Annotated in this window: 58 protein-coding genes, 5 tRNA genes and 1 other annotated feature; of the genes, 5 read left to right on the forward strand and 58 right to left on the reverse strand. The window is 35.9% G+C overall.

Annotation, left to right across the window (positions count from 1 at the left end):
• Positions 1-141: 141 nt before the first annotated feature.
• From BMX40_RS15215 to BMX40_RS15245, 7 genes are all read right to left on the reverse strand, one after another.
• Positions 142-234: transfer RNA gene (locus BMX40_RS15215), tRNA-Ser, on the reverse strand.
• Between the two features lie 10 nt (positions 235-244).
• A tRNA-Ile gene (locus tag BMX40_RS15220) sits at positions 245-321 on the reverse strand.
• Positions 322-337: 16 nt separating this feature from the next.
• A tRNA-His gene (locus tag BMX40_RS15225) sits at positions 338-410 on the reverse strand.
• Between the two features lie 19 nt (positions 411-429).
• Positions 430-506 (reverse strand) — tRNA-Met (locus tag BMX40_RS15230).
• A 3-nt stretch (positions 507-509) separates the two neighbouring features.
• Positions 510-584: transfer RNA gene (locus tag BMX40_RS15235), tRNA-Asn, on the reverse strand.
• 572 nt (positions 585-1,156) lie between these two features.
• The gene (locus BMX40_RS15240; RefSeq protein ID WP_090871472.1) at positions 1,157-2,785 is read right to left on the reverse strand and encodes a Na/Pi cotransporter family protein; all 1,629 of its coding nucleotides are present in this window, start codon (positions 2,783-2,785) and stop codon (positions 1,157-1,159) included.
• A gap of 255 nt (positions 2,786-3,040) precedes the next feature.
• On the reverse strand, positions 3,041-3,676 hold the full coding sequence (locus BMX40_RS15245) for an NfeD family protein (protein WP_090871474.1): 636 nt from the start codon (positions 3,674-3,676) through the stop codon (positions 3,041-3,043).
• 74 nt (positions 3,677-3,750) lie between these two features.
• On the opposite strand from BMX40_RS15245, the gene BMX40_RS15250 reads away from it, so the two are divergent.
• Entirely contained in the window at positions 3,751-4,080 is a 330-nt protein-coding gene (locus tag BMX40_RS15250; protein ID WP_090871476.1) for a hypothetical protein, read from the forward strand.
• Positions 4,081-4,132: 52 nt separating this feature from the next.
• Here BMX40_RS15250 and BMX40_RS15255 read toward each other — a convergent pair whose 3' ends face one another.
• Complete coding sequence (locus BMX40_RS15255; protein ID WP_090871478.1) at positions 4,133-4,540, reverse strand: hypothetical protein; 408 nt, start codon at positions 4,538-4,540, stop codon at positions 4,133-4,135.
• 172 nt (positions 4,541-4,712) lie between these two features.
• Here BMX40_RS15255 and BMX40_RS15260 point away from each other — a divergent pair, with 172 nt between their 5' ends.
• Positions 4,713-4,997, forward strand: a complete 285-nt coding sequence (locus BMX40_RS15260; protein ID WP_090871480.1) for a DUF2624 domain-containing protein — start codon at positions 4,713-4,715, stop codon at positions 4,995-4,997.
• An 87-nt stretch (positions 4,998-5,084) separates the two neighbouring features.
• Here BMX40_RS15260 and BMX40_RS15265 read toward each other — a convergent pair whose 3' ends face one another.
• From BMX40_RS15265 to gpr, 38 genes are all read right to left on the reverse strand, one after another.
• Positions 5,085-5,978, reverse strand: coding sequence for a deoxyribonuclease IV (locus BMX40_RS15265; RefSeq protein ID WP_090871482.1), 894 nt, complete (start codon positions 5,976-5,978; stop codon positions 5,085-5,087).
• 27 nt (positions 5,979-6,005) lie between these two features.
• The gene (locus BMX40_RS15270; RefSeq protein ID WP_090871485.1) at positions 6,006-7,316 is read right to left on the reverse strand and encodes a DEAD/DEAH box helicase; all 1,311 of its coding nucleotides are present in this window, start codon (positions 7,314-7,316) and stop codon (positions 6,006-6,008) included.
• Between the two features lie 75 nt (positions 7,317-7,391).
• Entirely contained in the window at positions 7,392-8,507 is a 1,116-nt protein-coding gene (locus BMX40_RS15275; RefSeq protein ID WP_090871487.1) for a Nif3-like dinuclear metal center hexameric protein, read from the reverse strand.
• Positions 8,500-9,207 carry a tRNA (adenine(22)-N(1))-methyltransferase gene (locus BMX40_RS15280; protein ID WP_090871489.1) on the reverse strand — a complete coding sequence of 236 codons (708 nt, stop codon included), beginning with the start codon at positions 9,205-9,207 and terminating at the stop codon, positions 8,500-8,502. Before BMX40_RS15280 ends, BMX40_RS15275 begins: the two co-directional genes overlap by 8 nt.
• A gap of 348 nt (positions 9,208-9,555) precedes the next feature.
• On the reverse strand, positions 9,556-9,921 hold the full coding sequence (gene cccA / locus BMX40_RS15285; protein ID WP_090871492.1) for a cytochrome c550: 366 nt from the start codon (positions 9,919-9,921) through the stop codon (positions 9,556-9,558).
• Between the two features lie 390 nt (positions 9,922-10,311).
• A complete protein-coding gene (gene rpoD, locus BMX40_RS15290; RefSeq protein WP_090871494.1) occupies positions 10,312-11,433 on the reverse strand; it encodes an RNA polymerase sigma factor RpoD in 1,122 nt (373 codons plus the stop codon).
• Positions 11,434-11,471: 38 nt separating this feature from the next.
• The gene (gene dnaG / locus BMX40_RS15295) at positions 11,472-13,280 is read right to left on the reverse strand and encodes a DNA primase (RefSeq protein ID WP_090871496.1); all 1,809 of its coding nucleotides are present in this window, start codon (positions 13,278-13,280) and stop codon (positions 11,472-11,474) included.
• 611 nt (positions 13,281-13,891) lie between these two features.
• A complete protein-coding gene (locus BMX40_RS15300) occupies positions 13,892-14,695 on the reverse strand; it encodes a pyruvate, water dikinase regulatory protein (RefSeq protein WP_090871498.1) in 804 nt (267 codons plus the stop codon).
• A gap of 48 nt (positions 14,696-14,743) precedes the next feature.
• Positions 14,744-15,373, reverse strand: a complete 630-nt coding sequence (gene ccpN, locus BMX40_RS15305; protein WP_090871500.1) for a transcriptional regulator CcpN — start codon at positions 15,371-15,373, stop codon at positions 14,744-14,746.
• 128 nt (positions 15,374-15,501) lie between these two features.
• Positions 15,502-17,586 (reverse strand): glycine--tRNA ligase subunit beta, encoded by a 2,085-nt coding sequence (gene glyS, locus BMX40_RS15310; protein ID WP_090871502.1) that lies wholly within the window; start codon positions 17,584-17,586, stop codon positions 15,502-15,504.
• A complete protein-coding gene (gene glyQ / locus BMX40_RS15315) occupies positions 17,583-18,464 on the reverse strand; it encodes a glycine--tRNA ligase subunit alpha (protein ID WP_090871504.1) in 882 nt (293 codons plus the stop codon). The genes glyS and glyQ overlap by 4 nt, the downstream gene beginning before the upstream one ends.
• 60 nt (positions 18,465-18,524) lie before the next feature.
• Positions 18,525-18,697 (reverse strand) — a binding site (T-box leader).
• Between the two features lie 63 nt (positions 18,698-18,760).
• Positions 18,761-19,504, reverse strand: coding sequence for a DNA repair protein RecO (recO, locus tag BMX40_RS15320; RefSeq protein ID WP_090871506.1), 744 nt, complete (start codon positions 19,502-19,504; stop codon positions 18,761-18,763).
• A gap of 28 nt (positions 19,505-19,532) precedes the next feature.
• Complete coding sequence (locus tag BMX40_RS15325) at positions 19,533-19,676, reverse strand: YqzL family protein (RefSeq protein WP_090871509.1); 144 nt, start codon at positions 19,674-19,676, stop codon at positions 19,533-19,535.
• 167 nt (positions 19,677-19,843) lie between these two features.
• Positions 19,844-20,746, reverse strand: a complete 903-nt coding sequence (gene era / locus BMX40_RS15330) for a GTPase Era (protein ID WP_090871511.1) — start codon at positions 20,744-20,746, stop codon at positions 19,844-19,846.
• 163 nt (positions 20,747-20,909) lie between these two features.
• Entirely contained in the window at positions 20,910-21,272 is a 363-nt protein-coding gene (locus BMX40_RS15335; RefSeq protein WP_090871513.1) for a diacylglycerol kinase family protein, read from the reverse strand.
• Positions 21,262-21,726, reverse strand: a complete 465-nt coding sequence (gene ybeY / locus BMX40_RS15340; protein WP_090871514.1) for an rRNA maturation RNase YbeY — start codon at positions 21,724-21,726, stop codon at positions 21,262-21,264. The genes BMX40_RS15335 and ybeY overlap by 11 nt, the downstream gene beginning before the upstream one ends.
• Positions 21,726-23,870 carry an HD family phosphohydrolase gene (locus BMX40_RS15345; protein WP_090871516.1) on the reverse strand — a complete coding sequence of 715 codons (2,145 nt, stop codon included), beginning with the start codon at positions 23,868-23,870 and terminating at the stop codon, positions 21,726-21,728. The genes ybeY and BMX40_RS15345 overlap by 1 nt, the downstream gene beginning before the upstream one ends.
• Before the next feature lie 78 nt (positions 23,871-23,948).
• Complete coding sequence (locus BMX40_RS15350; protein WP_090871518.1) at positions 23,949-24,908, reverse strand: PhoH family protein; 960 nt, start codon at positions 24,906-24,908, stop codon at positions 23,949-23,951.
• A gap of 2 nt (positions 24,909-24,910) precedes the next feature.
• Positions 24,911-26,146, reverse strand: a complete 1,236-nt coding sequence (gene yqfD / locus BMX40_RS15355; RefSeq protein ID WP_090871521.1) for a sporulation protein YqfD — start codon at positions 26,144-26,146, stop codon at positions 24,911-24,913.
• A 26-nt stretch (positions 26,147-26,172) separates the two neighbouring features.
• On the reverse strand, positions 26,173-26,454 hold the full coding sequence (gene yqfC, locus BMX40_RS15360) for a sporulation protein YqfC (protein ID WP_170840820.1): 282 nt from the start codon (positions 26,452-26,454) through the stop codon (positions 26,173-26,175).
• A gap of 212 nt (positions 26,455-26,666) precedes the next feature.
• On the reverse strand, positions 26,667-27,197 hold the full coding sequence (locus BMX40_RS15365; RefSeq protein ID WP_090871523.1) for a hypothetical protein: 531 nt from the start codon (positions 27,195-27,197) through the stop codon (positions 26,667-26,669).
• Between the two features lie 32 nt (positions 27,198-27,229).
• Positions 27,230-28,222 (reverse strand): flotillin-like protein FloA, encoded by a 993-nt coding sequence (gene floA / locus BMX40_RS15370; RefSeq protein ID WP_090871526.1) that lies wholly within the window; start codon positions 28,220-28,222, stop codon positions 27,230-27,232.
• Positions 28,223-28,279: 57 nt separating this feature from the next.
• Complete coding sequence (locus BMX40_RS15375) at positions 28,280-29,608, reverse strand: NfeD family protein (protein WP_090871528.1); 1,329 nt, start codon at positions 29,606-29,608, stop codon at positions 28,280-28,282.
• A gap of 254 nt (positions 29,609-29,862) precedes the next feature.
• Positions 29,863-30,309, reverse strand: a complete 447-nt coding sequence (locus tag BMX40_RS15380) for a GatB/YqeY domain-containing protein (protein ID WP_090871530.1) — start codon at positions 30,307-30,309, stop codon at positions 29,863-29,865.
• A 15-nt stretch (positions 30,310-30,324) separates the two neighbouring features.
• Positions 30,325-30,501 (reverse strand): 30S ribosomal protein S21, encoded by a 177-nt coding sequence (gene rpsU / locus BMX40_RS15385; protein WP_072887896.1) that lies wholly within the window; start codon positions 30,499-30,501, stop codon positions 30,325-30,327.
• A gap of 133 nt (positions 30,502-30,634) precedes the next feature.
• Positions 30,635-31,306 carry a deoxyribose-phosphate aldolase gene (deoC, locus tag BMX40_RS15390; protein WP_090871533.1) on the reverse strand — a complete coding sequence of 224 codons (672 nt, stop codon included), beginning with the start codon at positions 31,304-31,306 and terminating at the stop codon, positions 30,635-30,637.
• A gap of 331 nt (positions 31,307-31,637) precedes the next feature.
• Positions 31,638-32,993, reverse strand: a complete 1,356-nt coding sequence (mtaB, locus tag BMX40_RS15395; protein WP_090871535.1) for a tRNA (N(6)-L-threonylcarbamoyladenosine(37)-C(2))-methylthiotransferase MtaB — start codon at positions 32,991-32,993, stop codon at positions 31,638-31,640.
• Entirely contained in the window at positions 32,993-33,751 is a 759-nt protein-coding gene (locus tag BMX40_RS15400) for a 16S rRNA (uracil(1498)-N(3))-methyltransferase (RefSeq protein ID WP_090871537.1), read from the reverse strand. The genes mtaB and BMX40_RS15400 overlap by 1 nt, the downstream gene beginning before the upstream one ends.
• 9 nt (positions 33,752-33,760) lie before the next feature.
• Positions 33,761-34,699, reverse strand: a complete 939-nt coding sequence (gene prmA / locus BMX40_RS15405) for a 50S ribosomal protein L11 methyltransferase (protein WP_090871622.1) — start codon at positions 34,697-34,699, stop codon at positions 33,761-33,763.
• A 141-nt stretch (positions 34,700-34,840) separates the two neighbouring features.
• A complete protein-coding gene (dnaJ, locus tag BMX40_RS15410) occupies positions 34,841-35,968 on the reverse strand; it encodes a molecular chaperone DnaJ (RefSeq protein ID WP_090871539.1) in 1,128 nt (375 codons plus the stop codon).
• A 198-nt stretch (positions 35,969-36,166) separates the two neighbouring features.
• Positions 36,167-37,999 (reverse strand): molecular chaperone DnaK, encoded by a 1,833-nt coding sequence (gene dnaK, locus BMX40_RS15415; protein ID WP_090871541.1) that lies wholly within the window; start codon positions 37,997-37,999, stop codon positions 36,167-36,169.
• A gap of 28 nt (positions 38,000-38,027) precedes the next feature.
• Positions 38,028-38,594: a nucleotide exchange factor GrpE gene (gene grpE, locus BMX40_RS15420; protein ID WP_090871543.1), complete on the reverse strand. Its 567-nt coding sequence runs from the start codon at positions 38,592-38,594 to the stop codon at positions 38,028-38,030.
• 51 nt (positions 38,595-38,645) lie between these two features.
• Positions 38,646-39,677, reverse strand: a complete 1,032-nt coding sequence (hrcA, locus tag BMX40_RS15425; RefSeq protein ID WP_090871545.1) for a heat-inducible transcriptional repressor HrcA — start codon at positions 39,675-39,677, stop codon at positions 38,646-38,648.
• Between the two features lie 76 nt (positions 39,678-39,753).
• A complete protein-coding gene (hemW, locus tag BMX40_RS15430; protein WP_090871547.1) occupies positions 39,754-40,911 on the reverse strand; it encodes a radical SAM family heme chaperone HemW in 1,158 nt (385 codons plus the stop codon).
• A 138-nt stretch (positions 40,912-41,049) separates the two neighbouring features.
• Positions 41,050-42,858, reverse strand: coding sequence for a translation elongation factor 4 (lepA, locus tag BMX40_RS15435; RefSeq protein WP_090871549.1), 1,809 nt, complete (start codon positions 42,856-42,858; stop codon positions 41,050-41,052).
• A gap of 340 nt (positions 42,859-43,198) precedes the next feature.
• The gene (locus BMX40_RS15440) at positions 43,199-43,540 is read right to left on the reverse strand and encodes a hypothetical protein (RefSeq protein ID WP_090871552.1); all 342 of its coding nucleotides are present in this window, start codon (positions 43,538-43,540) and stop codon (positions 43,199-43,201) included.
• Between the two features lie 14 nt (positions 43,541-43,554).
• Positions 43,555-44,715, reverse strand: a complete 1,161-nt coding sequence (gene spoIIP / locus BMX40_RS15445) for a stage II sporulation protein P (RefSeq protein WP_090871554.1) — start codon at positions 44,713-44,715, stop codon at positions 43,555-43,557.
• Positions 44,716-45,027: 312 nt separating this feature from the next.
• Positions 45,028-46,125, reverse strand: coding sequence for a GPR endopeptidase (gene gpr, locus BMX40_RS15450; RefSeq protein WP_090871556.1), 1,098 nt, complete (start codon positions 46,123-46,125; stop codon positions 45,028-45,030).
• A gap of 174 nt (positions 46,126-46,299) precedes the next feature.
• Between gpr and rpsT the strand changes: the two genes are divergently transcribed.
• Positions 46,300-46,566, forward strand: a complete 267-nt coding sequence (gene rpsT, locus BMX40_RS15455; protein WP_090871558.1) for a 30S ribosomal protein S20 — start codon at positions 46,300-46,302, stop codon at positions 46,564-46,566.
• A 77-nt stretch (positions 46,567-46,643) separates the two neighbouring features.
• Here rpsT and holA read toward each other — a convergent pair whose 3' ends face one another.
• Entirely contained in the window at positions 46,644-47,654 is a 1,011-nt protein-coding gene (gene holA, locus BMX40_RS15460) for a DNA polymerase III subunit delta (protein WP_090871560.1), read from the reverse strand.
• A 306-nt stretch (positions 47,655-47,960) separates the two neighbouring features.
• On the opposite strand from holA, the gene BMX40_RS15465 reads away from it, so the two are divergent.
• Positions 47,961-48,095, forward strand: a complete 135-nt coding sequence (locus BMX40_RS15465; protein ID WP_090871562.1) for a YqzM family protein — start codon at positions 47,961-47,963, stop codon at positions 48,093-48,095.
• 110 nt (positions 48,096-48,205) lie between these two features.
• Here the strand turns inward: BMX40_RS15465 and BMX40_RS15470 are convergent, their stop codons facing one another.
• From BMX40_RS15470 to BMX40_RS15520, 11 genes are all read right to left on the reverse strand, one after another.
• On the reverse strand, positions 48,206-50,503 hold the full coding sequence (locus BMX40_RS15470; RefSeq protein ID WP_139177956.1) for a DNA internalization-related competence protein ComEC/Rec2: 2,298 nt from the start codon (positions 50,501-50,503) through the stop codon (positions 48,206-48,208).
• Positions 50,504-50,549: 46 nt separating this feature from the next.
• Complete coding sequence (locus tag BMX40_RS15475; protein WP_090871564.1) at positions 50,550-51,113, reverse strand: ComE operon protein 2; 564 nt, start codon at positions 51,111-51,113, stop codon at positions 50,550-50,552.
• 68 nt (positions 51,114-51,181) lie between these two features.
• Positions 51,182-51,778, reverse strand: a complete 597-nt coding sequence (locus BMX40_RS15480) for a helix-hairpin-helix domain-containing protein (protein ID WP_090871566.1) — start codon at positions 51,776-51,778, stop codon at positions 51,182-51,184.
• Between the two features lie 121 nt (positions 51,779-51,899).
• Positions 51,900-52,655, reverse strand: coding sequence for a class I SAM-dependent DNA methyltransferase (locus BMX40_RS15485; RefSeq protein WP_090871568.1), 756 nt, complete (start codon positions 52,653-52,655; stop codon positions 51,900-51,902).
• A gap of 1 nt (position 52,656) precedes the next feature.
• A complete protein-coding gene (gene rsfS, locus BMX40_RS15490) occupies positions 52,657-53,010 on the reverse strand; it encodes a ribosome silencing factor (protein WP_090871570.1) in 354 nt (117 codons plus the stop codon).
• A gap of 3 nt (positions 53,011-53,013) precedes the next feature.
• Complete coding sequence (yqeK, locus tag BMX40_RS15495; protein WP_090871572.1) at positions 53,014-53,586, reverse strand: bis(5'-nucleosyl)-tetraphosphatase (symmetrical) YqeK; 573 nt, start codon at positions 53,584-53,586, stop codon at positions 53,014-53,016.
• A complete protein-coding gene (locus BMX40_RS15500; protein ID WP_090871574.1) occupies positions 53,579-54,142 on the reverse strand; it encodes a nicotinate-nucleotide adenylyltransferase in 564 nt (187 codons plus the stop codon). Before BMX40_RS15500 ends, yqeK begins: the two co-directional genes overlap by 8 nt.
• 20 nt (positions 54,143-54,162) lie before the next feature.
• Positions 54,163-54,453, reverse strand: coding sequence for a ribosome assembly RNA-binding protein YhbY (gene yhbY, locus BMX40_RS15505; protein WP_090871576.1), 291 nt, complete (start codon positions 54,451-54,453; stop codon positions 54,163-54,165).
• A 2-nt stretch (positions 54,454-54,455) separates the two neighbouring features.
• Entirely contained in the window at positions 54,456-55,301 is an 846-nt protein-coding gene (gene aroE / locus BMX40_RS15510; RefSeq protein ID WP_090871578.1) for a shikimate dehydrogenase, read from the reverse strand.
• 11 nt (positions 55,302-55,312) lie between these two features.
• Complete coding sequence (gene yqeH / locus BMX40_RS15515; RefSeq protein ID WP_244513597.1) at positions 55,313-56,413, reverse strand: ribosome biogenesis GTPase YqeH; 1,101 nt, start codon at positions 56,411-56,413, stop codon at positions 55,313-55,315.
• A 2-nt stretch (positions 56,414-56,415) separates the two neighbouring features.
• Positions 56,416-56,931, reverse strand: a complete 516-nt coding sequence (locus BMX40_RS15520; protein WP_090871626.1) for a YqeG family HAD IIIA-type phosphatase — start codon at positions 56,929-56,931, stop codon at positions 56,416-56,418.
• A 389-nt stretch (positions 56,932-57,320) separates the two neighbouring features.
• Here BMX40_RS15520 and sda point away from each other — a divergent pair, with 389 nt between their 5' ends.
• A complete protein-coding gene (gene sda, locus BMX40_RS15525) occupies positions 57,321-57,461 on the forward strand; it encodes a sporulation histidine kinase inhibitor Sda (protein ID WP_090871582.1) in 141 nt (46 codons plus the stop codon).
• The last annotated feature ends 210 nt before the right edge of the window (positions 57,462-57,671 follow it).

The raw sequence follows: 57,671 nt of genomic DNA on the forward strand, positions 1-57,671 counted from the left end.
GTGCTTCGGGGTTACTCGCAGCTTATTCGGTGGAAGTTTTGCTTGTTGCTCTACCGACTGAGCTACCGAGCCTTATTGTTCTCATTATGTCTAACCATGTTTAAAAAGTGGCGTATAGTTTATTACAATTTATAATATGTATGGAGGAGGTAGAGGGATTCGAACCCCCGCGGGCTTTGACACCCCTGTCGGTTTTCAAGACCGATCCCTTCAGCCAGACTTGGGTATACCTCCGAGTTATATATGGTGGACCCTGCAGGACTCGAACCTGCGACCGATCGGTTATGAGCCGATAGCTCTGACCAACTGAGCTAAGGGTCCTTCTTTTAAGTTAAAGGGCGACCGGTGGGGATCGAACCCACGAATGCCGGAGCCACAATCCGGTGCGTTAACCACTTCGCCACGACCGCCATAGGAATTATTAAATTATGGTAGCGGCGGAGGGGATCGAACCCACGACCTCACGGGTATGAACCGTACGCTCTCGCCAGCTGAGCTACGCCGCCACATGGCTCCACAGGTAGGATTCGAACCTACGACCGATCGGTTAACAGCCGATAGCTCTACCACTGAGCTACTGTGGAATATTATAGTAAACGAACACTGACCTTATTTTTATAGCTTAATCAGTGATGCTGGACCCCTACATCTGCTAGTTTACTCAATGATGCATAGTGCTTCGGGGTTATTCGTAGCTTATTCGGTAGACGTTTTGCTCATCTCTACCACTGAGCTACTGTGGAATAGTTTATATTTTATTAGCAACGAAATATAATTTATCATATATAAAATGATATGTCAATGTGTTTTTATAAATTATGTAATGACTTTTGCACAATAAAACAACAAAACTAAATATACCATCTTTATAAAAAGATATCAATAGAAATTAATTATTGAGAATAAATTAAAATGAAATGGGCTAGATTATCTTTCCAAAATAGATACGCTCTCTCCACTTTATGAAGGCCTATCTCTATCCACATATATACAACTAATAGCCCTACTCTTATATCCACTAACATCCCTTTATTGAAAATATACAAAAGAGAAATCCGAACTATCAATTAAAATTCTAATAGAAGAATTAGAATTATTAACATCCGGATTTCTAAAATACATCATGAATATCTAAATGACTTAATTTTTAGAAGCTCTAATTATCTCCTAATACCGCTTCCGCAATATTAACTGCATGGTCTCCAATTCGTTCTAAATTACTAATAATATCAACGAAGACTATTCCAGCAGAACCACTGCACAAACCTTCATTCATACGAATGATATGTTTCTTACGGAATGCACGTTCCATTTTGTCAATTTCATCCTCTTTTTGCACTACTGCAAGTGCTTCCTCACGATTGGAGGTGTCCAAAGCTTTAACAGCTTGTTTAACGGTTAAGATCGTTAAATCAAACATATTATTTAAGTCCTCAACAGCTTGGTCTGTTAATTGAACCTTATTTGATATCTTATAATCGATCAACTCAATTATATTCTCGAAATGGTCACCAATTCGCTCTATATCACGAACGGAGTCCATTAATGCAGTATGTTTTGCACTTTCTAATTCGGACATCGATTCACCAGATAATTCAATTAAATAATCCGTAATTTTACGATCCAAATTATTTAATGCACCTTCTATTTGGATCGCCATCTCAGAATGCTTTTGATGGTTATTCGTAAGATATAGGTTTGTTTCTTCTAAACCTTTATAAGCATACTCACCCATGCGTACAACTTCAGCCTTTGCTTGATCTAATGCTAACGTAGAAGATTGCTGAATAAAAATTGGATCTAAATGCTGCGGTTTGTATTCAACAATTACATCTTTACCAGGTACAATTTTGGTAACTAACCAGGCAAGAGCTGCAACGAAAGGTAACTGAATTAATGTATTTACAACATTAAAACTACCATGGGCAAATGCTATTGTCATTTCTTCATTTAAATTAAATTGTCCTTGTAACATTTCGACATAGATCGTAAATGGATGTAGCAAAACTAATACAATAGTTGTACCAATTAAATTAAATATAACATGTGTTAATGCCGCTCTTTTTGCTGCGACACTAGCACCGATTGCAGCTAATACGGCTGTAATTGTAGTTCCAATATTATCACCGAACAATACCGGTAGAGCAGCTTTAAGTTCAATTGCCCCCTCAGAGAACAATGATTGAAGTATACCGATTGTTGCACTTGAGCTCTGAACAATTACGGTAAACACTGTTCCTATGACAACACCAAGAATTGGCTGCTGACTCATTTCTACAGTTAATTCTTGGAATACATCTAATGTACGTAACGGTTTAAGTCCACCACTCATTAATTCGAGACCAAAGAATAAAGCACCAAAGCCAAAGATAGTTTGTCCAACGTTGTTAACTTTTGAGTTTTTAAAGAAGAATAACAGGAAACATCCAACTGCAATTATAGGGAGGGCATATTCCCCTATGTCTAACCCAATCACAAACGCGGTTACTGTAGTACCAACATTCGCTCCCATAATTACACCAATTGCTTGTCTAAGTGTCATAAAACCAGCATTAACTAATCCTATAGTTAGTACTGTTGTACCAGAACTACTTTGAATTAGAATTGTAACGATAATACCTGCTAATACGCCTAGGAAGGGATTGCTAGTAAATCTGTCTAGTATGTCACGTAAACGATCGCCAGCGGACTTTTGTAATCCTTCTCCCATATACTTAATACCTAGTAAAAATATCCCCAAGCCCCCGATAAATTCAAACAGGAGTGTTTGTAAATCGATATCCAATGGTTACTCCGTCCCTTCGTACTTGTTGTTATTATTAATCATGCCTTACTCATTATTGTTGAACTTATTTAATTTGTAAAGCAAATATCGACAAACTTTACATTAAATTTACAAAAGAAATTAATGACGCTCTATGTACCCCTATTATTTTCTACCCTTATTTATTTATTCGTACACCAGAATAATCATTAGACCTGAATCCACCAGTAAAAAATCCCCTTACCTATAGTGATAACAAGTAAGAGGGATTACTGTTTATTGATTATTAATTTTTTCCACTAGTATTTTCGTTCCGTCTACTTCTACAATGCGCACATTACTATCCTTAGGAATCCATTGACCATTTGAGACAGCACTATAATCCTTTTTATCAACACGAATCGTGCCGACTGGTCTTAGATCATTTAATGTAATTCCTTCTCGATCAATTAACTTTTCATATTCGATGTTCATCGAGCTATATCCAGCCTCCTTCGTTAATTGATCCTTTAATGCTATTTTGGTCCACATTTCTCGTCGTTTAAAAACCTTTAAAAAGAAGAAGGACGCTCCGACACCAATCAACACCCCAAGAACTGCATATAACCCAGCGCTAAATGTTGGGGCAGGTAATGCAACAGCTGTTAGCATACTAGCCACTCCGATTGTAGCCAATGTCCCATCATTTAAGAGTTTACCATCGATAACAATTAGTAATAATCCAACAAAATAAATAATAAGCATAACTATAAGAGAGCTTGTTTCTAAGTATACAGAAAAATAAACTGTTATAAATCCTATCCCTAATAAAGCAAACACACCACGCATATTTACAAGGATTTCACCAATTAAGAATAAAGTAGCGAACCCAGTAATCACCAAACCTATCCAGTCATATGAAAAAATCTCCATATGTTTCCCCTCCTTCACCTTAGTTCATTATACGAATCAAAATGCCTTATAGTTTCATTAAAGGAGTTTTACCAATGAAAAAGACATTGCTCTATGTGTTCATTATACTATTTTTTATTAGTATTTATAAAGACCTTACGATTGGTATCGATTTACAAAAAGAAAATACACAGATATCGAATTCTGATGAATTAGATACTAATGATTATCAAGCAGTAAAAATTAAAATATCTTCTGGAGATACTGTACTATCCATAGTTGAACAACTAAATGAATTTAATAGTAATACAATCGATGTAGAAAAAATCTTAGTGGATTTTAAGGAATTGAACCCCAATATTAACCCTTATAAAATAAAATCTGGTACGTTTTATTACTTTCCATTGTATAACAACGCTACATGAGAGACGACTTTTTGATTAAAAAAAGAGACTGACCGTAGTCAGCCTCGTATAGTTAAACAAATGGCCCTATAAATAACGCGAATACAATAGAGATTGCACCGGCAATGATGGCAATATTACCTAACGTATCAGCATTTCTAGCTCTTGCCATGAAACCGACAATTACACCCGCAGCACCCATGACAACTGGTAACCAGAAGAAAGAAATAACAGATAAAGCAATTGCGATCCATCCAAAAGCAGTGTTCGCATCTGCACCGTCTTCATCATTAATAGTCACTCGATCACCAGTATAGTCGTCAGCAGTTATTTCAGCTGCTGTCTCTTCGTCTCGATCTCCAAAAGTTGAAATTCGCTCTGGTTTTTCAAAGTTCCCTGGAGCAACCGGACCATCTTCTAATGGGCCTCCATGATTTGGAGCATCTTCAACATTGTCTCTTCGATTATTGAATTCATCCATCATTAAGACCTCCTTCATAAGTTGAGGTGCATCTATAGTTTATGGTTTTCTAGTTAAATTATAATGCTACTTTTTGGGAATGCGGATTATTCCAACGATTAGCATGGACAAGTTGATAAATGTATCAGTGCTGCATATAGTGATACAACAGTAATTTTAAAGGAGTAGTACTATGTCTCAATGGATTAAAGCGATAGTAATAAATAAGATGAAACAATTAACTACTGAAGATATTTACAAATACGGGAGAGAATATGGTTTCTCCATTACGAAACAAGAAGCTACCAACATTAGTGACTATTTAAAAAAGAACAAAATCGACCCATTTGATAAACAGGACCATAAAAAAATGCTCCAAGAATTAGCACGTATAACGGATAAAGAGACAGCCAAAAAAGCAAATAGACTTTTTAAGGAAATGATCAAAGCTTATGGTTTAGAATCATTATTTCACTAATAAAACAAGAAAAAAAGCGCAAGCGTCTTATTATTTCTTAACCGACGTAAAAGGAATCTTACTTATAATAAGTAAGATTCCTTTTCCTTATTGATTCATAATTTTTTCTTTCAAGTCTGAAACAAATTTTCCATCCCTAATCATTTCAATTTCAAATTTATATGGTGGTTTTTTGTTCTTCTTATCCTCTCCAACGTATGGTGTTTCTAAAATCTTAGGCAATTGCTCTAATTGAGGGTGATGGATAATGTAATGTAATGCTTCAAAACCGATGTGACCAAAACCAATATTTTCATGTCTATCTTTATGTGCAGCTCGTTCATTTTTACTATCATTAACATGAATTACTTTCAATCGGTCTAATCCAATTATTTTATCAAATTCATTTAATACACCATCAAAATCATTTACAATGTCATAGCCTGCATCGTGGACATGACAAGTGTCTAAACAAATAGATAATTGTTCATTATGGGTGACACCTTCAATAATTGCTGCTAATTCATCAAAAGTTCGTCCGATCTCAGAGCCTTTACCAGCCATCGTTTCTAACGCTATCTGAACGTCTTTTCCTTTTTCTAAAACTTCATTTAACCCTTCAATTATTCGCTGTATACCTTTTTCCGCACCAGCACCAACATGAGCTCCTGGGTGTAACACAATTTGCTTCGCGCCTAAAGCTTCTGTGCGATCAATTTCACTTCGCAAAAAGTTTACACCCAATTCGAAAGTCTCCGGTTTTGACGTGTTACCAATATTAATGATATATGGTGCATGAACCACTATATCGGAGATTCCGTTTTCCTTCATGTGCTTTATTCCATTTTCAATATTCAATTCTTCAATTGCTTTTCTTCTTGTATTCTGCGGTGCTCCTGTGTATATCATAAACGTATTTGATCCGTATGATGCAGCCTCTTCACTGGAACCCAACAGCATTTTTTTACCACTCATTGATACATGTGAACCTATTTTCAACAATTTCTACACCTCTCCCAATAGCCTATCTTACTTTTTATATTTATTTCGTTTTGATATTTGTCGTTTGATCGACTCTTGTTGCTTCTTCATTTTTTTCTTATAGCCTGGCTTAACTTTTTTAGGTTTGCGCACCTGCTTCCAAGCCTCTTTTTCAGCATCCGTTGTCGTTTTTGTCCTTAGCGTACGTTCATTCCACGACTTCGCATCCTGCCATTGCCCATTTTTTATATCAGCGAACACAAATTGCAACCCTTTATTTTCAAGTTTTTGAATCAGCTTTAAATCACTCTCTTGGTAAATACTTATTGCTGTCCCCTCTAATCCAGCCCTAGCTGTTCTGCCTACACGATGAATATAGAATTCCTCTTCTTTCGGTAATTGAGCATTTATAACGTGACTAACTCCCTTAATATCAATCCCCCTCGCTGCTAGATCAGTGGCAACGATATATTGATAGCGAAGATTTTGTATATCTTTTAATACACGCTTTCTTTCCCTCGGTGGAAGTCCACCATGAATTAAACCAACATCTAACCCCTTTTGTAGCAATGCTTTTGCCAATTCATTTGCATGTTCTTTCCCGTTTGTGAAAATAATTGCCAAGTAAGGATGAATGGTTTTAGAAATATCTAGAATTATATCGGATTCACTCCGATGTCTCAATGCAATCAATCGATGCTCCATCGTTTCAGGTGAAAGCTTGTCATCAATTTTTACATGAAGCGGATTTTCTAAATATTTCTTTAAAAAGTGCTCTAACCTTTGCGGGATCGTCGCAGAATAGACGAGTAATTGAATGTCTGTTTTACTACGAACTAGTAATTGATCCACTTCATTGATAAAACCGAGATCAAGCATTAAATCAGCTTCATCTATTACAAACGACTTTGCAGAGTAAAGCGATAAAGCTTCCTCTTTTACGATGTCTAAGATTCGACCTGGGGTTCCTACTATAATTTGTGGTGGTTCTTTTAATTTATCGATCATTTTTTGCTTATCTGTTCCACCAACTAATAGCTTCGCAATCCATTTTTGATCCATATCCGCAAATTTAATTATTTTCTTCACTTCGTCAAATATTTGCATCGCTAACTCTCTTGTAGGAGCAGTGATTACAAACTGAACTTCTCTTTTATTTTCATCAATTTGATTCATTAACGGTAATAAATACGCGTGTGTCTTACCAGATCCAGTTTGAGATTGGCCAATAACACTTTTTCCTTCTGTAATAGAAGGAATGACCTTTTGTTGTATTTCTGTTGGCTTTTTAAAACCGAGCTGATGAATAACTTCCATCATAACTGGCTCAAATGAAAACGCCTCAAAACTATTTTTCATAAGAATACTCCTTTTAATGATTCTTTCTGTGGAAGATGAAAATGTCATTTACTATAATGTACATATCTTAACTCCCTAAACAAATTGAAAAGGATCTGTATTTGCTTTCGAAACAATCACTTCTATACTTTCTTTATTAAGATGTTTTTCTAGATAATCTTTTGTCCCATCCTTCATAATCGTTTCAATATAATGACCCGCATCAATTACGGTAAGTCCCATCTGCCACGCTTCCTGTGCTATATGAAATGTCATATCTCCAGTTACATAAACATCAGCGCCTTTACGTTTGGCAGCTTGTATATATTTTTCACCGCTACCACCTAATATTGCAACTCTTTTAACCTTCTTAGAAAGGTCACCAGTAACCCGGAGATTAGAAATTCCAAACGAAGACTTCACATTTTCACAGAAATCCTCTAGCCTCATCGGGGTATGCAAATCTCCTATTCGACCAATTCCAAATTGTGTTCCCTCATTCTGTAAGGGGTAAACATCATAAGCAGGCTCTTCATATGGATGACTTTTTATCACAGCATTTAAAACAACAGAGAGTTTATTCTTAGGAACAATTGTTTCTATTTTCACTTCATCCACTTTTTCCATTTCATCCTTGGTTCCTATATATGGATTTGCACCTTCTAATGGCTTAAATGTTCCAATCCCATCCGTCTGGAACGAACAGTGGCTATAATCCCCGATATGCCCTGCTCCATTAGCACTTAACGCATCGTGTACCTCGCCTTTATGGGAATGAGGAACATATATTGCAATTTTATAAAGGGATTCCTTGTGTGTTTCCACCAGTACTTCTGATGATTCTAATTGTAATGCATCGCCTAGCATGTCATTTACACCACCAACCGCAGCGTCAAGGTTTGTATGTGATGCATAAACCGTAATACCATGCTCCAATAATTTCGCGATAATACGCCCTCTTGAACTATCTGTGTTCAGGCTCTTCAAAGATTTAAACAATAATGGATGGTGTGCAATAATAAGATCTACATTATTCTCTATCGCCTCATCAACAACTGATTCCATTACATCTAAAGTTACCATGATTTTTTGTATAGGTTTATTATGGGAACCAATCTGCAGCCCAACGTTATCCCAATCATAAGCTAAATGCAGGGGAGCCCATTGCTCCATTATCGTAAAAATAGATGAGTTGGTGTACGGCTTATCCATTTGTTAATACCTCCTCAATCATCTTTAATTCCTTTTCAAAATACTCTACTTTCTCAGCTTGCTGTTCTTTAGCTCGCTTCAATTGTTGTAAAACGTGTATCCTTTTATCTCTTTCTAGGCTCCATTTTTCAACGAATTCCTTTGGTTTTTTCTTTCGTAACAATGGACCAAATAATAACTCTTCCATTGTTAGGTGATACGTAATCCCATCCTTATTCTTGTCGGCAATGATCACTTCATAAATATGACCATTCTCTTCTATTATTTCCTCGTGGTTAATGATATAGCCGTGTTTTACAAACCATTCACGAACACTTTTTTCATCTACATTTGGTTGTGTTATTATTCTATCTGTATGAACTAATTTTTCTTTTCCATCATCTAAAATTTGTCGAATAAGTGTTCCTCCCATACCGGAAATTACTACTTGTCCCACTTCACCAGGGTTGATTACAGCTAAACCATCCCCTAAACGTACGTCAATTACTTCATCGAACTGGTAGAGTGTCACCGTCTTTTTAGCACTAAGGTAGGGACCTTCGTTTACTTCACCTGCGATGGCCATAGCTGTAGGATCCTTGGAACAAACATAACACGGAAGATAAGCATGGTCTGAACCAATGTCTGCAAAATTAGCACCTTTAGGAAGATAAGATGCTACTAACTTTAATCTTTCTGATAGCTTGATTGTACTCGTCATAACTACCTCCAATAAGTGAATCTTTAACCAGTAGGATTTTCTTCATCCCCTCTAATATTAGGTAAACCATTCGGACACTTGACTTTCAGTTGAACCCACACTTACCATCCTTAGTTTTACTTCATAGGTTTGAAGTGAAATTCCTCGGACGCATGGGACGTGCTAGTGCCGAAAACACAACAGAAAATCACATTTTAGTCAACCCAGTATATTTGGGATACATAATGTCCGATCAAACTAACCCTCCATTTTATGAAAAGCATTTCTTCATAATAAAGGAGGCTCTTTTCTGACTAATAGAAAAGCTTTCTGTTTATCGCAGAAAGCTTCCAGTTAACTTCATTCAATTTATTGATGCTCACTAAGCCACTCAACTAACGATGAAACTTCCCCTTCAGAAAGGTGACTCTGTGCTGGCATGTCGCCACGACCATTTAAAATAATATCATTAATTTCATCCTCAGATAAATCAGCACCGACTTGTGTTAAATCTGGCCCCATACCACCAGAAAGGTCGCCACCATGGCACATTGCACAGTTATTTTCATAAATCACATCAGGTTCAGCGCTTGCTTCCCCTTCTTCTGTTTGATGATCTCCATCTTCATTTGCAATATCCTCTCGTTGACTTACACCAATAAAAGATAAAACAATTACAGTAAGTATCCCTACAACAGCAATTATTGCATATGGAATGACTGGGTTTTTTCTCATTGTATTTCCTCCTTATGTATCCCCATTATCTATATTATGGTACAAAGCTATATTTATTTTACTCGAAAATGCAATTACTTTAAAGGAAAAAGATGTGAAAGATTTTAAAACAATAAAAAAAGAGGCTTCACGGATAATTTAATCTCTCACAAACAATTTAATCGGCAAAAACAATCAAAATACTTAGTTGCAAAAACAGATTAAATTGTTTAAAATATAATACAAGATATGAAAACGGTATCAACATCACTAGAAGAAATACGTTGCTGGTATTTCAGTTTATACAAAGTATTTCTTCCGTGTGTAGAAGAATCAGGGAATGACTATCTTATTTAAAAAAGCCTTAGAAAAGTCATTGTTCAAGTTTGAAACATGACCAATGACTAATCTTTAATCCATAAAGTCTTTTAGACGCTTACTACGACTAGGATGTCTTAACTTACGTAATGCTTTGGCTTCAATTTGACGTATTCTTTCTCGAGTAACACCAAATACCTTTCCTACTTCTTCTAAAGTTCTAGTGCGCCCATCATCTAATCCAAATCGTAAACGTAATACATTTTCTTCACGATCAGTTAGTGTATCTAAAACATCTTCTAACTGCTCTTTCAACAATTCATAAGCCGCGTGATCGGAAGGAGAAACCGCTTCGTGATCTTCAATGAAATCTCCTAAATGGGAATCATCTTCTTCACCGATTGGCGTTTCTAAAGATACTGGTTCTTGAGCTATTTTTAGAATGTCGCGAACTTTATCAGGTGAAAGTTCCATTTCTTCTCCAATTTCTTCTGGAGTTGGTTCGCGTCCTAAATCTTGTAGAAGCTGTCTTTGTACACGAATTAACTTATTGATTGTCTCCACCATATGCACTGGGATACGAATTGTACGAGCTTGGTCAGCAATTGCACGTGTAATCGCTTGGCGAATCCACCAAGTAGCATAGGTACTAAATTTAAATCCTTTACGGTAATCAAATTTTTCAACTGCTTTAATTAAACCCATGTTTCCTTCTTGAATCAAATCTAGGAAAAGCATACCTCGACCTACATATCTTTTCGCAATACTTACAACTAATCGTAAGTTCGCTTCTGCCAATCGTCTTTTAGCTTCTTCCTCACCTTGTTCAATGCGAGTGGCTAAGTCAATCTCTTCTTCAGCAGAGAGTAAGTCTACTCTTCCAATTTCTTTTAAATACATCCTCACTGGATCGTTTATTTTGATACCAAGTGGTACACTTAGGTCGTTTAAATCGAATTCTTCTTCCTTCGCTATTTCTTTCATATTAGGATCTTCTTCTGAATCTCCAATAATTTCTACGCCTTGTTCTCCTAAAAACTCATAAAATTCATCCATTTGATCTGGTTCAATTACAAAATTGGAAAGTCGATCAGCAATTTCTTCGTAGGCAAGAACACCGCGTTTTTTACCAATCTCTAATAGTTGCTCTTTGGCTTGTTCAAGTGTTAACTCTGGCTCATTTTCTTTTGTTTGTGAAGGTTTATTTTCAGCCATGAGTCCCCCTCCTTCTTATACTACTTAAATCTTTTGAATTAGTTTTTTACTTGCTTTTTTAGTTCGATGATCTGCATCGCAATTTGGGCTGCTTTAATAGGGTCTTGTTGTTGCTCTGCTAAACGTTGTTCATCTTTTAACTGTTTAATACTAGCAACTTCGCTCGATTGAGAACGAATTATTCGAATATAATCATTTATTTCAGCATCGCTTATCTCCTCATATACAGGAAGCATTGCAAGTTCAATTACTAAATGTTTTAACTTTTCATCTGTTAACCTTTCAACAAATAAACTAACATCTACAGGCAGACCTTCCTCATAATATGCATAGAGATGCGTCGCAATTATTTTATGTTCATCTATATTAAAAGAAGCGCCTAATTCCTCCTGCACCTTATCAGTAATTGTCCGATCTTGCAACATATATGCAAGCAACTTTCGTTCGGCATTGTGATAGGCTGGAAGTAATTTTCTTTTTTGGTACTGATTTTGTACTTTTTTAGTATATCTTTCTTTTGTACTCTTATCCTTAGGACTACTTGATTTTTCCCGATAAGTATGAACTTGTTCTAACAATGTATCCATCATTAAACCATATTCATTACTCAATTCTTTTACATAATATTCTCTTTCAATCGGGCTATCAATTTTAGCTAGTTCCTTAATCACCATTTCAATATACTGAATTCGATCCCCTTCTAGACTTAAGTTATAGTCTTTTTTGAGATAATTCATGTAGAAAGTCAGGAACGTATCACTCGTTTCAATTACCTCTGTGCGAAATGAATCAGCCCCATTTTCACGTATAAATTCATCTGGATCCATACCATTATTCATTCTTGCTATTTTCACTTGACATCCAACAGATTGTAATAACGTTGCTGCCTTGTAGGTTGCTTCAATACCAGCATGATCCGCATCATAGCAAATTATAACCTTATCGACATAACGACGTAATAATTTAGCTTGGCTTTCTGTAAGTGCTGTTCCCATTGTAGCTACTACATTATTAATTCCTGCTTGATAGGAAGAAATTACATCCATTTGCCCTTCAAATAATATTACTTCGTTTGTCTTACGAATATGTTTTTTTGCTAAGTCAAAATTATACAAAATCCTTCCTTTATGAAATAGTTCACTTTCTGAACTATTTAAGTACTTGGGACCTTGGTCTGTAATAGTTCGCCCACCAAACGCTACGGTCTTTCCCAAGTGATTTCGAATTGGGTAAATGACCCTACCCCTAAATCGATCGGATACCGAATCATCATCTTTTAACGTTAGAATACCGGATTTTATTAATAGTTGCTGATGAAACCCCTTTTTTTCCAAAAAGGTTGCTGTAAAATCCTTTATATTCGGTGCAAAACCAAGTTGGAATGTATCAATTGTTTCATCTGTAATTCCTCTGTCTCGGAAATAACGGTATCCATCCTTTCCATCCTTCGTGTAACGTAACAGATGATGGTAAAGTTTCGTTAGCCAATCATACGCCGAAAGCATACTTTGGCTCTCTTGTGAAAGAGTACTATCTCTTTGTACAGCAGTTTCTGGAAGAGAGACACCACTTCTGTCAGCTAGATGTTTTATTGCTTCAAAGAAGGAAAAGCTTTCTATTTCCATGATAAAAGAAACTACATTTCCTCCTTTTCCACAGCCAAAGCAGTGAAAAATTTGTTTTTCCTGCGTTACTGAAAAAGATGGTGTTTTTTCCCCATGGAATGGACAGAGGCCAAAATAATTTCTTCCCTGCTTTTTAAGTTGTACGTACTCTCCAATTACATCGACTATATCATTCGATTTACGAATGTCTTCTATTACGTCTTCTGGAATTTGATTAGACATATCCATCACCATACTTTTACATATGTATCCAAAAGATTATCCCTTTTGAACCACTCGTATAATATAGTTCTCTATCAACTAAAAAAACCCTTCAAATTTCGACATTTTTTTCATAATGTCGAAAAAAAGTTCCTTCTAGTTAAATGTAGTTTCTTAGAAGGATTATTTGGACATATTCTGTGATGCAATTTAAACCAAACTGGTTTTACAAGTATAAGAAAGTACCAGCTGGTTTATTCTAATTACTATAATTCTACATAAGGATATAAGAATCCTTCTTAATTTCGAATGTTTTATTATTCAGAAAATCCAAATATACAAAGGTTTATTTAAATGTATATGTTTACTATTTTTACACAAATAATAATTATAATACATTATTAGTGAAATTACTATAACTATCCTTAATTTTTTTGAGAAAAATTTAAATTTCTTCTCGATCTGGTCCATAATAATGATAGGTATGGTTAAGAGGTAAAGTATATATCCTATTATGATGGATGCTTTACTAAAGTGGATTCATTAATTTTATCAGCCAAATTATTAAACCGCATGAACTAATTCATGCGGTTTAATAATTATAAGAGATAACCTGTTCCCCATTTTTATAATTATTTCTGGGTTAAACGTATAATGCTGTTTGCTGTTTCCTCCACTGCTTTGTTAGATACATCAACAACTGGACAACCAATCCGCTCCACAACACCATTAAAATAGTCCAACTCCTGATGAATTCGTTTAATATTTGCATAAGTCGCTTGATCACCAAGCCCTAATGCTTTTAATCGTTCTTTTCGAATATCATTTAGCTTTTCTGGGCGAATACTCAATCCAATACATTTTTCAGGATTCACTTCAAATAATTCTTCAGGTGGATCAACCTCAGGTACGATCGGAACGTTGGCAACTTTTAATCGCTTCATTGCCAAATACTGGGATAATGGGGTCTTAGATGTTCTAGACACCCCAATCAATATTATATCAGCTCTAGAAATACCTCTTGGATCACGGCCGTCATCGTATTTTACAGCGAACTCGATTGCTTCTACTTTCTTAAAGTAATCTTCATCAAGTTTATGTACCAAACCAGGCTCTAATCTAGGACTTTTCTGAAAAAACTTCTCCATGGAAGAAAGCATTGGTCCCATAATATCAATCGCTTCAATACCTAAGCGGTCAGCTTCACGATTTAAGTACGCCCTCAATTCAGGATCTACAAACGTAAAGCCAAGAATTGCTTCTTCATCCATTGCTAATTGCAAGGATTCGTCAATTGTATGCTTATCTTCCACATATGGAATTCGTTGTATTTTGTATTCTCCACAATTAAATTGGCTTAACCCTGCTTTCATAACCAGCTCGGCAGTTTCACCAACTGAATCAGATAAAACAAAAACTACTGTTTTTAAGCCCATTTCTATTAACTCCTCTCTTCCCAAAAATGCACGATTTAACCGTCCCTGTTACAATTGATCTTCTGTAATTAGCTCAACAAACGCTTTTGTAATTGTGGTTTTTGTAATTCTTCCGACTACTTCTAACCCCTTATCTGTATCCTTAATTACAGGTATTCCGTCTATCTGTTTTCCAATTAATTGATTAGCTACATCAATTAACAAATCGTCTTTTCGACATACCGTAATATTGGGCATTCTAGTCATTATAATATGGACAGGAACAGCATTTAAATCTTGTGTTCCTATACTCGCTCGCAATAGGTCCTTGCGGGAAAGAATCCCGGTTAAACAAGCATGATCATCTACAACAAATAATGTTCCAACATCTTCTAAAAACATTGTCGAAATTGCATCATATACAGAGACTGCTTCATTAACAACAATAGGAATAGATTGATAATCCTGAACCTTAAAACTCTTGATTTTTTCAGTTAATAATTCCGATCCAGTTTTTCCCGTATAGAAATAACCAACTCTTGGTCTAGCATCTAAAAAGCCAGCCATTGTTAATATCGCTAAATCCGGTCGTAAAGTTGCCCTCGTTAGATTTAGTTTTTCTGCAATATTTTCGCCAGTAATGGGGCCATTTTCCTTTACAATATTAATTATCTTTTCTTGTCTATTAGATAATTCCACTATTTCACCACCTAGCTAATATGACATACTACTTAAGGAATATTATATCTCATATATAGTGGAAAGAAAATTATGTTTGTCATAATTTGCACATACGCCCTCCTTAGGGAGCAATATTCTTTCTACTATTAAAATTGTTGTTTCCATTCTATTGCTGATAAATCAGCATAATTTGCCACTAGTTCTGCGATGTTTTTTAACAAGGCAAGCCGGTTGCTGCGAACATCCTCATTGTCAGCCATAACCATATTGTGATCAAAAAAAGTATGAATGGGTTCTGTTAATTTACGAAGTTGATTTAACGCTTCATTCGCATTTTTCTTGTCATTTACCTCTGTGAAACCTTTATGCACTTCTTGATATATTTCATATAATTTGGTTTCAGATGTTGTCTCAAACAACTCTGGATTTACTTTTATTTTGTCAGCTTTCTCAGCAAGGTTTAACACTCGCACTAAAGCTTCTTGAACCGGTTTAAAAGCTTCTTCATTCCGTTTATTTGAAAGTATTTTGGCTTTTTCAATAGAATACGATAATTCACCGATATGCTGTTGGAAAACTGCATCTATAATATCTGCTTCGATATTCATTTCACGCAGCACATATACAGCCCGTTGTTTCATAAATTCCGTAACTTCTGTTTGAATATTTTGATCGCCTTCTTGCTCAATATCACGGTTTTGATATAGATTAATTGCTATGTCTATCAACTGCTTTACTGTTATATTCCATTTCATTTCAATTAAAGTTCGTAAAATACCTATCGCTTGTCTTCGTAATCCATAAGGATCTTGAGAACCAGTCGGCCTTAAACCTACAAAAATGCAACCAACAATTGTATCAAGTTTGTCTGCAATACTCACTATTGCCCCCACTACGGAATTAGGCAATTCTCCATTTGCACTATTTGGTAGGTACTGTTCTCTGATTGCTTGTGCGACTTCTTTATTTTCACCAAAGTTAAGGGCATACTTTTCTCCAATGATTCCTTGTAATTCTGTAAATTCATTGACCATATTCGTCATAAGGTCAAATTTACTAATTTGAGCAGCTCGTACTGCATTTTCTTGCGTAACCGAATCGACATGGAGTATCTCAGCAATTTCTTTTGCTAACTGAACAGATCGATTTACTTTATCATGAATTGTTCCCAACTTCTCTTGGAACACAACATTTTCTAACTTCTGGTTGTAAAAAGCAATGGATTGCTTTTGGTCTTCTTCGTAAAAGAATTGTGCATCTGATAACCTTGCACGAAGCACCTTCTCATTCCCTCTAGCAACCGTATTAATAGCTTTATTATCACCATTACGAACACCAACAAAATACGGTAATAATTCTCCACTCGCTGACTTGACAGGGAAATATCGTTGGTGTTCCTTCATAGAAGTTATTAAAACCTCAGAAGGAAGGGCTAGAAAGTTTTTCTCAAAGGATCCTAAAAACACTGTAGGATACTCCACTAAATTACGTACCTCTTCAAGTAAATCTTGATCCACAGGAACTACATACTCATTTTCACGTTCTAGATCCTGAATTTGATTCTTTATCAATTCTTCTCTTTCTAATGCGTCAACAACAACGAAATTATCCTCTAGTGTTTGCTTATACAACAAGGGATCCGTTATTGTAATCTTTTCCCCTAAAAAGCGATGTCCAAATGTTTGGTTTCCAGTTTGAACACCTGCTACTGCAAAGGGAATAACCTCTTCTCCAAAAAGGGCTATAAGCCATCGAATTGGGCGAGCATAACGAAGTGACTGCTGTCCCCAACGCATGTTTTTACCGAATTGGATCGACTCTACAATATCTTTAAAGGAAGGCATTAAATCTTTAGATGGTTGTCCTTCGATACGTTTTTTCACAAATATATATTCGGTTCCTTTTATTTCTTTTGTAAAAATATCATCTGTTGTTTTCCCTTGACCTTTTGTAAAACCAATTGCAGCTTTGGTCCACTCCCCATTATCATCTTTGGCAATTTTAATGGAAGGTCCTTTTGCTTCTTCTTCAACGGTTGTTTGCTCTTGTGCCATATTTTCTACTATTACTGCAAGTCTCCTTGGAGTTGAATAGCTGGTAATCGAATCAAATGAAATACGTAAATCTTCTAACCACTTTTTTGTTTTTGTTATAAGTTGTTTTTCAGCATCATCAATAAAACGTGCTGGTAATTCCTCTAATCCAATTTCAAATAATACATTTTTTGTCATTCTGCTTCTTCCTCCTTAAGCATCGGAAATCCTAATCGTTCTCTTTCTGCAACATAGGCTTTTGCAATGCTTCTAGCTAAGCTTCGAATTCTAGAAATATATCCGGTTCTTTCGGTTACAGATATAACACCACGTGCATCTAATAAATTAAATGTATGAGAGCACTTTAAGACATAATCATATGCTGGAAAAACGAGTCCTTTTTCCATGGTAACTTTTGCCTCCTCTTCATACATTGAAAATAACTGGAACAGCATCTCGGTATTGGATTCTTCAAATGTATACTTCGAATGCTCGTATTCCGGTTGTAAAAATATATCTTTTACCGTAACACCATGATTCCACTCTAAATCAAACACATTCTCTTTATCTTGAATATAAGATGCTAATCTTTCAATACCATAGGTCAATTCAACCGTAACTGGATTTGCTTCCAATCCTCCGATTTGTTGAAAATAGGTGAATTGGGTAATTTCCATTCCATCTAACCATACTTCCCAGCCTAAACCAGCTGCTCCTAAAGTAGGGTTCTCCCAATTATCTTCTACAAAACGAATATCGTGCTGCAAGGGATCAATGCCCAATGCCTTTAAAGATTCCAAATACAATTCCTGGATATTATCTGGGGAAGGCTTCATAATGACTTGGAATTGATGATGCTGATACAAACGATTTGGGTTTTTACCGTACCTACCATCTGCTGGTCGTCTAGAAGGCTCCACATACGCAACATTCCACGGTTCAGGTCCTAAACTACGTAATAAAGTCATTGGTGACATAGTACCTGCTCCTTTTTCGACATCATATGCTTGCATCAAGATGCAATTTTGATTAGACCAGTATTTCTGCAGTGTTAAAATCATTTCTTGAATATTCATTGGCTACGATCCTCCGTAATTTTTTGAAATATAAAAAAATCCGTCCCTATGCCCATAAGACATAGGGACGGACTGTAATCCGCGGTTCCACCCTATTTGCTCCATTATATTAGAGCCACTTTATCCTAATTGCTCAAGAGTGCCATTCCTCATGGTCTACTGATTCAGCTCCCACCAACCTGAACTCGCTATTACATACTACCATAAGTACTATTCTCTATCTTCGCAAATATGTTCTTCTAAATTTATGTACAAATGATACTGTATTTATTATCTACTTGTCAACTAATTAGAGGTTAATTTAAACGATCTAACTGATTTAAAAAACGTTTGGACTTTAAATAATATCCTCCGTAACGATCGTAATATGAATCTAATAATTGCCTTAGTAATCGCCTGTTTTCTGGCTTGACAGAAATCTTCCCCACTTGTTCCAATCCAACTCTAGAAAACACTTGTAATAGTCTAATTAAAGAAGGCGTTAAGGGGATTGCATCAGCATCTTTATGAAGACAGCCATTACACAATACGCCTCCTTCTAAGATTGAAAAACCGCTAAGTGGTTCTGTTTGCCCACAATTTACACAAGCAATCAATGTAGGGGCAAAGCCACCTTTTTCAAATAGTTTTAACTCAAACATCATAATTGGAATATCCATATCCTCATTTTCAGAGATCCAGCGAATTGTTTGATACAACTGATCATACAGATAGCCATCTGGTGATTTTTCATCAACTAACTTTTCCGTAAACTCGGTAATATATGCAGTATAAGCCGTTTTAATGATATCTTCTCGAATTGATCGGAAAGACTCCATTATTTCACCTTGTTGAATCGAACTTAAACCAGAATTTACATAAACTAAAAATTGTCCTAAAATAAATGGCTGCGTTACTGCAGCCATTCTACTTTTAGGCTTCTTTGCACCTTTGGCTATTGCTGAAAATTTTCCAAGCTTTTTACTGAAAATCGTAATTATCTTATGTGTTTCACCGTAATCAATTGTCTTAATTACAATACCCTCTATTTTTTCAAGCATACACAATCACCTTTTTCCAAACGGTATGCTACATTTTAGTATCTACCGGTAACTCGTTTGTGTCAGAGCTCTCATTTTCGGTCATATCTGGATCATTTTCTAACTCTTTCATTAATAAATAGGTTTCAATATTTCCTGTTTGACTAAATATTTTCCAGGTTAAGTCGATCACAAGAAACCACACCTTTCTTTAAATACTTGTGCAAGTATGTTTTAAAGTTAGAACTTCAAAAACAGCCAAAACAACAACTATATATTTAGGTAAGGCCTCTCTTGAGGACCTTATACTATTAGAATTACCACAGTATACAAAACCATTAGTTAAAAAATTTACCATGTCTAATATTCATCATTACGGAAACCGAATTCTTGTAACTGGCTTTGCTTATTACGCCAATCCTTTTGTACTTTCACCCACAGCTCTAAGTAGACTTTTGTCCCCAGCAAAGCTTCAATATCTTTACGTGCTTCTTTACCAATATTTTTCAGCATACTACCTTGCTTGCCAATTAATATACCTTTTTGCGTTTTTCTCTCGGTAACAATTGTCGCTTGAATGAAAACAGCATTCGACTCTCTCTTCTCAATATTCTCAATGACTACCGCTATAGAATGAGGAATCTCTTCTCTTGTCATTTGCAACACTTTTTCCCGTATTAATTCACTCATAATAAATCGTTCGGGATGATCTGTTACTTGGTCTGACGGATAATATTGTGGTCCTTTAGGAAGATGTGTTTTTAATACACCCAATAGATGGTCCACATTATTCCCCTGTAAAGCAGAAATTGGAATAATCTCTTCAAACTCACACTTTTCTTTATAGAGTTCAATGATAGGAAATAATTCATCTGGATGTATAAGATCAATTTTATTAATAATTAAAAATACCGGATTTTTCACACGTTGTAAGCGATCTAAAATAAATTGATCCCCTTTTCCATAACCTTCATCTGCATTAATCATAAACAAAATAGCATCTACTTCATTCAATGTATCTTCTGCTAACTTTACCATAAAGTCACCTAATCGATGTTTCGGTTTATGAATACCAGGTGTATCAATGAATACAAATTGCGCATCTTCTTGTGTTAGAACACCTTGTATTTTATTTCTTGTTGTTTGTGGTTTATCACTCATGATAGCTATTTTTTGTCCTATTACCCTATTTAAAAATGTAGATTTTCCAACATTTGGTCTACCAATAATAGTAATAAATCCTGATTTGAAGTTTTCGTCCATGATGTATCCTCCATGTTTTACACTTTCTATTGTTTGTTAGTTTATATCATACTACAAATAAAAACTACTTTCATGCAATCGACAAAAGCTTATAAAAAAACAATTATTTCGTCGTAATTAGTGTATGATTTTAATATGAAAAAAGACTCTATCATAGAGCCTTTTACCATAATTCAATAACCTTTGGAATAAAAATCACTAGTCCAATTAATCCAGCTGTAATTGTAGCAAGTAACACAGATCCTGCAGCAATATCTTTGATTACTTTTGCAGTAGGGTGTATTTCCGGTTTCATATAATCCACCATTTTTTCTATAGCCGTATTCATTGTTTCAGTAATCAATACCATTCCAATGCTAAGGATTATAAATGCCCATTCTAGAGTCGCTAACCGGAAGTAAAATCCTGTTAGTAATACGAAAAGAGCTGAAATGGTATGTAATCGAAAGTTAAACTCTGATAAAAATACCTCTTTAATACCATTCCACGCAAAGGAGAAACCAATTCGTCTATTTTTAGCGTTCAAGATTAAATTCTCCTAATATTTCATCTTGCTTTTGGAACATCTCCTTTTCTTCTTCTTCATTCATATGATCATAACCTAATAAATGGAGAAAACCATGTACAGCAAGAAATCCTAACTCCCTATCTAATGTATGATTATAATCGCTTGCTTGTTCCTTTGCTCGATCAATGGATATTACGATATCGCCTAAGGCTAAAGGTAGGTCATCACCGATTACATTTAACTCCCCTTCTACAGACTCTTCGAGAGCAAACGAGATAACGTCTGTAGGTTGATTGATTTGGCGATAGTTGCGATTTAATTCTTGTATTTCCTTATTATCAACAAAGCTAACAGAGACTTCTGCTTGATTAGATATCCCTTCCTTCTTTGCAGTGAATTGCATAAGGCGATGGATTAAATCAATATAATCCGAATCAACAGAATTGGTATTATCATGAAAATCTATATGCATTATTTTGCCTCCTTCATCGGATATTGAATTCTTGAATGAAAAATTCCTTTTAATGTTTCACAAATTGTACGATGAATGGTTTTAACCTCTCTTAATGTCAATGGGCACTCATCTAACTGTCCGTCCATTAACCGATCGTTTACAATTGAAGAGACAATTTCTTCAATTTTTTCTTCTGTCGGTTCTTTTAATGACCGTACAGCCGCTTCAACAGAATCACAAATACAAATAATTGCTGCTTCTTTTGTCTGTGGTTTAGGTCCTGGATATCGATAATCCGCCTCTTTGACCTTAGGATTTGTTTCTTTTTCCTTAAAATAAAAATACTTTAACAATGTAGTTCCATGATGCTGCATCGCAATATCTATAATTTCTTTTGGTAATTTATATTTTTTTAACATTTCGGCACCAGCATATGGATGGTTAATAATTATTTCAGCACTCTGCTTAGGTGCTATTACATCATGAGGATTTTTAATCGCCAATTGGTTTTCAATAAAGTAGTGTGGCCTTACCGTCTTTCCAATATCATGATAGTATGCACCCACCCTAGCTAACAACCCATTTGCACCAACTGCCTCACATGCCGTTTCACTCAAATTAGCTACCATTATCGAATGGTGATACGTACCAGGTGCCTCTGTTAAAATCTTCTTGAGTAACGGTTGATTCGGACTTGAAAGTTGTAATAATTTCACATCGGATAGTATACCTAATCCAGATTCAAAGAAAGATAATAGACCGATCGTTAATACTGCTGATAGAAATGCTGCTGCTAAAGCGAAGCCAGAATAAGTTAATAGATCTACAAATGAATATTTCTCAAAGGAAAGAAATATAAATAGTAATACAGTCATTAAGTTTACTAATGACATTCCTAATCCAGATTTCACAATAGCAAAGCGGTCTTTTACATTCCGCAAAAAGATAATACCAGCCATTTGCGAGAAGAAAAAGTATATACCTGCTTCAACATTTAATGCACCAGGTATTTGACCATTGAATAAAACACAGCCAATCAAGGCATAGAGCCCGGCCATAACAACAGCTACTCTTTCATTAATAAGCAGTTTTATGAGTAATACACCTGTTGCTACAGGAACAATATAAAAGAGCTGGTTTGTTTGATTTGTATATAAACTTATTACCTTCATTAAAGTTACAACGATAAAGCTTACGAATAAAATCGATGCAATCTTTCCTTTATCAAGATTGTTTTTGCGATGTAATTTATTCATTTCATTAGCTACAATACTTGAAATAAGTAAAATTAAAATAAACAACCCGATAACTGGATATACATTTCGTTCATTGTTTAATAACCCAACTAGATTAAGTTTTTCATATACTTCATTTGTTATTGTTTGACCTTCACGAACAATGATTTCCCCTGCATTTATGAATACAGGATCCACACTATTTGCAGCATCCTTTCTGGCTTCCATTGTCCGTTCAGCATCATAAAAGGAGTTCTCTACCACCGCAAATTCACTAAGTTTGTCTAAAGCACTTACTAACTCACTATCAAGCGTCGTGTACTTCACACTTTCTTTAACCATGTTTATTCTGCTGTTTTTGTTTTCTGCACGCACTCCATCTTCTAAAACTTCAGTTAAAGATGATAAAAAGACTTCTTGGCCTTCTTCTCGTTCATCTTCCGCTACCTTCATTAACTTTAAGAGAACGGTATCATTTACATTTTCTACAATATTCAATGATAATATTTCTTTTAATTGAATCAACTTTTCTTGATCCGATAAATGGTGTAACGCTTCCTCATTATCAGCGGCATCATCATCTGCATTTGTTTCGGCTTCTAATTTACTGATCGCATCAAAGATTTCTTCCACATAACCAATTTGTTCTTGTGTTACCTCTTCTGAAATTCGATACCGATCTTCCACTGCTTGAACCGTTTCTCTCGTTTTTCGTTCGGTTTCTTGTTCATTTTCAATCGTAATTGGTGAACGTATTGTCTGTTTTGCACTAGTAAATCTTTCTATATCATATGTTTCCGTAAAAACGTTATTTAAGGACATCATAAATAAGAAAATGCCCAATGCAAGCGTAGGCAAGAATATTGTAATCCATTTTGTTCGAATCTTTAAGATGGATTGAACAAATTGACGTAAGTTACCTTTCACGTATATCCCCTCATTTCAATAACATAAATACAGAAATAAGACCCACGTGATGGGTCTTACCTAATCTTCTGACATCATCTAGTCATTTTTTTCGTATGCATTTATAATACGTTGAACTAGTGGATGCCTAACCACATCTGTCTCTTTTAAGTGGATAAACGATATTCCTTTTACATCCGAAAGCAAATTGTTTGCCGTTTGTAGTCCAGATTTAACCCCTTTCGGCAAATCAATTTGTGTAATATCACCAGTAATCACCATTTTGGAACCAAAGCCAAGTCTTGTTAAAAACATCTTCATCTGCTCTGGCGTCGTGTTTTGGGCTTCATCAAGAATTACAAATGCATCATCTAAGGTTCTACCACGCATATAGGCAAGTGGTGCAACCTCTATTGTCTCTCTTTCAATCAACCTTAGCGTATGCTCTGCACCTAGAACATCATGAAGTGCATCATATAATGGCCGTAAGTAGGGATCAACTTTCTCTTTTAAATCGCCAGGTAGAAATCCTAAGCTTTCTCCAGCTTCAACAGCAGGTCTCGTTAAGATAATACGCTTGACTGCACCATTCTTCAATGCATGTACCGCCATAACGACTGCCAAATAGGTTTTACCGGTTCCAGCTGGACCAATGCCAAACACCAAATCATTTGATTTAATCGCTTGGATATATTTTTTTTGTCCTAACGTTTTAACTCGTATTGATTTACCTTTAACATTTTTAGTAATCTCGTCTTCAAACAATGTTTCAAATTGATCAATTTTTCCTTCTTTAGCCAAATCAATAGCATATACAATATCACGCTCAGCAATTGTTAACCCTTTTCGTACAACACCTAATAACGTTAACAATATATCTTGAACCATATTTATATCCTCTTTGTCACCAGAAACACCTACTTTTTCGCCTCTAGTCACAATCGAAACATTTAACTTTTCTTCAATGTGTTTTAAGTATTTATCGTTTGTACCAAAAAGATTTAATGCTTCATTTTGACTTGTTAAATGCAGATCAATCATACGTAAGTTTTCTGACATAATCAATCTCCTTGATTTATTGGTTGTGCTTTTGCTATATCTTCTTCTACAGTTAAGTGTAAACTTAGTTTAACTTTACCACTCTCTACAGATTCATGCAAAACTTTTTCTGAAGTAATTTCAGCATCAGGTCCCAGTTTTAATTGCAGTTCCTGTTTGGCTTGGCGAATCCCTGCTTGGACGGCTTCTTCCTTAGACCGCTCCATATCATGATATGTTTTTTCACTTAAAGTTGTTTGGATAAATCGAATCGGTAATTTCCATTTAAAAAAGTAAAATTGATTTTCATTTTCTTCCCGATGTATTGCTTCATAATCAGGCGTTCCAAATCCCCATATCGGAATTTGAAAGTCACCAAAACCGATGGAATATTTGTTTTCATGCTCACCAGTTAATAGCTCATAATTTGTTTTTAGGGGGACGGTTACTTCTGTATTATACCAAGTGTTTGCAATAATTTCCCCTTCGGATGCCACGACTATTCTATTTTCTTTTTCTTTATTTTCCTCTTCCTCCTCCTCTTCTTCCTCGTTTTGCTCAACTTCATTTAACGTACCAGATACTAAAATATCACCAGGTTCAACATAATCATTTATTTCAACTTTAGGAAGACCTTTCGAAACGTACATATTCTTAATAACACCTTTTTTAGTCGCTACTAAATCCCTTGGTCCTTCCACATCTTTCTTTTCAACAATTGTCTTTTCCACACCTTCTAAGAAGAAGGTTGTCCCCTTTTTCTGTACACCAACCCAAAGTAATTCTGGGACATCTTCCGTTAAATTACGTTGTATCTCACCGGGCTTGTCTAAGGTAAACGTCCATGCGCCCGGATGGACGCCATAATCTTTCAATTGTTTATCTATCTTTTCCTCAATGTCTTTCGGAACTCCTTTAATTTCCACCTTCCAAATGACATTAGAAAGCAAAAAAATGAGTAGGATACTCATTGCCATTGCAATAACAATTTCTTTCCTTCTAAAAAAACGCGAGAGAAGAAACGGAAACCCCTTCTTTTGTATAAAGGATATATGATAATCTTTTCCACGCTTAATTTCTTTTAAATGTTTTATGTCTTGTAATTTAATATTCCCACTACAAGCATGCTTATTTTTCTTTTTTATATTCCATACTGTTACTCCTTTATTCATACATTCTTGAAAAAATAATTCTGGCATATTTCCTTTTACTAATAATGTTACATATCCGGTTATATAGGATCCCTGTATTTGTTTCATTTTTACCCCCCATGACTTGTGGAAATTTAATTGGGAATAAATTTCACATCGGAAATTTTTCCTTCCAATAAAATTTCTTCTGGTAGCATCATTTTAATAACAAATGATGAACCTTTAATTTGTATGTAACCTTTCGTTGTCTTCAATTTTAATTCTTCGTCCGTGAAAACAACTAACCCCTTATGATTTTCAATATATACATGCAGTTGACCAATTATCGTTATTCTAGGTAGCTCCAAGACTACATCAGAAGGAAGTGCAAAATTTTTGATTAGCCAAGGTCGTACGCGTTGATGCATTTTTTTCACGAATGCAGCCTCCTCTCACAATCATATTTATGTTACATAAGCAAAGATAAGAACTATAAAGACAAAACTGTATATTCGATTTAGGTATGCGGTGCAATTGGTAGCGAATCCAGTTTCGAGAAATTTCCTGGAATTAGCTTATGTAAAACAAATTAATAAAAAAAGCCATTTATAGGTTATTTCTTATTACCCATAAATGACTTCTACTAAATTTAACTTTTACGTTCTTGTATAACACTACGATATGGCTTCCTAGCCCTCGCTGGTCCTAACACTTCCGCCATTACAACACTGTTCACTAATCCATCTCTAGATAAATTATTCTTTATCTGCTTTCGATAATTTTCAGTCTTTTTGGAAGACGGTTGTTTTTTTGGCTTTTGTAGACTTTGACCAATATGATCCGTCGTATTGGATGATAATTCATCCATTGATTGATCGATAGTTGCATTCATACGACCAGCTAATTTCTCTAATTGCTGCTGTTGCTGTTCTTCCAGTGTATGAGTTGGATTCGTCTCAGCAGTAGTGTAATCTGCTTTTGGTTGACGATTCCTTTGGATAGGACCACCCGAAGGAGTTGCGGTTGGCTTCGGATTTGTTTGTTGCCTTGTTCTTTCTGGTTGTCGTTTCTGCTGTCCACCATCGTCTTCAGCGTTACCTCGAAAAAGTCTCATGAGTGCACCGATTACGATGACAACAAATACGATATTACTAAATAAAAAATCAAACAACGATTCCAACCAAATCCCTCCTTTCTGGTACAGTCTTCCTATTACTGATCATTTTCATCGTTATCTTCTTTGGATAACTTTCCGATAGAATCGCGCATATCTGTATCTGCATCAATATTTTGGTAATTCATATAATCCATTACACCCATTTTCCCAGAACGTAGTGCTTCGGCGAGAGCTTGAGGAACTTCTGCCTCTGCTTCTACTACTTTTGCACGCATTTCTTGGACTCGAGCAACCATTTCTTGTTCTTGGGCAACAGCCATTGCACGACGCTCTTCCGCTTTCGCTTGAGCAATATTTTTATCAGCCTCAGCTTGGTCGGTTTGTAAGATCGCACCAATGTTTTTACCAATATCAACATCTGCAATATCAATCGATAAGATCTCAAATGCAGTACCAGCATCTAATCCTTTACTTAATACGTTTTGAGATATTGAATCTGGATTTTCTAATACTTTTGCATGGGTGTCAGAGCTACCAATTGTACTTACAACTCCTTCACCAACACGTGCAATTACCGTATCTTCACCAGCACCACCGACTAAACGATCAATGTTGGCACGAACAGTAATTCTTGCTTTTGCTTTAACTTCTATTCCATCCATTGCAATACCTGCAATAAAAGGGGTTTCGATAACTTTTGGATTAACACTCATTTGAACTGCTTCTAACACATCACGACCCGCTAAGTCGATAGCAGCTGCTCGCTCAAATGTTAATTCGATATTTGCTCGATGTGCTGCGATCAATGCATTTACGACACGATCGACATTACCACCGGCTAGGTAGTGACTTTCTAATTGAGGTGTTTGCACACCAAGCCCCGCTTTATGTGCTTTAATTAACGGATTAATTACACGATTTGGCACAACACGCCTTAAGCGCATACCAATTAGTTGGAGTATACCAACCTTCACACCCGCAGCTAATGCACTAATCCAAAGTGCAACTGGTATGAATGTAAATAAAATTGCAACAGCAATCAATATTACCGCTATAAGAATTAACGGCATTATTCCTTGAATATCCATGATCCATTCCTCCTATTTTTTTCTATATATATATCGGGCTCAATTGAACACCGTATATTACAATTCTCTAACTACAATTCGAACTCCTTCTACTTTCACTACTTTAATTCGTTTATTCTCACCGATGAAGGCTCCTTCTGATACAACATCAATTCGTTCGTTATCAAATATCGCTGTACCTGCGGGTCGCAATGGAGTAACAGTAACCCCTTCTAAACCAATTAGGTCTAAGCGATTCTCTTTTGAAACATATCCCAATTCTGTAGTCGTCTGATCTTTCAATATAACATGTCGGAACACACCTTTGTCCATTCCAATTCTCCTAAACAATATGACAGAAGCAAAAATCGCCACAAGAAAAGCAATGGCAATACTCATGGTCATATGGCTTAAATCTGCGCCTGCCATCAGTAAGGATCCAATAATTGCACCGATACCGATTAACCCCATTATACCACCAGGGACAAAAAATTCGGCAATTATTAAGGCTATACCTAATATCAGTAACAGAATTGCCTCCATCCCAGCAAGTCCTGCAATAAAATGACCATAGAAAAATAACAGCAATGAAACTAAACCCATTGTACCAGGTACCCCAAAGCCAGGCGAATATAATTCAACGACTAACCCAAGACTCGCTAAGGATAGTAGAATTGGTACAACCACTGGGCTGGTTAAAAATCTAGCAACACTCTCTGCGGGGGTAGTTTCCATCTCTACGATTTCGGCATTAGAGAGCCCTAATTCATGTAGTAGTTCTGTTCGGTGGGATACTATCCCTTCTGAATATTTTACTTCTACCGCTTCCTGTGGGGACAAGGTTAAGAAATCCCCTTCAGGTGCTCCATATTCTGGTAAATCAATACTATCATCAGCCATTGCTAAAGCATACAACGGATCTCTTCCTTTTGATTCAGCAGCGCTCTCCATTTGTTTCAACCAGAATGACTGTGCCTTTTTATCTGCTGCGGTACCATCAGAGTTAATGATACCACTTGCTCCCATTCCTGAGTGAGGATTCATATATATGGTATCCGTATTTAATGCAATATAAGATCCAGCAGAGGCTGCCTGTTGAATAATATAAGAAGATGTTGGAATGGTCAGATCTTGTAGCATCGTTGCAATATTACCCGCTGCATTAACAGCCCCACCGGGAGTATTAATTTCTAGAATGATATGGTCTGCACCTGCTTCAGTTGCCTCTTGTATAGAACGCTTCATAAAAGCCTCTAACCCTCGTTCGACTTCATTCTCAACAGGGATTACATATACTAATTTACCAGCTCCATCTTCAGCACTTATATTTACATTATTCTCAACTTGAAAAAAGCTAAGCAATACTAAAATTGTAATTATGTAAGTAACAAATCTTTTTCCTTTCAAATATTGCCACCTCCCTCTTACCTAGTACATACGTCCTTATAAGATATAACGTTTCACTTTTTTTAAATACCATATAAAGTTTAACATAATGTTACAGGAGAATGTATTCTTAACTTATCTCTTTGAATTATTTAAGGGTCAAATTACAAAATTTTAACTTGATGTGATTGCTTCTCTTAGATTGATTTCTATTCAAATCACCGGTAATAAAAAAATCCTTGTCTACATGACAAGGACTTTTTTAAAGGGGGTAATTAGTTAAGGTGCTTCAATACAAATTGATTCACTTTTCCACCATCGGCCTTTCCTTTGACCTTTGGCATGATTGCACCCATTACTTTCCCCATATCTGATTTTGAAGATGCACCAGTTTCCTGAATCGTTTCTTGAACAATTGCCTCCAACTCATCATCTGAGAGTTGTTTTGGCATATATTCTTGTAAAACATTGATTTCCGTTTCAAGTTTGTCAACGAGATCATCGCGTCCAGCTGATTTAAATTCTTGGAGGGAATCTTTTCTTTGTTTTAGTTCTCTTGATAAAACCGTCAATTCTTCGTCTTCTGAAAGATCACTTTTACCAAGTTTAATCGATTCATTCTGTAATGAAGCTTTCACCATGCGAATAACACTTAATGTATCTTTGTCCTTATTCTTCATTGCTTGCTTCATTTCATTGTTAAGTTTTGTTACAAGTGACATAACATTGCACCTTCTTTAGTATTTACGCTTTCTAGCAGCTTCTGATTTCTTTTTACGACGAACGCTAGGTTTTTCATAGTGTTCACGCTTACGATATTCTTGTAGTGTACCACTTTTTGACACACTACGCTTAAAGCGACGAAGAGCATCCTCAAGAGACTCGTTTTTACGAACGCGAGTTGTATTTGACATGCTAATTTCCCTCCCTCCGAAGCATAAAACAATTTGTACGGGCATATGTATCATCTCACATGCCTTTTTTTATTATAATATATCTGAAACTAATGTCAACTGATTATTTTAAAGTATACTAATTTCTAGCGAATTAATATTCAGATGTACCTTTGTTTCCTTGGACAATATCGACCCCTGCACTAGCTCCAATACGAGTTGCGCCTGCCTCAATCATGGCCTTTGTGGTTTCTAAATCGCGAACTCCACCAGAAGCTTTCACACCCATGTTAGGTCCTACCGTCTTGCGCATTAAAGCGATATCTTCTACGGTTGCTCCCCCACCAGAGAATCCAGTAGAAGTCTTAACATAATCTGCTCCAGCTTCTTTAGCAAGCTCACACGCACGTATTTTTTCTTCATCTGTTAGTAAAGAAGTTTCAATAATCACTTTAGTTAATGCTTTTCCATTTGCAGCATCTACAACCGCTTTAATGTCTTCTTTTACGAATTGGTCATTACCAGACTTCAATTCACCTACATTAATTACCATATCTACCTCAGTAGCACCATCTTGAATCGTTTGTTTTGTTTCAAATGCTTTTGTTGCAGTAGATGTAGCACCTAATGGGAATCCAATAACAGTACAAACTTTTACTTCTGTATCCTTTAAACGCTCATAGCAATATGGGACCCAGTGTGGATTGACACAAACAGAGGCAAACTCATATTCGATTGCTTCCTCGACAATTTGAGTAATTTTTTCTTGCTTCGTATCCGGTTTCAATTGTGTGTGGTCAATGTATTTCGCAAGATCTTTATTCATTGTTAACTTCCTTTCTCCTGAGTTGTACGTACCTCATGGATATCATAGCACTTCTACTATAAAAAATCTATATTAATTATATAAAGAACACCCTAGGAAATTGTTATATTCTTGGGAATTAATTTCGTGTGACATAACTTTTTTTGTATAAACGAGTTTGTCCAAAATAGTTTATTGATAGTGTTATATCAAGGAAAGCACGGTGATTTCCATAGCGATATTCGAAGAAAGTCATTTATTCTGATTTTTAATTAAATAATACGTACAACATAATGCCTCGTTAGTGCATATTGGGGATAAGCAATAAGAAAAACCTAGTCAAAAGAATTGACTAGGCATTAACTTTCACATAGGAATGTGTTGCATGATCCATTACGCGTACGAATGTACCTTCATTAATTGGATAACCGGATTTATTAATTTTTACACGGACAATTTTTCCAATCATGTCTGGAGTCCCTTTAAACTGTACTTTTAAATAATTATCTGTATAGCCAACAAGAAGATCAGGATCATCTTGATCTGCTACACGTTCTTCTGGAATTACTTCTAATACTTCATCTTCATACCTTGATGCGTATTCTTTTGCCTGCTGATTAGACAACTCAATTAATTGATGCACACGTTCATTCTTAACATCATCTTCAACTTGATCATCCATGCGTGCGGCAGGTGTACCTGTTCTTCTTGAAAAAGGAAAAACATGAAGCTCTGAATATCCAACTTTCTTTACAAAGTTGTAGGTTTCCATAAATTCTTCATCTGTTTCACCAGGAAATCCAACAATAACGTCGGAAGTAATCGCTAAGTCAGGAAGAGCTTTGCTAATTTTTTGTACTTTTTCAAAATAATATTCTGTAGAATACTTTCTCCTCATTCGAGAGAGCACTGAATCAGAACCTGATTGTAACGGAATATGCAAGTGACGAACGATTTTCTTCGATTGATCAAGAACTTCAATAACCTCATCCGTTATTTGACTTGCTTCAATGGATGAAATACGAATTCGCATAAGTCCTTCCACTTTTTCTTCTAATTCTCTTAACAACATAGCAAAGTTGTAGTCATTCATATCTTCGCCGTATCCAGCAGTATGAATACCTGTCAGCACAATCTCTTTATAGCCCGCGTCAACAAGTTTCTGGGCTTGTTGAATTACACTTTCCGGATCTCTAGAACGCAACAAACCACGTGACCATGGAATAATACAGAATGTACAAAAGTTGTTACATCCCTCTTGTATTTTCAAAGAAGCTCTCGTACGATCGGTAAACTGTGGAACATCCATTTCCTCAAACACACGGTTTTTCATGATGTTTGAAACCCCATTAATCGGTTCACGGGTCTTTTGGTGCTCTTCTATATATTCAATCATCTTTTTACGGTTCTGTGTTCCAACAACTACATCTACTCCAGGGATTTCCATTATCTCCCCAGGAGAAGTTTGTGCATAACATCCTGTAACACATACAACGGCTTCTGGATTATTGCGAACCGCACGTCTGATAGTTTGCCTACTTTTCTTATCTCCAGTATTGGTAACCGTACAGGTATTGATGACATAAATATCTGCATGGTGTTCAAAATCCACACGCTCAAAGCCTTGGTCTTTAAACATGTTCCAAATACCCTCTGTTTCGTAATGATTAACTTTACATCCTAATGTATGAAATGCGACAGTAGTCACTATTTACACCTCAATTCTTCTAAATGGTATGAAATACTTGCTAACACATATAGTGGAGCTGTTTCGGTACGTAGAATTCTAGGTCCAAGACGGACTGGTTTAAAATCATTTTCCTTTAAAGTTTCGACCTCATGTTGTGAGAAGCCACCCTCAGGTCCAATACATACGAATACACGATCTGATTCCCGAAGTTCCTTAACGATCTCACTAAACGAAATATAATTTACTACTTTCGCCTCTTCTTCATAAGCAAAAATCTTAACATTATACTTCGAGCTCTCCTCTATTAACTCATGAAGGCTCATTAATTGTTGAACAGTAGGTACTTTGTTACGATGACTTTGTTCACTTGCTTCCTTAACGATCTTTGCAAATCTATCACGTTTTTTATTTTCCTTCTTTTTATCCCATTTTACTATAGATCGATCAGCCTTAAATGGGATAAAACCGGATGCTCCAAGTTCAGTCCCTTTTTGCAATACAAGCTCCAACTTATCACCCTTCGGTAACCCATGTGCTATTGTAATTTCCACAGGCATTTCAGCGTTTTCTTCTAGCCACTGTTCTACATAAGCTTGAACAACCCCAGCTTCTACATTTACTATTTTACAAATTGCTGCTTTTGTGTTTGGGTGATTACCGATAAACGTATCATTTACTTGATACCTCATGACCCTGAGAATGTGATGAGCATCTTCACCATCAATTGTTACGAGATCATCTTCCCAGTTCTCTGCAGGTATAAAATATCTTTGCAAACTACCCACCTACTTTTTTTTAGCTGTAATAGACACCCAATCCTCTAGTTCATTAATTTCAACGATCTCGAATCCTTGAACCTCTAAAGCATCAATTACAGTAGTTTTCTTGTTTTGAATAATTCCTGAAGTAATAAACAACCCACCAGATCTCAGGTTATTCCAGGCATCTGATATAAAGCGAACAATAATTTCTGCTAATATATTTGATACAATCACGTCTGCTTGAATAGCCACATTGTTCAACAAATTATTTTGCTTAATATCAATTTGATCGTCCACCTTATTGACCTTTGCATTAACACTAGTACTCTTTACAGCTATCTCATCAAGGTCATAGGCATGTACTTTTTTAGCTCCTAGGAGAACAGATGCAATACTTAGGACACCAGACCCACACCCCACATCAATGACTGTATCATTTTTTTGAAGGTAAGCCTCCAAAGCTTGAATACTTAGGATAGTTGTCGGATGAGTTCCTGTACCAAATGCCATTCCTGGATCCAATTCAATAACTAATTCCTGATCACTACGTGGTATATAATCTTCCCATGTAGGTGTTATTGTAATCTTTTTCGATATATTAATGGGTTTGTAGTATTTTTTCCATGCCGTAGCCCAGTCCTCTTCACGAACTTCACTTAAGGTTACTTGATTATGTCCAATGTCGAAATCAAATTCAATTAATGCATTGATAGATTGCTTAATCTCTTCAACGGTTTCAGCTAAAAAACTTGTAACAGGTAAGTAAGCTTTTAAATAAACTCCTTCTTTGGGGTAATCTTCCGAGCGGAGTTCAAATACTTCTCCAAAACTAGTGTCCCGATCAATGAACAAGTCCTTTGGATCTTCAATAACAACTCCACTTGCTCCGGCTTCATGCAATATATTTGATATGGGTTCCACAGCATCGTTCGTTGTATGAATACATATTTCTGTCCATTTCATATCATCCACTCTTTTCCTCATGTTAGAAATGTTAGGAAACAAATCACTCATGTTCATGTCACGCTTTACGTTTCCTATGTATTTGATGGAAAAACAATAAACCTATCTGTCAAATATGTAAAACGGTGTTTTTAAACACCGTTATTCTCCCTTAAAGGCTTTTTTAAAACGTTGGAAGATAGAATCCTCTTGTTCTTCAGTCGCATCATTCCCACTTAAATCATTAAATTCACGTAACAGTTCTTTTTGACGATCTGATAAATTGGTAGGTGTTATTACACGCACTTGAATATGTTGGTCTCCATGGCCATATCCACGTACATTCGGAACACCCTTCCCTTTTAAGCGGAATGTTTTTCCAGACTGGGTACCAGCAGGAACCTTCAATTTTACTTTTCCGTGAACGGTTGGCACTTCCACTTCATCGCCTAATGCAGCCTGAGCAAATGTTAATGGTAGGTCACAGTATATATTGTCGCCTTCACGTTCAAAGAAATCATGTTCACGTACTTGAATGACTACATAAAGGTCTCCAGCAGGTCCACCGTTCACTCCTGGCTCCCCTTTTCCAGAAACACGAATCTGTTGCCCTTCATCAATCCCCGCAGGAATAGAAATATGAATTTTTTTGTTCTTTTTCACCTTACCGCTTCCACCGCAGGTTTGACATTTATTCGGGATTTCTTTTCCAGATCCATTACAATAATGACAAACACGACGGTTTACCACTCTCCCAAATGGTGTGTTTTGCTCTGTATTTAACTGACCAGATCCATGACAATGGGAACACGTTTTCGTGTCTGTGCCAGGTTTAGCACCAGATCCATGGCACGTATCGCAATTCTCTTCTTTTGGTATGGATATATCTGTTTCCTTACCAAAGATAGCTTCTTCAAAATCAAGTACCATTGTATATTGTAGGTCTGCACCTTGTTGAGGAGCGTTTGGGTCACGTCTACGACCACCACCACCAAAGAACATATCAAAGATATCACCAAAACCACCAAAGTCTTGCGCTCCACCACCGAAGCCACCAAAACCTTGATCACCCATACCAGCATGACCAAATTGATCATATTGAGCACGTTTTTGGTCATTACTTAATGTTTCATAAGCTTCTTTTACTTCCTTGAATTTATCGGCAGCATCGGATTCTTTATTTACATCCGGATGATACTTCCTTGCTAATTTTCTATAAGCCTTCTTTATCTCATCTTTAGAAGCACCTTTTTCTAAGCCAAGTACTTCATAATAGTCGCGCTTACTCACTTTAATCACTCTCCCGCTACACTATTGCATAAATTTTATCTTACCATCATTTATCCACCACTGGCAAATGAACCTCACTAATCTTCATGGAAAACTTGGCTTTACATGTCTTTAGAGGCTATTCATGCGATCTATCCACCAAGAAAAAAGCCAAAGCCAAGAAGGTCCTGACTTTGACTTTTTATATGAGCTAATCTTTTATTTTTTATTCTCTTCGTCATCTACTTCTTGGTAATCAGCATCTACAACATCGTCGTCTTGACTTTGTCCTTCCTGTCCTTGCTGTGCTTGTTGCTCCTGTGCCATTTGCTCATAAAGCTTCACAGAAAGTTGCTGAACTTGCTCTTCTAGAGCTTCCTTCTTCGCTTTAATATCATCTAAGTTATCTGACTCTAATGCTTTCTTTAATTCATCTTTTGCATTTTCAGCATTTTGTTTTTCCTCATCAGAAACTTTATCGCCAAGATCTTTAATTGTCTTATCCGTTGTGAATACTAATTGATCTGCCTCATTACGTAGATCTACTTCTTCACGACGTTTTTTATCTGCTTCCGCATTTTCTTCCGCTTCTTTTACCATTTTATCTACTTCTTCATCAGATAATCCTGAAGAAGACTTAATCGTAATTGACTGTTCTTTATTCGTTCCTTTATCCAATGCACGCACATTCACGATACCATTTGCATCGATATCAAAGGATACTTCGATTTGTGGTACTCCACGTGGTGCTGGTGGAATATCTGTTAATTGGAAACGTCCCAGCGTTTTATTATCTTGAGCCATTTCACGTTCACCTTGTAGTACATGGATGTCTACTGCAGTCTGGTTATCTGCAGCTGTTGAGAATACTTGTGAATGACTAGTTGGAATTGTAGTGTTGCGCTCAATTAACTTCGTGAATACGCCACCCATTGTTTCAATACCTAGTGACAGTGGTGTTACATCTAGTAGTAATACGTCTTTCACATCACCTTGTAACACTCCACCTTGAATTGCAGCACCAAGTGCAACAACTTCATCAGGGTTTACACCTTTTGAAGGTTCTTTTCCAGTTTCACGTTTAATAGCTTCTTGAACCGCAGGAATACGTGTTGAACCACCAACTAGAATAACTTTATGAATATCACTTGCACTCAAGCCAGCATCAGATAATGCCTTACGTGTAGGAACCATTGTACGTTCTACAAGATCTGAAGATAACTCCTCGAATTTCGCACGAGTCATATTCATTTCTAAATGTAATGGACCAGCATCTCCCGCCGTAATGAATGGTAGTGAGATTTGCGTTTGTGTTACACCAGATAGGTCTTTTTTCGCTTTCTCAGCAGCATCCTTTAGACGTTGCATCGCCATTTTATCTTGTGACAAGTCAATACCATTCTCTTTTTTGAATTCAGCTACCATATGGTTAATGATTACTTCGTCAAAATCGTCTCCACCTAGACGGTTATCACCAGCGGTAGATACAACTTCAAATGTGCCGTCTCCAATATCAAGAATAGATACGTCAAATGTACCTCCACCTAGGTCATAAACTAAGATCGTTTGATCTTGATCTTCTTTATCAATACCGTAAGCTAATGCTGCAGCAGTAGGCTCGTTAATGATACGCTCTACTTCTAGACCAGCAATTTTACCTGCATCCTTTGTAGCTTGACGTTCTGCATCATTAAAATAAGCCGGTACTGTAATGACAGCTTTTTCGACTTTTTCACCAATGTAATCTTCCGCATACGATTTAATATGTTGTAAAATAATCGCTGATACTTCCTGTGGCGTATATTCTTTATCATCAATTTTCACTTTGTAATCTGTTCCCATGTGACGTTTGATTGATTGAATTGTGTCAGGGTTAGTGATTGCTTGACGCTTCGCTACTTCCCCAACCTGTCTTTCTCCGTTTTTAAACGCAACAACAGATGGTGTCGTACGGTTACCCTCTGGGTTTGGTATAACAACCGCTTCTCCACCTTCCATAACTGCTACACATGAGTTTGTTGTACCTAAGTCAATTCCAATTATTTTACTCATAATCTATTTCCTCCTACTACAAATCCATTTATTTATTTACTTTAACCATAGCTGGTCGAATCACACGATCCTTTAGAACATAACCTTTTTGTAATTCTTCAACAATAATGTTGGAATCTACCTCTTCATCTTCCACCTGCATAACTGCGTGGTGGTATGTTGGATCAAATTCTTTTCCAACTGTTTCAATAACTTCTACCCCTTGCGACTGAAGAGCATCGGTTAACTGTTTATAAACCATTGTAATTCCCTCGACAAGGTTTTTATTTTCTTCCGTTGTTTCCGTTTGTAGTGCTCGTTCAAAATTATCAATTGCTGGCAACAATTCATTGACCAAATCTTGTGATTTATATTTTCGGTCTGCTTCTTTTTCTCTTTGCGTTCGTTTCTTAAAATTATCGAACTCTGCTTGATTCCGAAGCATACGGTTATAAATCTCTTCTTTCTCTTTTTGCAAACGTTCAATTTCTCCTTTGAGGTTTGCACTTTCCTCATCGACTGGTTCTGATTCATTTGCTTCTACTTCATCAATAATCTCTTGCTCATTTTCGTTTTTTACATCTTCTTGGACAGTATCTTTATTCTGTTCTTCCATTCTGCAACCTCCATTTTCAATCCTTACGCTCGGTGCCGAACATTTAAAAAATTAACCATTGTTTTTATACCATAAATACAGGGCTTCTGTCATTTCATTCGACAAAGCGTTCAGCAGTGTAATGACTTTACGGTATTCCATTCGAGTTGGACCAAGTAATGCAATTGTACCTGTTTGATTCTCACCCAATTGGTACGAAGCCGTTATTAAACTGAAGTCTTGTATAGCCTCTAATTTATTTTCGTGACCGATTGATACTCGGATTCCATGTTGTGGATTTTTCAATAAATTAACTACTTCATCTTCGTCCTCCATCATGGAATAGAAGGAACGAATTTTTTCGACATCTTTAAATTCAGGCTGCATTAAAATATTCGTTTTCCCACCAATATATAATTTGGTTGGTTGCTCACTAAAGAATGCTGATTTTAAGTAGTCATAAGCTTTTTCGAAGTCATTAACATAAATTTTCATCAATGAAAGGACTTCTGTGTTTAACACCTCTGGTAATCGCGCTAACGAAACTCCTTGTAATCGTTCATTTAAAATATTTACCATTTTCTCTAAATCTGATGCATTAATTTCTACAGGTATTGTAAAAGAATGATGCTCCACATGGCCAGAATCTGTAACAAGTATGGCAACAGCCGTTTGCTTGGACAAAGGTACGATTTGTAATTGTTTTACCTTTGTTTCGTAGATTTCAGGACCTAAAATAATGGACGTATAACTTGTTAAATCAGATAAAACTTCCGCAGACTTTTGTACCAGTTTTTCCATCTCAATAAATTCATCCTGGATAATATGTTGCATTATGTCCAGTTTTCCATTTTGTATGGACGGAGCGATTACATGGTCTACATAATAGCGATATCCTTTTTCCGACGGAATTCTGCCCGAGGATGAATGTGTTTTTTCAAGAAAACCCATATCTTCTAAATCAGCCATCACATTTCGAATCGTTGCGGCACTAAACGTTATATCCTTCCGTTTAGAAATTGCTCGCGATCCCACAGGATGTGCAGAATCGATGAAATCATCAATAATGACTTGTAATACTAACAATTGCCGATTTGTTAACATGATGATCACCTCTGTTAGCACTCATAACAACCGAGTGCTAATACTACTAATAAATTATCAAATCCTATTTTTTTTGTCAACGAACACGATTTAATTCCTCTTCTTCTAATAAGAAGTGTTCGAATACATTATTACCAAGAAGTACACCTTCTTCCGTTAAACGTATGAAATCGCCTTTTTCGATCAACCAACCTTTTTGAATTAAATTGTTAATTTGTTGGCGATAAAGTACGTCATAAGGAAAACCATATTTCTTTTCAAAGTCGGTCTTACGTATTCCTTGTAATTTCCGTAACCCTAGGAATAATTCCTCTTCTATCTGCTCTTTTAAACCAATTTCATCAACATGCAATACAGGTTGTCCAGTTTGCATCGCTTGTTTAATGTAAGATGGTAATGGTCGAATATTAATCGTACGCTTACCTGGTAAATAACCACTTGCTCCCGCACCAAAACCATAATAATAATCGTTATTCCAATAGTTGAGGTTATGCTTGCTTTCGTAACCATTTTTGGCGAAATTACTAATCTCATATTGTATTAACCCATTATCCCGCATCGAATTCTTTAAAATCTCGTACATTTGAACTTCGTCTTCCTGAGCTGGTCGATGGAGCTTTCCTTTTTTATACCGATTATAAAAAATCGTTTTCGGTTCTATTTGTAGAGAATACGAAGAATAATGAGGCAACTGGAAAGAAAGTGCTTCATCAACCGTATGTTGAAAATGCTCTGGCGTCTGGTTCGGTAAAGAATAAATTAAGTCAATACTTATATTCTCAAATCCATATTGCTTTAATAAGTTGATTGTATGATAAACATCTTTTACCTTGTGTAACCTCCCAAGTTCCTCAAGCATCCCATCATCAAATACTTGTACACCTAATGATATTCTATTTACTCCATACGCTTTAAGTAATTTAACTTTCTCTTCATCAAAATCGCCTGGATTCGCTTCAATTGTATATTCTTGACAATTAGCCACATCAAATTTTTCTTGAACAATTTCTAATAAGGATCGTAATTGTGTTTGATTTAATGCTGTTGGTGTTCCACCACCAATAAAAATAGTGCGAACTTTATTTTTATTCCCCATTACACTTGTATTTATTTCTTTTTTTAATGCTTCCATATAGTCATTGGCCAATTCTTCATTATAGAAAAACTTCGTAAAATCACAGTAATGGCATATTTGCTGACAAAATGGTATATGGATATAAACTGATTGGATCATAATCTTCCTCCTATTTCATCAAAAACCCGTACTTATTCAAAAGGTGGCGAGCGCTCTCCTTTGAAATCTTGCCTTTACTTCTTGCAGTTAAAAAGAAAAGGAAAAACTTTTAATGTAAAAAGTTCTCCCATCTAAACTTTAATCATCATTCATTTGTAAAACAGCCATAAACGCTTCCTGAGGGACCTCAACTGAACCAACCATTTTCATTCGTTTTTTCCCTTCTTTTTGTTTTTCTAATAATTTACGTTTACGGGAAATATCTCCACCATAACATTTTGCCAATACATTTTTACGCATTGCTTTAATTGTTGAACGCGCCACAATTTTATTACCAATTGCTGCTTGAACTGGCACCTCAAATTGCTGTCTTGGAATTAAATCTTTTAGCTTATCAACAATTTGTTTCCCACGGTCATATGCGAAATCTCGATGTACAATAAATGATAGCGCATCAATCGTCTCACCATTAAGCAAAATATCCATTTTCGTAAGATTCGAATCATGATACCCAATTAAATCATAATCAAAGGATGCATAACCTTTTGTTTGTGACTTTAATTGATCGAAAAAGTCATAAACAATCTCAGAAAGTGGAATATGGTAGATAACATTTACGCGAATATCATCTAAGTATTCCATATCGATAAATTGTCCTCTTTTTTTCTGAGCGATTTCCATTACTGGTCCAACAAATTCGTTCGGAACCATAATTGTAGCCTTAACAAACGGCTCACGGATTTCTTTTATTTGCTGCGGATCTGGCATAAACGACGGGTTATCGATACTCAAAGTCTCTCCATCTGTTTGTTCCACCTCATAAATAACACTCGGTGCCGTTGTTATTAAGTCAATATTGAATTCTCGTTCGATTCGTTCTTGGATAATTTCCATATGCAACAACCCTAAGAAACCGCAACGGAATCCAAACCCTAAAGCTTGAGACGTTTCTGCTTCATATTGTAGAGATGAATCGTTCAATTCTAGTCTTTCTAATGCTTCCCGTAGGTCATTATATTTGTTAGAATCAACTGGATATAGCCCACAAAAAACCATCGGATTTAACCTTTTATAACCAGGAAGAGCAGCTTGAGCTGGGTTATCAGCTAGGGTTATCGTGTCCCCGACTCTTGTATCACTTACATTTTTTATGGACGCAGTTAAATACCCAACATCTCCAACAACCAATTCGTTTTTTGCGATTGGTTTTGGAGTAAATACACCTACCTCATTCACTTCAAATTCTTTTCCGGTTGCCATCATTTTTATTTTATCGCCTACTTTTACAGATCCTTCTTTAATACATACATAAGCGATAACTCCTCGATAAGGATCGTATAAAGAATCAAATATCAATGCTTTTAATGGATCCTCAGGTTCTCCAATTGGGGCAGGGATTGCTTCTGTTATACGTTCTAGAATTTCATCTATCCCAATGTTCGATTTTGCAGATGCCAAAATTACCTCATCCGGGTCTATTCCAATTACATCTTCTAATTCTTTCTTCACTCGCTCTGGATCTGCGCTCGGTAAGTCTATTTTATTTATTACTGGTATTATTTCTAAATCGTTATCCATAGCGAGATAAACATTGGCAAGTGTTTGTGCTTCAATTCCTTGGGCCGCATCTACTACCAAAATCGCTCCTTCACAGGCAGCAAGACTTCTGGAAACTTCATATGTAAAATCAACATGACCCGGGGTATCTATTAAATGAAATAAATAATCTTCGCCGCTTTTACTCGTATATTGTAATTGAACAGCATTCAATTTAATGGTTATTCCACGTTCCCGCTCTAAATCCATTGCATCAAGAAATTGCTCTTTCATTTCACGTTGTGTTAATGCTTTTGTTTGCTCTAAAATTCGATCAGCTAACGTTGATTTCCCATGATCAATATGAGCAATAATCGAAAAGTTACGTACATTCTCTTGTTTTCTTTTCATACGTAATGCCAACTCCTACATGTCTTTTACCAGAGGATGATAAAAGGAAAAATTTTCACCATAAATGCCATTTCTATTGTTTATAACTAGGATGATTATAGCAATTGAATCGATTACTTTCAAGAAGCACCCTCATTAACCGACATCTATACGCAGCGTTTTGACTAATTTTGTACATTATGCGAAGTAATTGTAACGTGTTTTTCGCTAGCTTCAGCCAAGGTAATACACGAATATTTTCTCCCATCCCTTAGAACACGTAGGAACAGCTGTAAGGACTAGGCAAACAGTAAGAAACCTCTTAGACAAAAAAGAACCCCTTAGTAGGATTCATCTAATGTTAGTAGAATAGCTGTGAAATTTGATACAAAATTTGTACTAGCCCTTCATAAAATACTTTTACAGCCCCTTCTAGAAAAGAAGCAGTTTTCTGTGTAAAGTTAACAGGTTGTTCCACTCGTTGAATTGAATCTGTTGTAATATCCTGATTTGAACTAGTTTCGGCCTCCTCTTCATTAAAACCCTCCATTTCGTCCTTCACCTCATGAGAACCAATCATTTCTTCTGTCCCCACTTCTTGTTTATCTTCACCGAGTAAAGCGATATCCCCTCGATTAATTCCAAATAACGTACCTGCTAAAAAGAAAACCACTAATAGTAACAGTACAACAATACTCCTCATCACCATCTACCTCCTTAATCGGCACTTACCTCTTCAGCCTGTTGCCAGTAAAATTCACTAAATACTTCTGCTAAAGCGTCCGCTGACCTATTTAATTCATCTAAATTATTTTCCACTCCACCAATTTCTAATAGCAGCGCATTTTCATGTAAATCCTGATTATAAATCCCATTATTTCCAGCTCCACCTTGTGGTAAAACCCCCCGGCTTAAACCTGGATATTTTTCCTCCATCAAATCATGAAGCTGATTCGCTAATTGAAAGTTTGTTTCGTTCGATGCGTTGTCTTTCCCAACAACAAAATAAATCCGTGCATAAGATTCTCCGTTAATTTCCTTTGTTGTTTCACTGTGCCCAAGGGCATCGCGATGTATATCAAAGGTATATTGGATATTCTTATGGTTTGCAAATGCATCTTGAACTACTTGTCTAGATGACTCATACGATTGCCAGTATTCCTGCCCACTTTCATCTAACTTTTTCATAATGTCCGTTTTGTCAGTAATCGCTCCAATCCCATGGTTGGCCAACGATTGCGAAAACCGTTCACTGACTTTGGTGATGTTCACTTCATTATGATGTGCTAAATCTGGATCGGTTACTTCAGGTAAATGAGGCAAAAAGGACTCATAATTATGTGTATTATATATAAATACGACGTCTTCCTCGGTAACTTCTGTTGGTTCTTTTTCTTCTTGTTCTCGCTCATCCTCATCCACAATAGCATGACGATCTTCTAGTACATCCTCAAGAGGTGGAGAGGATTCAACTGGCATATTTGTATAATTCGATCCTTCTCCAGCAATCAATATCTTATTATCAAATATAGAAAAGCCTGGAAGTTCATTTCCCAATAGACTTCTTGGGTCTCTTGGTTTAATACTTGTTGCAATTTGTAATAGCGTAGATGAGATGTTAGGCATATGGTAATCTTCAGGATAACTCTCCTTGAACACTCTATTTTCCATTCCAAATAAATATAAAAAAGTTGATCCCTCTACTTCACTTGTCCACTTTGTAATTGTGTCTGAGGAAAAACGAAAGGCTGGAGACAATGTAGTTAAAATACCAATCGATACGAACAATATTACAATACTTAACACATAGATCCCGCTCTTCTTTAAAAATGTATGTAAAGTTGATTTTTGATAAATTCTCTTATACCTTGAAAGCATTGTTCCACCCCTTGCGTACAGTCTATAGTAGAATCTATGAAAGACTAGCAAAAGGTAGAACTAAATCTTTTAAATAAAATAGAGTTACCCATTGGGACATAAAAATTCTATATTTTTTTACACAATAATTTCCAAAATAGCTATTTAAGAAAAATAAACCTAAGCGTTAGAAAAGCTTAACTTTGCTACCTATTTCAAACCACAAGGCAATGTAGTCTTGTTCATGTAGCCAGTCCAAGCTTAATTAAGCCAAATTTTTCTACTTACTTTTCTCTGAACTAAAAAAATAGAGGAAAGTCTCCCTCTATTTTTTTATCTAGTATAAGATGCAAAATTTTCAATTGTGACAGAACCGTGTAATGCTGCATTAATTCCATTAGCAATGACGTGAGACATATCGACCATAAATCCGTCTACTTCTTTTGGGGTAACCATGAGATTATGTCCGATTGGAGTTAAAACTTCTCGTATTAAGGATCGTTTTTCTTCATCAGAAAGACCACCTACCATCCCGAGAAATGTTTTCCGTTTCTCCTCATCCGGTAGGTCCTCTTCTGTTAATTCTTTCCCACCGAATGTCATACTAGCAGGAGCCAATGATTTTGAAGGTCTATCCTTTTCCCGCAACTCCCTACCAAAATGTTTTAACAGAAAATCAATTGTATCACTTGTTATTGTTACTGCATCGACAACCGTTGGAACTCCGATAGCTAACACAGGAATTCCCAGCGTTTCTTTACTTAATTCCTTCCGTTTGTTCCCTACCCCAGAACCAGGATGAATGCCAGAATCTGATAGCTGGATTGTCTCATTCACCCTTTCTATGGAACGAGATGCCAATGCATCAATAGCAATAACGAAATCGGGTTGGAATTTTTCAACAATCCCAAAAATAATGTTGCTAGTTTCGATTCCAGTGACCCCCATTACCCCTGGAGTGACGGATGCTACTGGGCGGTAGCCTTCTGAAACCGATTCATGCTCCAGTTTAAATAAATGACTCGTTACTAACACTTTTTCTGCAGTCATTGGCCCTAATGCATCCGGGGTAACATTCCAGTTTCCTAAACCAACGATCAACCCGGTTCCTTCCTTAGGAATATTATTTTTCTTTAGCAATTGCTCTAATTCACCAGCTAAAATCTTCGCAGCATTCTCCTGCCTTTTCGTATCTTGTCGCTTTACTCCATCCGCATAGATGGTTACATAGGAGCCTGGTTTCTTACCTAGTAATTCAGCACCTTCTTGATCAATATCAACATAATTTATTTTTATATCATTTTCATGTCGCTCTTTAACCTTAACGCCTGTAATTTGGTCTTCTTGTTGCTCTTCCTTTTCCACATACATATCCTTTGCTTCTACGGCCAAATCCGTGCGTACTTCATATGCCTGTTCCGTATTCTCCATTAAGAAAATCCTCCTAAACGTTAAATAATTTCTACGCTACTATGGTTCATATTTTCACCAAAAACACACAAATTATGAAGGATGCTAACATTTCTATTGAAAACAACGGGAAGCAATGATAAAATGACTCTTGTCCATATAAAGGGATAGACCCTTTTAGGAGGTGAAGGAATAATGGCTAATATTAAATCTGCAATTAAGCGTGTTGATGTAAATAATAAAAAACGCGCCCAAAATCAAGCAGCTAAATCTGATATGCGTTCACAAATAAAACAAGTAGAAAAACTTGTTGAAGCAAATGACGTGGAAAATGCAAAAACTGCATTACGTAAAACAACGCAAACAATCGACAAAGCAGTACAAAAAGGACTTATCCATAAAAACAATGGTAACCGTCAAAAAGCTCGTTTAACTAAAAAAGTTAATGGCTTAGGGGCATAATAAAATAAGTCTATTGAAAAAACGATCCCTGTTGTAAAGGATCGTTTTTTTTAGTTACTATTTTGTTCCACTTATTCTTAAGATGCACGAATTAAATCATATAATAATAATTCAAAAGCAAGTTCCTTTTCCATTTTTCCTTGCTTCATTACGGCATCAGCAGTAGCCAGTCGATCAATTATCTGTTGTAGACGTTCCGTTGTAAATTTAGCTTCCCTACTCATTGCTACCTTAATGACATAGGGGTGACCTCCAATTTGTTTTTGCATTTGAAATTGTGTATATCCTTTTTGTTTTAGTAATTTCACTCGAAGAATGGTTCGAAATTGAAATGCCAATAAGCCGATCATCGCAATAGGTTCTTCTTTCATTTTTTCGAGATCCTTATAAATTGAAATTGCTTTTTGCAAATCACCTTCAATAACCGTATCGACAAGCCTTAACGATGAACTTGAAACTGTATGTGAAATTAATTCCTCTGCTATGTCTTTCGTTACAACGCCATCTTCTCCTACATATAGCGCTATTTTAGCTAGTTCGTTCTCCAATATATTAAGATTATTCGATAGTTCATTTTCTATAATTTCATAAGCATCATCCCTAATTGTAATACGATATTGATCCGATAAGTTTTTAATCCACTTTGATAATTCAAATTCTTTTACCGGATTACATTCGGCAACTAAAGCAGTCTTTTTTAATAGTTTGCTGATCTTTTTCCGCTCATCAATTTTTTCATATGCTGCAATAAATACTACTACGGAATAATCGACTGGTGATTGCAGATAACGTTCAAGCACATTTAAATCATGTTCAAATGTTAACTTATCGGATTTTGCTTTAAGAAACACAGGATTTGTAGCTATAATTACTTTCTGTTCACCAAAAAATGGATAGGTTTCCGCATCTCCAATGACTTCCTGAATGGGTGTTTCTGATAAGTCGTATGTAGACAGATTATCCTCATCCAGATTTTTGACTACCTGATCTTTTAATTTTTGGATAAAATAGGTTTCTGTACCGTATAATAATAAAATATTAGGCAACTGTTTCTTTTTCAGTTGTTCCATTGCTTTTAAATAACTCATGCTATTCACTCCATTACTGTATATACATAATGGTAATCTGATCATAGCTGAATAGCAAGAAATATATGGAGAGGGAAACTGTGGTGGTATTTCCCTCTCTAATCTATATAAACGTTTAAAACCCAGCCCTAGGAACTGTATTTTAAACGATATTTTCTTTATTTATAGCGTTTCCGATATAAGTAAAAGTATAGTTGTTAACTCTTTCTAATTATGGAGACATTTAATTTTCTGTGACTTTTTTAGATCATTATGGATTTTTATAAGCAATTGTTTTATACTAATATTGATATAGGAGGGGTAGAAATGAACGAATTTGAACAAAATGTACAATCAAAAAATAACGATGTTGTGGATTCCATTAAAGGTTTTGCATTCTCATTCATTTTCTTTGTTCTTATTTTTGCAATTGGAGTAGTAATTAGCGTAATTGGCTCTTAAATTACATAGCAATTTGACGATAATAAAGAGACTGATCAACACAGTCTCTTTTTTATGTTTCAAACGGAAATTCCTAGGGGATTTTTCTCACTTATCATAAATATTATTCCTTATCTACTTGTATCATATGGTAAGTATTTATAAAATGTTCCACCCTGTTCATCAAAAGAAAAAATAATCGCTCCATCTTGATCAGTTCGTAGCACGGTTACACCAGCCTCTTTTAAAATATCAACCACTTCCTTTGATGGGTGTCCATATCGGTTATTGCTCCCTACAGATATAAGTGCATAATGAGGATTGATCTGTTCAATAAAATTTCGATCTGAAGATGTATTGCTCCCGTGATGCGCAACTTTTAGAACATCTATATCTAATAAAGGATAGTTTAGTATGAGTTCTCTTTCTGTAGGTTTACCTATATCTCCTGTAAAAAGCCAATTTAACCTTCCTAAGGTTGTAAATAATACAAGTGAATTTTCGTTTGGGGAACCTTTTTGATACCTAGGCTCAAGTATATAAAAGGGGTGATTTCCTATCAAAATTTCATCCCCCTGGCTTACTTTCTTTACCTGTGTATCATTTTGGTTAAAATGCTCAAGCTCCGTTTGCTTAAACGGATAGAACTCACTTGTAATGATTTGATCCACCCGAAACGATTCGATGATCAATGGAATGCTTCCTGAGTGATCAATATCTTCATGGGTAATAAACACTGCATCAAATTGCGTAATCCCTCTGTAGTGTAAAAAAGCTTTGATAATTTGCGTATATATCCTTTCCCCCGGTTCCATCTGTTCAAACGTAAAATTAGCTCCCGCATCAATTAATACAACCCCTTTTCGATATGGAAACTCTATGACAATCGCATCTCCTTGTCCAATATCAAGCATCGTGACTGTACCATATGGAGAAAAATACGGTCTACTGATAACAATCATAATTATTATGGTTATACATACTCCGACACCAAATGCAGGTTTTGATTTATTTCTGAGAATGAAGTTCATAAAAAATAGCAACAAAATGAAATAAATAAGCAACAATAACATTGGAAAAGCACCCGTAGTCCAAGGGAAGTATGCAAAATTGTCGAGCTTTTCCATGATTGTCAGAAAGAAAGAGTGAATTCCCGTAAATAGGTGATCAATGGGCTTCGTAATAACTGGAATAAACGAGAATAACAGAAATAAAAACATGAGTGGTATTACAAAAAAAGAAAAATAAGGGACGACAAAAACATTGACTATAATGGATAATGGGGACACCGTATAGAAGTATATAAATTGTAGTGGTAAGATCATCATTTGGGAAATAAAACTAATTTGCAACATTTGAAAGAGAATGGAGTTTGTACCAGTGAGCCATGATCGTGATAAAATAAGTCCAAAAGCTACAAGGAAGGAAAATTGAAAGCCTATATGTCGAAATATGGATGGGTCCACTACCAATAAGAATATAAAGACAACACTGATAATGTCTGTTGAAGAGAGTTTATATCTTAGTTTAGACAAAAGGAAAACTAGTAAAGCCATCAAGCTCGCCCGCCACACTGATGGGGCACCTCCTGCCATTAGCGCATAAATTGGAAGTAATAAAATAATGAACCAACGAGCCTTTTCCTTCGTCGTAATATTTATTTTAACCAAGCCGAAGTAAATCAAACTAATGACTAGCCCAATATGAAGACCAGATATTGCCAATAAATGAGATAGTCCCCACTTACGGAATAAGTCTACGGTGCTCTCCTCTAATTGGTCATCCTCTCCTAGCGTTAAAGCATTAATCCATGCACTTGTTTGGTTGCTATAGGTTGTTGATAGATAATTTTGCAATTTACCCTTCCAGGAATAAATATTACTTAGAAAAACGGATTCACCTGTACAATATATTTCCTCTAACGTATTAATCGTAATCTCATAAGAGACCCCCATAGAAAACAAGTATTGTCTATAATCAAATTGTCCCGGGTTCCTACTGTTATCGGGCATCTCTAAGTCCCCGTATATCACACAAGAGGCTCCATGCTTAAATGAACGGATAGCTGTCTCTTCAGTTAATTCCTCATTATTAGGATAATAAATTACTTGAATAGATTCTCTAGAGCCATGTTCACGAAATAGAAACTGTATTCGGTTTTCTGATTTCTGTATGGAACTGGTTATTTCACCTGATAATTCCAAAGAATTAGAAGAGGGAGTGAGTGAAGAACTCTGGTTAGGAGAAGATAAAATAAAGAATAGAGTAGCAGCTAAAGAAATAATAAATGTTATTTTCTTTAGCCGCTTCTGAAGTAGTAAGTAAAGTAACCAACTAATAACACCCAAGAATAAAACATAATTATCTAGATTGAAGGACAATAAACTAAACATACTTGCTAGAGCAACAATATGCCAATTCCCTATCATTTGTTCACCTAATATCTATTCATATTTTTATTTTGAATGCTTACAATTATTTAGTAAATAACGCTTCAACCTTATTAATGAGAACCTGTAACTCCTGATCTTCTCTGGAATTCCTATTTACCTTTTCTACAAGCTCTTTTACATAACGTTCTTTTTCTTGATATTTGGTATCAACTGCCAAGTAAGTCAATTCAACTTTTTTCGTTTCAACACCTGCTTCTCTAAATAATTGCTCTGCATAAGGGTGATTTTTATAATCCTCTGCATAAAAAACAGTTCGAATACCACTCTGAATTAATTGTTTACTGCATTGTAAACAAGGAAAATGTGTCACATATATATCTGCATTTTCAGTAGGAACACCAAATTTTGCACATTGTAATAATGCGTTCGCCTCAGCATGTACCGTTCGAACACAGTGGCCATCAATAACATAGCAGCCTTCATCTACACAATGCACTCCCCCGGAGACACTCCCATTATAGCCCCCTGCAATGATCCGTTTATCTCTAACAATTGTTGCTCCAACCATCAACCTTGTACATGTACTTCTTAACGAAAGCAAATGACTTTGAGCCATAAAATATTGATCCCAAGAAATTCTTTCCATTCTACCAATCACCCTCTATGTATAAATTAGTTCTAGTTTACCTTTATCAATTTATTCTCGTCAATGAACTATGGAACAACAATCGTCTCACGAATCTTATCTAATGTTTTTTCACCGATACCAGGCACATTCAGTAAATCCTCTACGCTTTGAAACAAACCGCTTTCTTCACGATATTGTATAATAGCCTCAGCCTTAGATGGTCCAATTCCATTTAGATGTTCTATTTCTTCAGATGTTGCGTAATTTATTCTAATTTTACTCGCATCACGATCGACACTCTTGGTCATTTCATTTCCCTCTAGATCCTGCTCTGACGGTACAATAATAACCATTTCATCATGTACTTTTTGTGCCAAATTAATAACCGTTTGATCTGCTTTTTCGGTAAACCCACCAGCCGTCTGAACAACATCTTCTACTCTTGAATCAACAGCCATCTCATATACGCCAGGTTGCTGTATTTCTCCTTTAATATCAACTACAATCTCATTTGATTGGATTTTCGTTGGAGATTCCATTTGTTCCAGAGCTTTTTCCGGGGCAATAGGGGGGATTGCTGAATTATCAACGGAAGAAAAAGGTTGAATAGATACGACAATGATCACAGCGAGAATAGCGATTCCTACTATGATAAAATGAGGTTTTTTTAGAAGATGTAACAATTTGCTCACTTCCTTCAAGAGGTTTACTGATATGAAATTAAAAGGGGGGATTCTTCGATTATAATGGTAAACATTGTAATTGTCTAATTGTAATCCAAACCAAAAAATCGAGATAAACTAATTATCTCGACCCTTTTTCTCCAATAATAAAAATTCTTTCCACTTTTTCTTCTAAATATTGATTTTCTAAAGAAAAATCACTGTAAAAATTTATATTTATAAATCCGGATTTTTTTAACAATTGTTCATAAATTGATACAGAGTATGTCCTTTGATGATGGGTTTCATCAAAACGAGTATATTTATTCCCCTCGTCCAACATAAAGAAGGTTATATCATGATACATTTCTCCAGGATAATCACCTTCTGAGCAATCCCATATATAGGAAGCTTCTTCAGTTACGTCCGCAAAGGTTTGATTGATTAAATTATCCTGTACATGATGAAGTGAGTGAACATCAAATATAAAAAGCCCACCAGGCTTTAAGGAGTTAGCAACATGATGAAACACAGCCTCTAACTCGTCTGTCTCTGTTATATAATTCATAACATCACAATAACTAATCGCAGCATCCATTTGATCTAAACCATGTAAATCTTTCAGATCTTGATTTAACCAATGAATAGGTAAATTTAACTTACTTACTTTTTGCTCGGCAATTGCCAGCATATCTGCTGAATAATCAACACCAACCATATGATACCCCTTACTAGCTAGTCGATAGGTAATTTCTCCTGTCCCACATCCAAGATCAGCTATATGAGCATCCTTTATTCCAAATTGCTGCAAAATACTCTCTGTAAATGTAACCCAAGCATCATATGGAGCATCCTCCATCAATTTATCATACAATAGCGCCATTTGTTGATATGACATACTAATCCTGTCCTATTGATAAAGATACCTCAGAAGCATCTCCCCAAAGTCTTTCTAGGTTATAATAAGTCCGTTCATCCTTATGGAAAATATGACATACGATATCTCCTAGATCAACTAACACCCATCTTGCTTGCTCCATGCCTTCTAATCGCTTGACAGGAATATCATGTTCATCCATTTTTTCTTTAACAGAACGCGCGATTGCTTGTACCTGTCTTTCGTTAGAGCCATGACAGATTAAAAAATAATCTGCTACTAACGATACTTGATCCATATCTAATGCTACGATGTTCTCCGCTCTTTTATCACTACATGCTTCAGCGGCTAAATTTAATATTTGCTTTACTTCCATTAATCAATTACCTCCATTTAATTGTTTCGTTAAATCATTGTACGCGTGAAAGGTATCCGGATAGATTCGGCTATGCTTACTCATCAAAAAAGAAATCGTATTACGAGAGACCATCCAAGCCGTTTGAACTAAATCCTCTTGAGCTTTTTCACGGACCTCTTCTAACCCGGGAAAACTCCTACCAGGTTCGATATAATCAGCGACAAATACAATCATATCTAATTTGGTCATATTTGACCGACCTGTTGTATGGTAATAAATAGCACTTTTCACTTCTTCATCCACAATACCATACTCTTGTTCAATCAATATAGACCCAACCGGCCCATGCCATAACTCATGATGATATTGAAGTAGATCTTTAGGAAGATAATTTGTTTTAATAATTCTTTCCATCTCATCAAGTGGTCTATACTTAGCGTAATCATGAAAGAGGGAGGCCAATTCTGCTTTCTCTTTCGACTCACCGTACATTTTGGCCAAACCTACAGCCGTCTCTGCCACACGTAATGTATGTTCAAATCTTTCCTTTGTTAAATGAGGTTCAATAATCTCAATTACTTCCTGCCTATTCATATAACCGATTCCCCTTAATAAACGTGTAAACAGATTTCGGTACAAAATACCTAAATGGTTCCTTTTTCATTACACGTTCCCTGATTTCCGAAGAAGAAATATTTATCAATGGAACTTCAACTTCTAGAACTGGATAGGCAGTATGAAACGAATATCCAGGTCGTTTTAACCCAACAAAGGTTACATAGTTAAGAAGTTCTTTTATTTTATGCCATTTTGGTAAGTATTCTACCATGTCTCCACCAATAATAAAGTAGAATTCCGTATTTGGGTACCTGTCATGTAACAACTTCATCGTATCTAGCGTATAGGATTTCCCCTCTCGTTCCATCTCTATTGTGTTCATATGAAAGAAAGGATTATCTTCAATTGCTTTTTCCAGCATACCTACTCGCATATCTGCTTCAGTAGTAGCCTTCTTCTTGTGAGGAGGTTCATATGTTGGGATAAACCATATTTCTTCTAATTCAAGCCTCATTCGAACTTCCTCAGCAATAATTAAATGACCAATATGGGGTGGATCAAATGTCCCCCCTAGGATTCCAATTCGTTTCATAACATTCCCCTTACAACTTGCTATGGTAGTTTAATTTGCTTGTTCTCTTCGGATTCCTTATACAATACAATATTATTCCCAATAATTTGCACAATTTCACAATCTGTACCTTTTTGTAATGCTTCTGCTACCTCATCCTTATCTTCAAGACAATTTTGCAATATACTTACTTTAATTAATTCTCTCTTTTCAAGTGCTTCATTAATTTGTGTAACCATATTATCATTTACTCCAATTTTCCCCACTTGGAAAATCGGCTTTAAATGATGTGCTTCAGAACGTAAAAAACGTTTTTGTTTTCCTGTTAACATAGTTATCCCTCCAGTATATTTTGTAATTGCTTTTCCATTTCCTTAATATTATCTACTTCTCTCCCGGTCCAAATCTCAAATGCTGCTTTTGCTTGATAGATCAGCATAGAGTGTCCGCACAATATGCTTGCTCCCTTTTCTTCAGCTTGTCTTAATAACTGAGTTTTTAGCGGTTGATAAACAATATCACTGACAACTTGTGAATGTCTCAATTTACTAAACGAAAGAATACTCGAATCAGAATTAGGTTTCATACCGACATTTGTAGTCTGAATAATTAAATCGTAATCCGTTATTACTTTTTCCAATTCATGTAAAGATATAATATTAGTTATAGTTTCAGGAGTAGATAATAAATTTAAATCCATCGCATGTTCCAATGTACGATTACCTACGTCAATTCTCCTAAAACCATTCGTCATTAATGCAAAATAAATACCCCTAGCTGCTCCTCCTGCTCCAACCAATGCAACCCGAATACCTTTATTTCGAAACAGTTGCGGGAATTTCTCTTTTAATGATTGAATATACCCTAAACCATCGGTGTTATAACCAACCCATTTCCCATTTATATTCTTGACCGTATTCACTGCACCGACAGCACTAGCGTATTGGTCAATTTCATCTAAGTATGGGATTATTTTCTGTTTAAAGGGTATTGTAACATTGAAACCATCAAGCTCTTCTTCTTTTCTTATGTCATTTAACGTTGATTCAAATTCTTCTGGTATAATCTCAAATGTCTTATAAGTACCTTGTTGATCCGCATTTTTAAGAAACATATTATGTATCCATGGTGAGAGTGAATGACTAATAGGAAATCCTATAAGCCCTAACCGATAGTTCATTTTCTCCACTCCTATAATAGTGATTTCCTAAGCGATACATGTACGCCTTTTGGGCTATGAGCTTCTACCGTGATATCTCCATCTACACTTACCCAACCTAATCCAGGAAAGACAATATCTGTCCTTTCTCCCGTAATACGGAACGTACTTTTTGTTAACTTTGGTAAGTGGTTCAATGTCTCTTCATTAGGTGGTGACAAAAGCTCCCCTAAATGATTGTCATACAGAGCATCAGCCTTCTCAAGTTTCGTCCGGTGTATGGAAAGCTGGTTGGAGAAATAACACACAAAAGACGTCTTATTTCCTTTAATAAAATCTAACCTAGCTAATCCACCGAAATACAACGTTTGCTGATCGTTTAGCTGATATATTCTCGGTTTGATCTCTTTGTTAGGTGTAACAATTTTAAGGTCGTGATCAGAAATGTAATGCGCGATTTGTTCTTTATTAACGATTCCCGGCGTATCAATTAGAGATGCTTCTCCATCTAATGGGATCTCGATAAACCCTAAAGTTGTGCCTGGGAAATATGATGTAGTTATAACATCACTTTCTCCAACTGACTGTTTAATAAGACGATTAATAAATGTCGATTTGCCGACATTTGTCGTTCCAACGATATAAACATCTTTATTGTACCGATAAATTTCCATCAGTTCGGTAAGTTCTTCCATTCCATGCCCTTTAACTGATGAAATCAAAGCTACATCTTTCACCTTGTAGCCCGCTTCCTTTGCAGAGGAACGTAACCATTGTTTTAGTTTACGGTGATTTGTAGATTTTGGCAATAAATCCATTTTATTACCAACTAATAAAATTGGGTTATTCCCTACAATTCTAGGTAAGCTCTTGATTAAGGATCCACTTACATCAAAAATATCTATTACATGTACAACTAACGCATCCGTATCACGAATAGTACTCACCATTTTCAAGTAATCATCATCGGTCATGGAAACATCTTGAATTTCATTATAATGCTTTAACCGGAAGCATCGTTTACACAACACAGTTTCACGGTCCAATGAGGACTTAGGTGTATACCCTAATGAATCTGGATCTGACGTTTGGATAGACACCCCACACCCCTGACAATATATCTCTTCTTGCATTTCTATTCCTCCCATTTAATTTTACCTTTTTTTCGAAAATAGCTTAAAATCCTTCGTTCAATTGTACGATTAATTCTTGTAATCTTTTCGTCGGTTTCTACAATTGGTACCACTAATATTGTATGTAAACCTGCAGAGTTACCTCCTAATACATCGGTCAGTAATTGGTCCCCAATGACAACAATTTCTTCCCTTTTCAATCCCATTTCTTTTGCAGCAATCTTAAATGCCCTTCGTAACGGTTTGCGCGCACTAAATACATAAGGAGTATTCAATGGCTCTGAGAAGAACTTGACCCGATCTTCTTTATTATTCGATATGATCGTTACTTTAATGCCTTCATCTTGCATTTCTTTAAACCAATTTTTCACTTCTGGAGTCGCTTCTCTAACATCCCATGCTACGAGAGTATTGTCTAAATCTGTAATCACACCTTTAATTCCTTTTTCTTTAAGGGATTTCGGTCTAATATCAAATATACTTTTCACATGTTCGTTAGGCAAAAATCGTTTTAACAAGTCGTACACCTCAATCATCTGTTAATTTCCATTCACATGTTTATTTCTGAATGACATGGGTAATTATACAATATAAATACAATCCTATAATAACTTTTTATTGATAGCAAAAATAGTAATTATATGCAAGAGGGAATAGAAAAATTTGCAGATTTTCGAAAAAACTTGTAAAATCGTTCGACAAATTGTATCATTTTTCGCGCTGTGGATAACTTTATGCACATTTTCCACACTGATTTACCAACGTTCCTTAACTTAATAACCCCTTTATTCACAAGTTATCTACAGGTTAGTGTAGATAACTGTAACCTTGTACAACCGTAGGAATCATGGTACTTTATTAGTACCTTAATAAAAACTTGTTCAAATCTTTAAGGAGGGCTGCATTTATGGAGCATTTGTCAGATGAATTATTACTGGAATCCTATCATAAAGCAAATGAATTAAATTTAAGCCCTGATTTTGTTTCACTTATAAAAGAGGAAATTTATCGACGTGGTTTAATACATAAAATCAAATTTTCTAGCTAAAAATATGTTTGTATATTTTACGAATATATTAAATAGGAAGAAACACATCCCACCCTTATCATTCGCTAAATGATAAGGGTATTTTGTTTTTGTCTACAGCATTATTATGGTATTCTATTTCTTAAAGTGGTAGCCCAAGATTAGCTAATTTTAGTAATCATTTTCCGTAATGAAATTCCAATCATGGCAATTGGAACCCAAATTCACACC

Origin of the sequence: Oceanobacillus limi (assembly GCF_900111445.1) — a bacterium.
Taxonomy (GTDB): Bacteria; Bacillota; Bacilli; order Bacillales; family Amphibacillaceae; genus Ornithinibacillus; species Ornithinibacillus limi.

What these genes read in the sequence shown, in the direction of transcription:
- BMX40_RS15245 (WP_090871474.1), bottom strand. Translation starts at nt 3,676, where the DNA reads ATGGAGATTTTTTCATATGACTGGATAGGTTTGGTGATTACTGGGTTC.
- BMX40_RS15250 (WP_090871476.1), top strand. Translation starts at nt 3,751, where the DNA reads ATGAAAAAGACATTGCTCTATGTGTTCATTATACTATTTTTTATTAGT.
- BMX40_RS15255 (WP_090871478.1), bottom strand. Translation starts at nt 4,540, where the DNA reads ATGGATGAATTCAATAATCGAAGAGACAATGTTGAAGATGCTCCAAAT.
- BMX40_RS15260 (WP_090871480.1), top strand. Translation starts at nt 4,713, where the DNA reads ATGTCTCAATGGATTAAAGCGATAGTAATAAATAAGATGAAACAATTA.
- BMX40_RS15270 (WP_090871485.1), bottom strand. Translation starts at nt 7,316, where the DNA reads ATGAAAAATAGTTTTGAGGCGTTTTCATTTGAGCCAGTTATGATGGAA.
- BMX40_RS15275 (WP_090871487.1), bottom strand. Translation starts at nt 8,507, where the DNA reads ATGGATAAGCCGTACACCAACTCATCTATTTTTACGATAATGGAGCAA.
- BMX40_RS15280 (WP_090871489.1), bottom strand. Translation starts at nt 9,207, where the DNA reads ATGACGAGTACAATCAAGCTATCAGAAAGATTAAAGTTAGTAGCATCT.
- cccA (WP_090871492.1), bottom strand. Translation starts at nt 9,921, where the DNA reads ATGAGAAAAAACCCAGTCATTCCATATGCAATAATTGCTGTTGTAGGG.
- rpoD (WP_090871494.1), bottom strand. Translation starts at nt 11,433, where the DNA reads ATGGCTGAAAATAAACCTTCACAAACAAAAGAAAATGAGCCAGAGTTA.
- dnaG (WP_090871496.1), bottom strand. Translation starts at nt 13,280, where the DNA reads ATGTCTAATCAAATTCCAGAAGACGTAATAGAAGACATTCGTAAATCG.
- BMX40_RS15300 (WP_090871498.1), bottom strand. Translation starts at nt 14,695, where the DNA reads ATGGGCTTAAAAACAGTAGTTTTTGTTTTATCTGATTCAGTTGGTGAA.
- glyS (WP_090871502.1), bottom strand. Translation starts at nt 17,586, where the DNA reads ATGACAAAAAATGTATTATTTGAAATTGGATTAGAGGAATTACCAGCA.
- glyQ (WP_090871504.1), bottom strand. Translation starts at nt 18,464, where the DNA reads ATGAATATTCAAGAAATGATTTTAACACTGCAGAAATACTGGTCTAAT.
- recO (WP_090871506.1), bottom strand. Translation starts at nt 19,504, where the DNA reads ATGCTTGAAAAAATAGAGGGTATTGTAATTAAGACAATTGATTACGGT.
- era (WP_090871511.1), bottom strand. Translation starts at nt 20,746, where the DNA reads ATGGACGAAAACTTCAAATCAGGATTTATTACTATTATTGGTAGACCA.
- ybeY (WP_090871514.1), bottom strand. Translation starts at nt 21,726, where the DNA reads ATGCATATAGATTTTCATGATAATACCAATTCTGTTGATTCGGATTAT.
- BMX40_RS15350 (WP_090871518.1), bottom strand. Translation starts at nt 24,908, where the DNA reads ATGTCAGAAAACTTACGTATGATTGATCTGCATTTAACAAGTCAAAAT.
- yqfD (WP_090871521.1), bottom strand. Translation starts at nt 26,146, where the DNA reads ATGAAACAAATACAGGGATCCTATATAACCGGATATGTAACATTATTA.
- floA (WP_090871526.1), bottom strand. Translation starts at nt 28,222, where the DNA reads ATGGATATTCAAGGAATAATGCCGTTAATTCTTATAGCGGTAATATTG.
- BMX40_RS15380 (WP_090871530.1), bottom strand. Translation starts at nt 30,309, where the DNA reads ATGTCACTTGTAACAAAACTTAACAATGAAATGAAGCAAGCAATGAAG.
- rpsU (WP_072887896.1), bottom strand. Translation starts at nt 30,501, where the DNA reads ATGTCAAATACAACTCGCGTTCGTAAAAACGAGTCTCTTGAGGATGCT.
- deoC (WP_090871533.1), bottom strand. Translation starts at nt 31,306, where the DNA reads ATGAATAAAGATCTTGCGAAATACATTGACCACACACAATTGAAACCG.
- prmA (WP_090871622.1), bottom strand. Translation starts at nt 34,699, where the DNA reads ATGAAATGGACAGAAATATGTATTCATACAACGAACGATGCTGTGGAA.
- dnaK (WP_090871541.1), bottom strand. Translation starts at nt 37,999, where the DNA reads ATGAGTAAAATAATTGGAATTGACTTAGGTACAACAAACTCATGTGTA.
- grpE (WP_090871543.1), bottom strand. Translation starts at nt 38,594, where the DNA reads ATGGAAGAACAGAATAAAGATACTGTCCAAGAAGATGTAAAAAACGAA.
- hrcA (WP_090871545.1), bottom strand. Translation starts at nt 39,677, where the DNA reads ATGTTAACAAATCGGCAATTGTTAGTATTACAAGTCATTATTGATGAT.
- hemW (WP_090871547.1), bottom strand. Translation starts at nt 40,911, where the DNA reads ATGATCCAATCAGTTTATATCCATATACCATTTTGTCAGCAAATATGC.
- lepA (WP_090871549.1), bottom strand. Translation starts at nt 42,858, where the DNA reads ATGAAAAGAAAACAAGAGAATGTACGTAACTTTTCGATTATTGCTCAT.
- BMX40_RS15440 (WP_090871552.1), bottom strand. Translation starts at nt 43,540, where the DNA reads ATGAGGAGTATTGTTGTACTGTTACTATTAGTGGTTTTCTTTTTAGCA.
- spoIIP (WP_090871554.1), bottom strand. Translation starts at nt 44,715, where the DNA reads ATGCTTTCAAGGTATAAGAGAATTTATCAAAAATCAACTTTACATACA.
- gpr (WP_090871556.1), bottom strand. Translation starts at nt 46,125, where the DNA reads ATGGAGAATACGGAACAGGCATATGAAGTACGCACGGATTTGGCCGTA.
- rpsT (WP_090871558.1), top strand. Translation starts at nt 46,300, where the DNA reads ATGGCTAATATTAAATCTGCAATTAAGCGTGTTGATGTAAATAATAAA.
- holA (WP_090871560.1), bottom strand. Translation starts at nt 47,654, where the DNA reads ATGAGTTATTTAAAAGCAATGGAACAACTGAAAAAGAAACAGTTGCCT.
- BMX40_RS15465 (WP_090871562.1), top strand. Translation starts at nt 47,961, where the DNA reads ATGAACGAATTTGAACAAAATGTACAATCAAAAAATAACGATGTTGTG.
- BMX40_RS15470 (WP_139177956.1), bottom strand. Translation starts at nt 50,503, where the DNA reads ATGATAGGGAATTGGCATATTGTTGCTCTAGCAAGTATGTTTAGTTTA.
- BMX40_RS15475 (WP_090871564.1), bottom strand. Translation starts at nt 51,113, where the DNA reads ATGGAAAGAATTTCTTGGGATCAATATTTTATGGCTCAAAGTCATTTG.
- BMX40_RS15485 (WP_090871568.1), bottom strand. Translation starts at nt 52,655, where the DNA reads ATGTCATATCAACAAATGGCGCTATTGTATGATAAATTGATGGAGGAT.
- rsfS (WP_090871570.1), bottom strand. Translation starts at nt 53,010, where the DNA reads ATGGAAGTAAAGCAAATATTAAATTTAGCCGCTGAAGCATGTAGTGAT.
- yqeK (WP_090871572.1), bottom strand. Translation starts at nt 53,586, where the DNA reads ATGAATAGGCAGGAAGTAATTGAGATTATTGAACCTCATTTAACAAAG.
- BMX40_RS15500 (WP_090871574.1), bottom strand. Translation starts at nt 54,142, where the DNA reads ATGAAACGAATTGGAATCCTAGGGGGGACATTTGATCCACCCCATATT.
- yhbY (WP_090871576.1), bottom strand. Translation starts at nt 54,453, where the DNA reads ATGTTAACAGGAAAACAAAAACGTTTTTTACGTTCTGAAGCACATCAT.
- aroE (WP_090871578.1), bottom strand. Translation starts at nt 55,301, where the DNA reads ATGAACTATCGGTTAGGGCTTATAGGATTTCCTATTAGTCATTCACTC.
- yqeH (WP_244513597.1), bottom strand. Translation starts at nt 56,413, where the DNA reads ATGCAAGAAGAGATATATTGTCAGGGGTGTGGGGTGTCTATCCAAACG.
- sda (WP_090871582.1), top strand. Translation starts at nt 57,321, where the DNA reads ATGGAGCATTTGTCAGATGAATTATTACTGGAATCCTATCATAAAGCA.